The sequence below is a fragment of the Vreelandella titanicae genome (assembly GCF_014697095.1).
In the GTDB taxonomy this organism is placed as follows: Bacteria; Pseudomonadota; Gammaproteobacteria; order Pseudomonadales; family Halomonadaceae; genus Vreelandella; species Vreelandella titanicae.
Genome location: NZ_CP059082.1, coordinates 57,672 through 115,342, shown reverse-complemented (window position 1 = coordinate 115,342; position 57,671 = coordinate 57,672). Strand labels below are relative to the sequence as shown.

45 protein-coding genes and 3 tRNA genes (2 of these 48 cut by a window edge) are annotated in these 57,671 nt (G+C 56.3%); 35 read left to right on the top strand and 13 right to left on the bottom strand.

The genetic code is table 11. The annotated features are described in order from the left end of the window. Together HZS52_RS00510 and HZS52_RS00505 are read right to left on the bottom strand one after the other, a co-directional pair. A protein-coding gene (locus HZS52_RS00510; protein WP_022520027.1) for a PDDEXK-like family protein crosses the window boundary here: on the bottom strand, positions 1-315 show its start. The gene continues 927 nt to the left of window position 1, outside the view; 315 of the gene's 1,242 nt are visible here — the first part of the coding sequence; it begins with the start codon at positions 313-315; its stop codon lies off the left edge, out of view. A gap of 9 nt (positions 316-324) precedes the next feature. After that, entirely contained in the window at positions 325-1,497 is a 1,173-nt protein-coding gene (locus HZS52_RS00505) for a UbiH/UbiF/VisC/COQ6 family ubiquinone biosynthesis hydroxylase (RefSeq protein WP_190373972.1), read from the bottom strand. A 106-nt stretch (positions 1,498-1,603) separates the two neighbouring features. Between HZS52_RS00505 and HZS52_RS00500 the strand changes: the two genes are divergently transcribed. The 8 genes from HZS52_RS00500 to HZS52_RS00465 all read left to right on the top strand — a co-directional run bounded on the left by HZS52_RS00500 (position 1,604) and on the right by HZS52_RS00465 (position 9,280). Then, a complete protein-coding gene (locus HZS52_RS00500; protein WP_190373971.1) occupies positions 1,604-2,470 on the top strand; it encodes an NAD-dependent protein deacetylase in 867 nt (288 codons plus the stop codon). A 47-nt stretch (positions 2,471-2,517) separates the two neighbouring features. Continuing rightward, the gene (locus HZS52_RS00495; protein WP_190373970.1) at positions 2,518-3,981 is read left to right on the top strand and encodes a protein adenylyltransferase SelO; all 1,464 of its coding nucleotides are present in this window, start codon (positions 2,518-2,520) and stop codon (positions 3,979-3,981) included. A gap of 44 nt (positions 3,982-4,025) precedes the next feature. After that, positions 4,026-5,072, top strand: a complete 1,047-nt coding sequence (gene dinB / locus HZS52_RS00490; RefSeq protein WP_190373969.1) for a DNA polymerase IV — start codon at positions 4,026-4,028, stop codon at positions 5,070-5,072. Between the two features lie 130 nt (positions 5,073-5,202). Beyond that, the gene (locus HZS52_RS00485; protein WP_022520022.1) at positions 5,203-6,030 is read left to right on the top strand and encodes an alpha/beta fold hydrolase; all 828 of its coding nucleotides are present in this window, start codon (positions 5,203-5,205) and stop codon (positions 6,028-6,030) included. A gap of 9 nt (positions 6,031-6,039) precedes the next feature. Continuing rightward, entirely contained in the window at positions 6,040-6,288 is a 249-nt protein-coding gene (locus HZS52_RS00480) for a YkoF family thiamine/hydroxymethylpyrimidine-binding protein (RefSeq protein ID WP_113268657.1), read from the top strand. Positions 6,289-6,421: 133 nt separating this feature from the next. Next, a complete protein-coding gene (locus HZS52_RS00475) occupies positions 6,422-7,441 on the top strand; it encodes a TRAP transporter substrate-binding protein (RefSeq protein ID WP_190373968.1) in 1,020 nt (339 codons plus the stop codon). Continuing rightward, positions 7,438-7,950 carry a TRAP transporter small permease gene (locus tag HZS52_RS00470; protein WP_190373967.1) on the top strand — a complete coding sequence of 171 codons (513 nt, stop codon included), beginning with the start codon at positions 7,438-7,440 and terminating at the stop codon, positions 7,948-7,950. The genes HZS52_RS00475 and HZS52_RS00470 overlap by 4 nt, the downstream gene beginning before the upstream one ends. A gap of 25 nt (positions 7,951-7,975) precedes the next feature. After that, a complete protein-coding gene (locus HZS52_RS00465; RefSeq protein WP_022520018.1) occupies positions 7,976-9,280 on the top strand; it encodes a TRAP transporter large permease in 1,305 nt (434 codons plus the stop codon). Between the two features lie 78 nt (positions 9,281-9,358). Here HZS52_RS00465 and gabT read toward each other — a convergent pair whose 3' ends face one another. From gabT to csiR, 6 genes are all read right to left on the bottom strand, one after another. Beyond that, on the bottom strand, positions 9,359-10,636 hold the full coding sequence (gene gabT / locus HZS52_RS00460) for a 4-aminobutyrate--2-oxoglutarate transaminase (protein WP_190373966.1): 1,278 nt from the start codon (positions 10,634-10,636) through the stop codon (positions 9,359-9,361). Between the two features lie 94 nt (positions 10,637-10,730). After that, the gene (locus tag HZS52_RS00455; protein ID WP_190373965.1) at positions 10,731-11,669 is read right to left on the bottom strand and encodes a GGDEF domain-containing protein; all 939 of its coding nucleotides are present in this window, start codon (positions 11,667-11,669) and stop codon (positions 10,731-10,733) included. Next, complete coding sequence (locus HZS52_RS00450; RefSeq protein WP_051051935.1) at positions 11,656-12,465, bottom strand: EAL domain-containing protein; 810 nt, start codon at positions 12,463-12,465, stop codon at positions 11,656-11,658. Before HZS52_RS00450 ends, HZS52_RS00455 begins: the two co-directional genes overlap by 14 nt. A gap of 275 nt (positions 12,466-12,740) precedes the next feature. Next, complete coding sequence (locus HZS52_RS00445; RefSeq protein ID WP_041157608.1) at positions 12,741-13,955, bottom strand: CaiB/BaiF CoA transferase family protein; 1,215 nt, start codon at positions 13,953-13,955, stop codon at positions 12,741-12,743. Between the two features lie 42 nt (positions 13,956-13,997). After that, positions 13,998-15,176, bottom strand: coding sequence for an acyl-CoA dehydrogenase (locus HZS52_RS00440; protein ID WP_022520013.1), 1,179 nt, complete (start codon positions 15,174-15,176; stop codon positions 13,998-14,000). A gap of 136 nt (positions 15,177-15,312) precedes the next feature. Next, positions 15,313-16,032 (bottom strand): DNA-binding transcriptional regulator CsiR, encoded by a 720-nt coding sequence (gene csiR, locus HZS52_RS00435; RefSeq protein WP_190373964.1) that lies wholly within the window; start codon positions 16,030-16,032, stop codon positions 15,313-15,315. Between the two features lie 361 nt (positions 16,033-16,393). Between csiR and HZS52_RS00430 the strand changes: the two genes are divergently transcribed. From HZS52_RS00430 to HZS52_RS00420, 3 genes are read left to right on the top strand one after another with little or no spacing between them, the layout of a single operon-like run. Further along, complete coding sequence (locus HZS52_RS00430; RefSeq protein ID WP_190373963.1) at positions 16,394-17,365, top strand: TAXI family TRAP transporter solute-binding subunit; 972 nt, start codon at positions 16,394-16,396, stop codon at positions 17,363-17,365. Between the two features lie 46 nt (positions 17,366-17,411). Beyond that, entirely contained in the window at positions 17,412-17,924 is a 513-nt protein-coding gene (locus HZS52_RS00425; RefSeq protein WP_009286764.1) for a DUF1850 domain-containing protein, read from the top strand. Between the two features lie 32 nt (positions 17,925-17,956). Beyond that, the gene (locus HZS52_RS00420) at positions 17,957-19,975 is read left to right on the top strand and encodes a TRAP transporter permease (protein ID WP_027957370.1); all 2,019 of its coding nucleotides are present in this window, start codon (positions 17,957-17,959) and stop codon (positions 19,973-19,975) included. A 134-nt stretch (positions 19,976-20,109) separates the two neighbouring features. Here the strand turns inward: HZS52_RS00420 and HZS52_RS00415 are convergent, their stop codons facing one another. Beyond that, positions 20,110-22,635, bottom strand: a complete 2,526-nt coding sequence (locus HZS52_RS00415) for a penicillin-binding protein 1A (RefSeq protein ID WP_190373962.1) — start codon at positions 22,633-22,635, stop codon at positions 20,110-20,112. A gap of 202 nt (positions 22,636-22,837) precedes the next feature. On the opposite strand from HZS52_RS00415, the gene pilM reads away from it, so the two are divergent. The 12 genes from pilM to eno all read left to right on the top strand — a co-directional run bounded on the left by pilM (position 22,838) and on the right by eno (position 40,792). Beyond that, the gene (gene pilM, locus HZS52_RS00410) at positions 22,838-23,899 is read left to right on the top strand and encodes a type IV pilus assembly protein PilM (protein ID WP_190373961.1); all 1,062 of its coding nucleotides are present in this window, start codon (positions 22,838-22,840) and stop codon (positions 23,897-23,899) included. 52 nt (positions 23,900-23,951) lie between these two features. Further along, complete coding sequence (locus tag HZS52_RS00405; protein ID WP_022520007.1) at positions 23,952-24,524, top strand: PilN domain-containing protein; 573 nt, start codon at positions 23,952-23,954, stop codon at positions 24,522-24,524. Continuing rightward, entirely contained in the window at positions 24,521-25,180 is a 660-nt protein-coding gene (locus tag HZS52_RS00400) for a type IV pilus inner membrane component PilO (RefSeq protein ID WP_190373960.1), read from the top strand. Before HZS52_RS00405 ends, HZS52_RS00400 begins: the two co-directional genes overlap by 4 nt. Then, positions 25,177-25,743: a pilus assembly protein PilP gene (locus tag HZS52_RS00395; protein ID WP_009286770.1), complete on the top strand. Its 567-nt coding sequence runs from the start codon at positions 25,177-25,179 to the stop codon at positions 25,741-25,743. The genes HZS52_RS00400 and HZS52_RS00395 overlap by 4 nt, the downstream gene beginning before the upstream one ends. A 13-nt stretch (positions 25,744-25,756) precedes the next feature. Further along, on the top strand, positions 25,757-27,817 hold the full coding sequence (locus HZS52_RS00390) for a type IV pilus secretin PilQ (RefSeq protein WP_190373959.1): 2,061 nt from the start codon (positions 25,757-25,759) through the stop codon (positions 27,815-27,817). Beyond that, the gene (aroK, locus tag HZS52_RS00385) at positions 27,817-28,395 is read left to right on the top strand and encodes a shikimate kinase AroK (protein ID WP_009286772.1); all 579 of its coding nucleotides are present in this window, start codon (positions 27,817-27,819) and stop codon (positions 28,393-28,395) included. The genes HZS52_RS00390 and aroK overlap by 1 nt, the downstream gene beginning before the upstream one ends. After that, positions 28,392-29,510, top strand: a complete 1,119-nt coding sequence (gene aroB / locus HZS52_RS00380) for a 3-dehydroquinate synthase (RefSeq protein WP_190373958.1) — start codon at positions 28,392-28,394, stop codon at positions 29,508-29,510. The genes aroK and aroB overlap by 4 nt, the downstream gene beginning before the upstream one ends. A 529-nt stretch (positions 29,511-30,039) precedes the next feature. Beyond that, entirely contained in the window at positions 30,040-34,482 is a 4,443-nt protein-coding gene (gltB, locus tag HZS52_RS00375; protein WP_190373957.1) for a glutamate synthase large subunit, read from the top strand. Between the two features lie 36 nt (positions 34,483-34,518). After that, complete coding sequence (locus HZS52_RS00370) at positions 34,519-35,937, top strand: FAD-dependent oxidoreductase (protein ID WP_009286775.1); 1,419 nt, start codon at positions 34,519-34,521, stop codon at positions 35,935-35,937. Positions 35,938-36,904: 967 nt separating this feature from the next. After that, on the top strand, positions 36,905-38,560 hold the full coding sequence (locus HZS52_RS00365; protein ID WP_022519971.1) for a CTP synthase: 1,656 nt from the start codon (positions 36,905-36,907) through the stop codon (positions 38,558-38,560). Between the two features lie 12 nt (positions 38,561-38,572). Then, positions 38,573-39,436 (top strand): 3-deoxy-8-phosphooctulonate synthase, encoded by an 864-nt coding sequence (gene kdsA / locus HZS52_RS00360; RefSeq protein WP_022519970.1) that lies wholly within the window; start codon positions 38,573-38,575, stop codon positions 39,434-39,436. 66 nt (positions 39,437-39,502) lie between these two features. Continuing rightward, positions 39,503-40,792: a phosphopyruvate hydratase gene (gene eno / locus HZS52_RS00355; RefSeq protein WP_009286778.1), complete on the top strand. Its 1,290-nt coding sequence runs from the start codon at positions 39,503-39,505 to the stop codon at positions 40,790-40,792. A gap of 565 nt (positions 40,793-41,357) precedes the next feature. On the opposite strand, the gene fdxA is transcribed toward eno, so the two are convergent. Both fdxA and mutS read right to left on the bottom strand, forming a co-directional pair. Further along, a complete protein-coding gene (gene fdxA, locus HZS52_RS00350) occupies positions 41,358-41,681 on the bottom strand; it encodes a ferredoxin FdxA (protein WP_007111508.1) in 324 nt (107 codons plus the stop codon). A gap of 320 nt (positions 41,682-42,001) precedes the next feature. After that, positions 42,002-44,563 carry a DNA mismatch repair protein MutS gene (gene mutS, locus HZS52_RS00345; protein WP_027957360.1) on the bottom strand — a complete coding sequence of 854 codons (2,562 nt, stop codon included), beginning with the start codon at positions 44,561-44,563 and terminating at the stop codon, positions 42,002-42,004. Between the two features lie 83 nt (positions 44,564-44,646). Between mutS and HZS52_RS00340 the strand changes: the two genes are divergently transcribed. The 9 genes from HZS52_RS00340 (at position 44,647) to HZS52_RS00300 (ending at position 52,028) form a co-directional block, all read left to right on the top strand. After that, positions 44,647-45,186 carry a CinA family protein gene (locus HZS52_RS00340; protein ID WP_035538996.1) on the top strand — a complete coding sequence of 180 codons (540 nt, stop codon included), beginning with the start codon at positions 44,647-44,649 and terminating at the stop codon, positions 45,184-45,186. A gap of 129 nt (positions 45,187-45,315) precedes the next feature. After that, positions 45,316-46,389 carry a recombinase RecA gene (gene recA, locus HZS52_RS00335; protein WP_009286780.1) on the top strand — a complete coding sequence of 358 codons (1,074 nt, stop codon included), beginning with the start codon at positions 45,316-45,318 and terminating at the stop codon, positions 46,387-46,389. A gap of 39 nt (positions 46,390-46,428) precedes the next feature. Further along, the gene (locus tag HZS52_RS00330) at positions 46,429-46,893 is read left to right on the top strand and encodes a regulatory protein RecX (protein ID WP_022519966.1); all 465 of its coding nucleotides are present in this window, start codon (positions 46,429-46,431) and stop codon (positions 46,891-46,893) included. Between the two features lie 214 nt (positions 46,894-47,107). Next, positions 47,108-49,717: an alanine--tRNA ligase gene (gene alaS / locus HZS52_RS00325; RefSeq protein WP_190373956.1), complete on the top strand. Its 2,610-nt coding sequence runs from the start codon at positions 47,108-47,110 to the stop codon at positions 49,715-49,717. Between the two features lie 99 nt (positions 49,718-49,816). Further along, the gene (locus HZS52_RS00320) at positions 49,817-51,067 is read left to right on the top strand and encodes an aspartate kinase (RefSeq protein ID WP_009286781.1); all 1,251 of its coding nucleotides are present in this window, start codon (positions 49,817-49,819) and stop codon (positions 51,065-51,067) included. 194 nt (positions 51,068-51,261) lie between these two features. After that, entirely contained in the window at positions 51,262-51,450 is a 189-nt protein-coding gene (gene csrA / locus HZS52_RS00315) for a carbon storage regulator CsrA (RefSeq protein WP_007111501.1), read from the top strand. A 133-nt stretch (positions 51,451-51,583) separates the two neighbouring features. Next, a tRNA-Ser gene (locus HZS52_RS00310) sits at positions 51,584-51,676 on the top strand. Between the two features lie 56 nt (positions 51,677-51,732). Continuing rightward, positions 51,733-51,809, top strand: a tRNA-Arg gene (locus HZS52_RS00305). A gap of 142 nt (positions 51,810-51,951) precedes the next feature. Then, a tRNA-Arg gene (locus HZS52_RS00300) sits at positions 51,952-52,028 on the top strand. 173 nt (positions 52,029-52,201) lie between these two features. Here the strand turns inward: HZS52_RS00300 and HZS52_RS00295 are convergent. Next, positions 52,202-53,197: a tRNA dihydrouridine synthase gene (locus HZS52_RS00295; RefSeq protein WP_223828023.1), complete on the bottom strand. Its 996-nt coding sequence runs from the start codon at positions 53,195-53,197 to the stop codon at positions 52,202-52,204. A gap of 159 nt (positions 53,198-53,356) precedes the next feature. Between HZS52_RS00295 and HZS52_RS00290 the strand changes: the two genes are divergently transcribed. From HZS52_RS00290 to HZS52_RS00280, 3 genes are all read left to right on the top strand, one after another. Then, positions 53,357-53,614, top strand: a complete 258-nt coding sequence (locus HZS52_RS00290) for an OadG family protein (RefSeq protein ID WP_022519963.1) — start codon at positions 53,357-53,359, stop codon at positions 53,612-53,614. A gap of 91 nt (positions 53,615-53,705) precedes the next feature. Then, a complete protein-coding gene (gene oadA, locus HZS52_RS00285; protein ID WP_022519962.1) occupies positions 53,706-55,520 on the top strand; it encodes a sodium-extruding oxaloacetate decarboxylase subunit alpha in 1,815 nt (604 codons plus the stop codon). Positions 55,521-55,530: 10 nt separating this feature from the next. Continuing rightward, positions 55,531-56,853, top strand: a complete 1,323-nt coding sequence (locus HZS52_RS00280; RefSeq protein WP_022519961.1) for a sodium ion-translocating decarboxylase subunit beta — start codon at positions 55,531-55,533, stop codon at positions 56,851-56,853. Positions 56,854-57,083: 230 nt separating this feature from the next. Here HZS52_RS00280 and HZS52_RS00275 read toward each other — a convergent pair whose 3' ends face one another. Next, positions 57,084-57,671, bottom strand: partial view of an IMPACT family protein gene (locus HZS52_RS00275; protein WP_190373955.1) — the 3' portion only. The gene runs 39 nt beyond the window's last position; the window shows 588 of its 627 coding nt (coding positions 40-627); the start codon falls outside the window, past its right edge — the gene reads right to left on this strand; its stop codon occupies positions 57,084-57,086.

The window sequence follows — 57,671 nt, the reverse complement described above, 5'->3', positions numbered from 1 at the left end:
GATCGATTCGCTTTCGACATTCCAGCTCCCTGCTTCCCGTTCGGTAGTGACTGCTTCCCAGTCGACTTGCTGTAGATGGTCATGATCGAATCGCTCTTTACGAACTAGTGCATGCAGAACGGCCTTGGCTAACCAGTGAGGCGCACCGGGATAACCGCCCATAAAGAAGGCCATTAAGTCGGATAGTCGGTTCTCATTCTGACCAGGTCCTGCAACCGAAAACAAATTGGGTGTCAGGGGTTCTGGCTTGGGCAGCAGTGCCAGCTTCTCGAAAAACCGCTCCAAAGCTGCCAAATCATTCGATTCTGAATACATTGATGAATCCTAATGGAATTTAAACGGATTCAACCCGTTGGCTTGCTGCATCATCATGCGTTTGGCGAACGGGAAGCGCTCGGCAATTTGCAGGCTTAGGTCGCCTAGTTGGCGCAGCGGCTTGGCGCCGGTAAACAGGTGGTGAAAGCTGTCGGTGGCAGCGATCATCGCCTGGTTGGCCGCGCGGCGCTGGCACTCAAAGCGGAGTAGGTTGACATAGTCGCCGGGGTCGCGGCCCTGGATAATGATCTCGGCAAGGGTGTCGGCGTCGTGCAGGCCGATATTTAACCCCTGGCCTGCCAGCGGGTGCACCACATGGGCCGCGTCGCCAATAAGTGCCAGGCGCTTGCCGATATAGCGGTGGGCATGTTGGCGCTTGATGGGGAAGCTGGCCCGGGCGACGATGCGGATGAGGTTACCCAGGCGTTTAGGGAAGGCCATTTCGATGGCTGCTTTAAGTGCCTCATCGTCAAGCTGTTCGCGGGCTTGGGTGGTTTTATCTGTGTCGTACCACACCAAGGAAGCACGATGGCCTGGTAGCGGCAGCATGGCGATGGGGCCTGTAGGGGTGAAGACCTGCCAGCTGACATCCTGCTGGGGCAGTTCGGTTTCCACGTTAATGATCATCGCCCGCTGATGGTAGTCATAGCTGCTAACGCTGATCCCTGCTAGCTCGCGCAGGGTCGATTGCGCGCCGTCGGCGCCGACGATCAAGCGGGCGCTTAGGGTTTTGCCATTATCCAGCTCCAGCAGGCGGCCAGTGCTTGAGGTGATCGTACTTAACGGCGCGCTTTGGGTGTAGCAGGTGACGCTGGGCAGCTGTTCTAACCGTTGCCATAACGCGTACTGCAACGTGCGGTTTTCGATAAAGATGCCGAAGTCATCCATGCCGCTATCCTGAGCGGAAAACAGCGAGTGGCCGGTACCGTCCTGGTTGGAAACATCAATATGCCGAAAAGGGCAGCAACGCTCCTCGGGTAACGTCGTGCCGCTGGCCTTAACAAAGGCTAGCGAGCGCGCATTCAGCGATGAAATACGCAGGTCATAGTCACCGCTAGGGGGAGTAGGGGCATCGCCTTGCTCCACCAGCCCAACGGAGAAACCCGCATGACCCACGCGAGCCGCCAGGGCGGCGCCCACCATGCCGCCACCGACAATAATAATGTCATGATCGTGCTGCATAAGAGTATCTCCTGGGTGCACAATAACCGTTAAAGGGCGCGTTGCATGGCCCGCTGTTGCTATACAGTATCGTTGAGTTTGAGCCACATTGCCTAGAGGTGAACGATTGACGCAGGCCGTGGAAATTGCAGAAAGCGTTGCCCAGGCGGGCGAGGAACTGGCTGATTTTATTCAGCGGCACCCCAAACTGTGGGTGATTACCGGTGCCGGTGTGAGTACCGACAGTGGCATTCCGGACTATCGCGATGCGGATGGTCAGTGGAAGCGGCCACCCCCGGTGCAGCATGGCGACTTCATGAGTTCTCATCACGTTCGCCAGCGCTACTGGGCCCGCGCGCTGATCGGTTTTAGCGCCATGCGCGAAGCCCAAGCCAGCGGCGCACACCGTGCGTTGGCTGCGCTGGAGTCACAGGGTTATATCCAGCAGTTGGTGACCCAAAACGTTGACCGTTTACATCAGCGCGCTGGTTCCCGCCGGGTGATCGACCTGCATGGTCGAGCGGACATGGTGAAGTGCATGGTGTGCGACTATCAAATGATGCGCCACGCCATGCATGCCGAAATGGCGCGCATGAATCCGAGCTTTACTGGTTTGCAGGCGGGGCACGCTCCGGATGGCGATGCCGACCTGGAAACCGACTTCAGCACCTTTCGCATTTTCGACTGCCCGCGCTGCAGCGGCATCCTGAAGCCTGACGTGGTGTTCTACGGCGATGTGGTGCCCGCCGAACGGCGGCTTGCAGCGCAGGTAGCGCTGGCAGAGTCGGAGGCGGTACTGGCAGTGGGCACCTCGTTGATGGTGTTTTCCGGCTACCGTTTCTGCCGTGCCGCCCATGAACGGGGCATGCCGCTAGCATCGCTATCGCTCGGCGTCACCCGGGCAGATGCGCTATTGACCCACCAGTGGCGGGCGCCGTTGACGCCGGTGCTCGAGCAGGCTGTGAGCTGTTTGCAGCGGCGTTTACTTGACTGAAGTGCTAGGGTATTAGGTAGATATCGCCATCAATAGCGGAGCCTATCGTGCTGCCATTCGAACATCTCTATTCCACCTTGCCTGAACCTCTCTGGGTCGCCACCCAAGCAACGCCTGTGGCTCAACCCGAACTGATTGCGTTCAATGCGCCGCTTGCCCATGAACTGGGGGCCAAAGAGATACCTGACTCAACAACGCTTGCCGATTGGTTTAGCGGCAACCAGCCCATGCCGGATGCCAAGCCGGGCGCCTTAGGTTACGCCGGGCATCAGTTCGGTAACTTTGTGCCGCAACTGGGCGATGGCCGTGCGCTGCTGCTGGGCGAAGTGATCGATCAGAATGGCGTTCGCCGCGATGTGCAGCTAAAAGGCAGCGGCCGCACACCGTTTTCCCGTGGTGGCGATGGTCGTTCGCCGTTAGGGCCGGTGCTGCGTGAGTACCTGGTCAGCGAGTTCATGGCCGCCATGGGGATTCCCACCACCCGTGCCCTTGCGGCCGTGGCGAGCGGCGAGCGAGTGGTCCGGCAAATGGCTGAGCCCGGCGCCGTCTTTACCCGCGTGGCCAGCAGCCATATCCGCGTAGGAACGTTCCAATTCGCCGCCTCACGGCGAGATGAAGCATCGTTAAAAGCGTTGGCGGATCATGTCATTGAACGCCACTATCCAGGTGCTGCCAACGCCGAAGATCCTTATTTGGCGTTGCTGGAGGAGGTAGTTGCCCGCCAGGCAGTGCTGATTGCCCGCTGGATGAGCGTGGGCTTTATTCACGGCGTGATGAACACCGATAACTGCAGCATCGCCGGTGAAACCATCGATTACGGCCCCTGTGCCTTTATGGAGCAGTTCGATCCGCAGAAGGTGTACAGTTCCATCGATCAAGGCCGACGCTACGCCTTTGCCAACCAGCCAGCGATTGCTCAGTGGAATCTGGCCCGCTTTGCCGAAACGCTGCTGCCGTTGATGCGGGAAGAGGGCGACGCGGTCGTGGAGCAGGCCACTGACGCCATCCGGCGCTTTGAATCACTGTTCAGCGCCGAGCAAGTCCGCCTGCATGCCGATAAGCTCGGTTTAGCGGCGGAAAGCCCTCAAGCCGAAGCGCTAATGGAAGGTCTCGAAAGCCAGATGCATCAGGGGCGGATGGACATGACCGCCACCTTTGACGCGCTCACGCAATACGCAGCCTCTCCGAGCGATGAGTACCGCCTGGCACTGCTGGCACTGACGACTCAGCCTGGCGAGTTGACCGCGTGGCTGGATACCTGGCAGCAAGCGCAGATAGCCAGCCAAGATAGTGAGCGTTTTGCGGCCATGCGAAGCGCCAACCCGGTCATTATTCCCCGTAACCACCGGGTTCAAGAGGTCATTGATGCCGCTTACGAAGGTGATTTTGCGCCTTTCCACACCTTATTGGCAGTGGTGACTAAGCCGTTCGATGAATCTGTTGAAGCGCGCCGTTTAGCGGCGCCCGCCACGGAAAATGAGCAGGTGCTAAGAACCTTCTGTGGCACATAACGCCTATGCTAGACTGTGTTTTTTTACAGTTGGAAGGCTAGCCGGTGCGCAAAATCATTCACTGCGACTGTGACTGCTTTTATGCAGCAGTGGAAATGCGCGATAATCCCGCGCTGCGGGATATACCGATTGCGATTGGCGGCAGCGTCAAGCAGCGCGGGGTGGTCGCCACCTGCAACTATCCCGCCCGCGAATTTGGCATTCACTCGGCCATGCCGATGGCTCAGGCACTCAAGCGCTGCCCGCATCTCACCGTGATCCGCGGTGAGATGGCCAAATACAAAGAAGTTGCCCGCCAGGTCTTCGCCATTTATCGCGATGTGACTGAACTGATCGAACCGCTCTCCCTGGATGAGGCCTTTCTGGATGTCTCGGAGGTCACCCAGCATCACGGCAGCGCGACGCTAATGGCTGAAGCGATCCGTGAACGGGTCAGCCGCGAAGTGGGGATCACCGTTTCGGCGGGCGTAGCGCCCAACAAGTTTCTGGCCAAAATTGCCAGCGACTGGAACAAACCCGACGGCCTGTGCGTGATTACGCCGGATAAGGTCGATAGCTTCGTACAACAGTTACCGGTCAAGAAAATCCACGGGGTAGGGCCCCGCACGGCCGAGAAACTGGCGGGGCTGGATATCCACACCTGCGCCGACCTGCGTACCCGCACGCTGACCGACCTGGTCGAGCACTTTGGCCGTTTTGGACGGCGACTGCATGAGCTGAGCTGGGGGCGGGACGAGCGCCCGGTGAAAACCCACCGGGAGCGCAAGTCGGTCAGCACCGAACAGACCTACGCCCAGGATTTACCCAACCTCGATGCCTGCCACCGTGAGCTACCCGCGCTGATCGAAGATTTAGAGCGCCGCTACGCACGGCTTGACCCGCCACTGGCGGTGCGCGGGTTAATCGTAAAAGTGAAGTTCAACGACTTTACCCAAACCACCGTCGAACACGCCGACCCCGCGCCTAACCTGGAGCAGTTTGAAACTCTGCTTAACGTTGGTTGGGCCAGGGGCGAGCGGCCCGTCCGCCTGCTTGGAGTAGGGTATCGACTGGCGGACAACAGCCAGGAGCATCAATTGTCGCTGTTTTAATTAGCCTGCTAATCCTTTTGTCGATTGACGCTCATGCAGGAGCGCGTTAAAACAGATGTATGATAGGCGGCGTAAATAATCATGTTTCACATTAGCCGTCTTCCTGCCTTTTTAACGCGCGAGCCTTGCCATGTCTGCTAATGCTGCCCAACGTCCTCGTTTAGTGTTTGCCCATGCCAATGGTTTTCCGGGCTTAAGCTATCGCAGCCTGCTGAACCCACTGGCAGAGACCTTTGATCTGCACCCTCTGGATCGCTTGGGTCACCACCCTGACTACCCCGTTAATCATAACTGGGGCAACTTGGTGGATGAGCTGCTGAGCTACCTACCCGAGACGGATACGCCGCTTCTGGGCGTGGGGCACTCTTTGGGTGGCACGCTAATGGCCATGGCCGCGGATAAGCAGCCCGAGCGCTTCTGCGGGGTGATTATGCTTGATCCCCCTTTGATGCTGGGGAAGGACGCCTGGGCAATGAAAGCCGCCAAGCGGTTTGGCTTTGTGGATCGAGTTACCCCTGCTGGAAAAACCTTGGGTCGGCGCACCGTGTGGCCGAGTCGCGAAGCGATGGCAAGTTCGCTGGGTCGCCGGGGGCTGTTTCGTCGCTTTACCCCAGAGGCGCTCAACGACTACATTGAAGCAGGGACGCGCTTGCTAAACGATGGCAGTGCAGAACTGACCTTTGATCCTGGTATTGAGGTGGAAATTTTCCGCCACCTGCCGGATCACCTCTCGCGCCTGCCGCAGCGTTTGGGCGTGCCGTTAGAACTGGTGGCGGGCAAAGAGTCCCACCTATTGACCGCTTCACGTATAAAACGCTTGAAGCGTAGAGGGCTATCGGTGAGTGAAGTCCCCGGTACGCATATGTTCCCGATGGAGCATCCGGACGAGACCCGTGCCGCTATTTTGGCTGCCTGGCAGCGTTTATCCAGCGTCCGTCAGCCCCAAAACACAGCGTAAGGAGGCGTTATGTATCTTTCCGTACAGCTTAGCTATTACCCGTTGGCCGATGACTTCAAGCCGGTGGTCAAAGAGGTGGTGAAACGCCTTGAGGCGACAGGATTGGAAGTACACCCGAATCGCATGAGCACCCAGGTATTTGGCGAGTTCGATGCCGTGATGGCAGCGCTAAGCGAGGTGATGAAGTGGTCGTTTGAGACCCATGGCAAAGCGGTCTTCACGGCTAACTTCCTCGAAGGCGATCGTCGGCCACGTTAATCACGCAGCATAGGCAACGCCGCCCACCGGGCGGCGTGTCGTTGTCTGGTCCGTTCGCGTCGCTATGGGACATAAATGGTTCCCAAATGACTGTAGTTTAATCCCTATACCAATCAAAATAGGGGTTAAAAGAATGTTCCATCCTGCTGATTTAAATAATAAATTCCCTCATTCAGGTAAAAAACTTTCGATAGCGCTAGGGGCACTACTCGTCAGTGGCTATGCGCATTCCCAGTCGGTCAGTATGGACTTCTCCAATGAGTATAATGCGTCCTCCATTCATGCTCAGGGCGATGCCTATTTTATTGATAAGCTTGCCGAATTAACCGATGGCGATATTGATATCACGCTGCATACGGGTGGCTCGCTCGGCTTTAATTCCGGTGATCATTTTTATGGCGTGGCCGATGGCGCCGTCGAGATAGCTGATACCCTCTCGGGCACCATGAGCGGCATCGATTCGCTATTTCTACTCTCTTCGCTCCCCTTTATTGTCGACGATGTTGCCGATGCGCGGCGACTTTATGACATAGCGAAACCCTATTACGAAGAGGTGTTCGCCGATAATAACCAGGTGCTGCTGTATGCCTCGCCCTGGCCGCCGAGCGGTATCTGGTCGGAAGACGAGGTCGCGAGCCAGGACGATCTTGAGAGCCTGAAGATTCGCACCTTTGACCGTAACGGTACCGAGACATTTAGAAATGTAGGTGCCTCGCCGGTCAGCCTGTCCTGGGCCGATGTGGTACCCCAACTGGCCACCGGCGGTATCGAGGCGGTGTTAACGTCCGCCGAAGCGGGGGCCAATGCCAGCTTTTGGGAGCACCAGAATTACTTTGCCGGGGTTCAGTACGCCATTCCTCTTAACATGGTGCACATGAATCGCGATGCGTTTGAATCGCTTACCGACGCTCAACAGGATGCGGTCATGGAAGCGGCCAGCCTGACTGACCAACACAACTGGGAAGCGGTTGAAACGCGTACCGAAGAAAACTACCAGACGCTTAGTGAGCACGACGTCGTGATCAGTGATCCCGTCTCGGACGAGTTGCTAACGCCTCTCAAGGAAGCCTCCAGTGGCGTGGTCGAGAGCTGGCTGGAGAATACTGGTGATGACGGCGAGTCGATTCTGAGCGAGTTCCGAGGCGCCGAATGAGGGCGCTCAATGTCATTGAGCGTATCTCTAAACTGCTCAATAGGGTCGGTGCTGTCATTGCCGTGCTGCTCATTATTTATATGCTCGGCCATATCCTGTTAGAGATAGCGCTGAGGCTGTTTGGCCACTCGACGTTTATCCTCGATGAGTATATCGGCTATGCCGTGGCTACGACGTCCTTTTTAGGCCTGCCTTATGTGCTGGAGAAGGGCGGGCTGATCCGTGTCTCTCTGCTTCTGGAACGCTTTCCTGAAACCATGCGCTGGCCGCTGGAGCTATTCAGCAGCTTGGTAACGGCAGGTTGCTTTGTGTGGCTCTCGACCTTCTGGTTTCAGAATGTTCTGCGTAGCTACAGCCGCGGCACCGTCAGTGAAACCATGGCAGAGACGCCTATTTGGCTGCCGGAGAGCGCCATCCTCGTGGGCATGTGGTTAATTTCCATCACGCTGTTAGTCAGAGCCCTAAAAATAATGGCTCTGCGTTCAGGCTACTCGTCTAGCGTCAATTGAAGCAGCGACTAATAGGAAAGGCGTTATGGATATTTTTTGGTCGGCCGTCGGGGTCGGCGTACTGCTGTTGTTCTTTTTGTCGATGGGCACCTGGATTTTTGCATCCATGCTGGCCGTGTCCATTGGCTCGCTTTGGCTGTTTGGCGACTTCGGTGCTGATCGTATCGGTCTGATTTTTTCGCGAATTCTCTATCGTGCCAGTAATAGCTGGGAGTTATCGGCTATCCCGCTGTTTATATTGATGGGCGAGCTGATTTTTCGCTCCAATATTTCCGAGCGGCTTTTCAAAGGGCTGGTGCCGATCACCCGCCATTTGCCGGGCGGTATTCTCCACACCAATGTGCTTGGCTGTACGCTGTTTGCGGCGGTGAGCGGCTCCAGCGCGGCGACGACCGCGACGATTGGCAAAATCACCACCCAGGAGCTGAAAACGAGGGGGTACGATCGTAACCTATCGATCGGTTCGCTGGCGGGCGCCGGTAGCCTGGGGCTGTTGATTCCGCCTTCGATCGTGATGATCGTCTATGGCGTTCAGGCGGAAGTCTCTATTAGCCAGCTGTTCATGGCGGGGGTAGTGCCGGGCCTGTTAATTGCGCTGCTGTATAGCGTGTATATCGGCGCGAGGACCTATTTGTCGCCGTCGTTGGCACCCAAACAGGCGGCGACTGACCAGAGCGTAGGGCAATCCATTCTGCTTCTGCTGCCCGTGCTGGTGTTGATCAGCATCGTGATTGGCTCTATCTATAGCGGTATTGCCACGCCCTCGGAGGCGGCGGCGGTGGGCGTGGCCGCAACGCTGGTGCTGCTTGGCGTCGAGCGCCAGCTTTCGGCGCGGCTGTTTATTGAGGCGTTCAGAGGCACGTTAATCACCAGTATCATGGTGTGCAGCCTGTTGATTACCGCCACGTTGCTCTCCACGGCGATGGGCTACCTGCACCTGCCCCGGGAGCTTGCGGAGTGGATCGCCGCGCAAAACTTTACCCCGATGTCGTTGTTGCTGGCGCTGGCGGTTTTCTATGTGGTGCTGGGGCTTTTCCTGGACGGTATTTCGATCACCGTGATGAGCCTGCCGATTACGCTGCCGATCGTACTGCTGGCGGGGTTCGATCCCATCTGGTTTGGCATCTTCCTGATCATCATGATCGAGCTTGGCCAGATAACGCCGCCGGTCGGATTCAACCTGTTTGTGCTGCAAAGCCTGACAGGGGAAAGCATCAGCCGGGTGGCCCTGGCAGCGCTACCTTTCTTCCTGCTGATGTGCGTGGCGGCCTTGATCATCAGCTTATGGCCGGATATTGCCTTGTGGCTGCCTCGCTTTATGGCGGAATAAGCAGGTTAGGTATCCACACAAGTAAAACCGCCGCCCCAAATTTGGGCGGCGGTTTGGTTCTTGCTGACTAACGCTTAATTACACCAGCGAATCCAGGCAGGACTCAATAATATCCAGGCCTTCATTGAGCACGTCATCTTGAATGGTGACGGGCATCAGGAAGCGGATGGTGTTGCCGTACATGCCGCAGGAAAGCAGGATCAAACCCTCTTCGCGGGCTTTCTTGCATAGCGCGGCCGCTAGTTCTGGGTTAGGCGTATGGTCGGCTTTGTTCGACACCAGTTCAAAGGCAGCCATCGCGCCTATGTTGCGCACGTGGTCGATGCAATCAAACTTATCTGCCCACACGTTGAAGCGCTTGGCCAGCTTGTCGCCCAGGGCCTGGCTCTTCTCCAGAATGTTCTCTTCTTCAAACACTTCCATGACCGCTAGCGCCGCCGCACAGGCAGTGGGGCTGCCGGTGTAGGTGCCGCCCAGCGAGTTAGGGCCTGAAGCGTCCATCACTTTGTCGGTGCCTACGATGGCGGAAATCGGCATACCGTCGGCCATACTCTTGGCCATGGTCATAATGTCCGGCTCAACGCCGCTATGCTCAATGGCAAACATTTTGCCGGTACGGCCAAAGCCTGACTGCACTTCATCGACTATCATCAGCATGCCGTGCTCATCGCAGATTTCGCGAACCTTGGTCAGGAAGCTGGTAGAGGCCGGGTAGAAACCGCCTTCGCCAAGCACCGGTTCGAGCACGATGGCCGCGGTATCTTTGGGGTTGGCATCGGTTTTCAGCGTCATTTTCAGGCCGCGAATGGCTTCGTCTTCGCTAACGCCGTGGTAAGGCACCGGGTAAGGCGCACGGAAAACGGTGCCCGGCATGGGGCCGAAGTCGCTCTGGTAAGGCGCCACCTTGCCGTTCATGGCCATGGTGAAGAAGGTACGGCCGTGGTAGCCGCCATCGAAGCAGATAACGTTAGAACGACCAGTGGCGGCGCGGGCGATCTTGACCGCATTTTCCAGCGCTTCCGCACCCGAGTTGGCCAGCATGACTTTGGCATGGCCACGAACGGGCACGATGTGACTGAGTTTTTCCGCGACTTTCACGTAGCCTTCATAAGGCATGACCGTTTGGCAGGTATGCATCAGCTTATCGAGCTGGGCTTTTACCGCTGCGACCACTTTGGGGTGACGGTGACCTACGTTGAGTACGCCAATGCCGCCTGCGAAGTCGATAAAGCGGTTGCCGTCCGCGTCCCAGATTTCAGCGTTTTCAGCGTGGTCGGCGAACGCCGTTGCGGGGCTTGCAGCGCCAGCAGCGACGTATTTATGTTTTAGCTCGTTTAGTTCGGCATTGCTGCTCATGGCTTACTTCCTAATTGATGAGGATTGATCTTTTAGCATAGTGCTTAATAGGGGTGCCTGATAGGGGCCTGATTGTGAAGTTTAAAAGCGTTGCCTACATGGATGACGAGGCAATGACAACACGGTTGCGCCCCGTCTGTTTAGCTTGGTACATAGCTTTATCAGCACGATCAAGTAGCCGTTTGCCCGAGGCTTCAACGTAGCTGGCAATCCCCGATGAGAGCGTCATCGTTAATTGGTGCTTAGTAAACGTTTGTTGCGCGACGCTTTCACGAATGCGTTCCATGCCTTGGTAGGCTTCTTCAGAATTTACGCCTGGCATAATGATTAAAAACTCTTCACCGCCCAATCGTATGTGCAAATCGGTATCGCGCAGTACAGCACTCACTAATGAGGTGATCTGTTGTAAAACGCTATCGCCCGCGCTGTGCCCATAGGTATCGTTGATCGCTTTGAAGTCATCCAGGTCATAGATCGCGATGCTGAAAGGTGTTCCATACCGCTCGCAGCGCTTGATCTCTTCATCCAGGCGCTGCAAACCGGCACGACGGTTGAGCAGCTCCGTTAGCTCATCGTGGTGAGCCAAATGATCCAAGCGCTCATTAGCCTGCTTGAGCCGCTCTTCTAGCTGTTTGCGCTGGGTAATGTCGATTATGAAAGTGACTTTACGCGGTTCGCCGTCGTCAGCCTCAATACGCGCAGCTTCGGCGATGATGGTGCGTCTTCCGCCGTTTTTGAGAACCACATCCCACTCTTGGCGCAGCTCTTGATCCTCGTTGCCCTGCATAAACTCAGTATGCAGCGCTGATAAAAGCGCATGGTTCTCTTCGGGCACTACGTGGGTAAGGTGCTGGCCTAAAAGCTCTTCATGCCGGTAGCCATAAAATTCACAGTAAGCTGGATTGACCTTTTCAAAGTGACCCGAAGGGGTTGTAATACAGATTCCAATCGGTGCCGCTTTGATGACGTTTTCGGTGTTGCGCTTGGAGCGGTTAAAAAGCTGGTAAAGCTGATCAGGACTAATATCTTGCATCCATCGCTCCTAACTTGTCATGCGCTTCACTTTTTAACCCAGCGAGCAGGGGAGTAATGTCCTGGCCCAGCGAGTTGATGGAAGGCTTCGCAAAGTAGAAACCCTGCTGCTGGACAATGCCAGCCCGTGCTAGCCATAAGGCTTCGGCACGAGTCTCGACACCTTCGGCGATAAGAGTCATATCGAGCTCTTGGGCGAGCAGGATGATCGCGTTTAACAGTGCTTGGCGGCGAAGATCCTTATCGCAGTTCATCACCAGCTCACGATCGATTTTAAGTTTATCGGGGGTTAAGTCAGTGAGCAGATCAAGGTTGGCGTAACCATTGCCAAAGTCGTCAAGCGCCGTTTTAAAGCCCATGGAGCGGTAGGCATTAATAATATTGCACAGGTGTTGCCGGTCGCGGACGCGCTCGGTTTCGGTGATTTCAAAAATAAGCCGATGGGTAGGCCAACCCACCCGTTTTGATACCGCTAACGTTGCCTGGATGCAGGCTTCGGGCTCATAAACGGCGTTAGGCAGAAAGTTGATCGAAAGGTCGGTTTGCATATCCAGTGCGCTGGCCATTTCGATTGCTTTTACCCGGCAGGCCTGATCAAAACGGTAGAGGAGCTCATCAGTCACTTGCGAAATGACGCTCCAAGCGGATTCACCGCACGGCCCACGAACCAGTGCTTCATAGGTGACGATTTGGGCCAGCGATAGATCCACGATTGGCTGAAAGGCCATGGTGAACTCAAAGGGCAAGTCGCCTTCACAGCGTTTGCAACTGCCATTGACGCGTGCGCACTGGCTCATAGCTGCTCCTGAGGGATGGGTGTTGGATGGCGCTGTTAATGCCATAACATTAGATAGATTAATGCCTATAGCCTATGTTGAAGCATTCAACGCTCTTAACTTTAGGTCTTAATATACGTTTTGTATAGCTTTTGTACAACCATGGGTTGCGAAGCATTAGCCAGGTGCCTGCTTCTTGGCTTGCAATATTGGTCTGTTCTTTTGGCTTAAAAAAAGGCGCCAAGTAGGCGCCTAGAGGGAAGTGCATAAATTGAGTGCATAAACCATTAGTGCTATTAAATGATGCCTGCTGCGCGAAGCGCAGTGCGCTGCTCCAAGCTAATGCCTAGCTCTTCCAGCACGCTTTCCGTATGTTGGCCTAAGTGAGGCGGCGCCGTAGTGGCGCTCATTTGGGCACCGTTAAAACGGATAGGGTTAGCGACCAGATCCACCTGACCTGCTTGGTCGTGGGGCAGGGTCTGCTTAAGTCCGCGGGCTTTCACATGGGGGTCGTCGAACACCCGATCCAGCGTATTGATCGGCCCGCAGGGAACGCCTACGGCTTCAAAAGCGGCTAGCCATTCATCAGTGCTGCGCTGGGCCAACGCCGCTTCCAGCTGCGGAACGAGCAGAGCACGATTGTTTACCCTGGCTCCATTGGTGGCAAAGCGTGGATCTTCCGCCAAAGCCGGTAGTGACAGCACCGCGCAAAAACGCTTGAACTGCTCGTCGTTGCCGACAGCCATAATCATATGGCCATCCTGGGTGGCAAACGCCTGATAAGGCACGATGTTGGGGTGAGCGTTACCCAATCGCTGGGGCACATTGCCGGAGGTGAGGTAATTGAGTGCCTGATTGGCGAGTACGCCTACCTGCACATCCATTAATGCCATATCGATATGGCAACCCTCGCCGCTATCACGGCGCTGATAAAGCGCCGCTAAAATTGCATTAGCGGCATATAATCCGGTGAATATATCGGTAAAGGCGACGCCACTTTTTACCGGGCCACCGCCGGGTTCACTGTCGGGCTTGCCAGTTAGGCTCATGATCCCGCCCATGGCTTGGATCATAAAGTCATAACCGGCGCGGTGAGCGTAAGGGCTCTCCTGGCCGAAACCGGTAATCGAACAGTAGATCAACCTAGGGTTGAGCGCCTTTAAGCTGGCGTAATCCAGCCCGTAGCGTTTCAGGCCGCCAACTTTAAAGTTCTCTATCAGCACGTCAGAGTTAGCGACTAGCTGCTTGATCACTGCCTGGCCTTCGGGCTTGGCCATATCGACCGTCAGCGAGCGTTTACCTCGGTTAGCGCACAGGTAGTACGCCGACTCTTCGCTGCCCGCCAGCCAAGGAGGGCCCCAGTGGCGGGTGTCATCGCCGCTACCGGGGCGCTCTACCTTAATCACATCTGCCCCCATATCCGCGAGCATTTGTCCGCACCAAGGCCCGGCCAGTACGCGGGAAATATCGAGTACTTTTATACCGGCCAGTGGTTTGGTTGGCTCGTTCATAGAGGCTCCGTTAATAAATGACAAGTGATCAAGGTGCGGTGATTAAAAGAACGACTGAATGCCTGTCTGGGCGCGACCCAGAATCAGAGCGTGTACATCGTGGGTGCCTTCGTAGGTGTTTACCGACTCCAGATTGACCATATGGCGAATAACACCGTATTCGTCGGAGACGCCGTTACCGCCGTGCATATCGCGAGACTGGCGGGCGATATCCAGCGCTTTGCCGCAGTTGTTGCGCTTGATCAGCGAGACCATTTCCGGTGCCCAGTTGCCGCTATCCATTAGCCGGCCCACCTGCAGGGCTGCCTGCAAGCCAAGGGTGATCTCGGTCTGCATATCGGCGAGCTTTTTCTGGATCAGTTGGTTGGCGGCCAGCGGGCGGCCAAACTGCTTGCGGTCGAGGGTATATTGGCGCGCTGCGTGCCAGCAGAACTCTGCCGTGCCCATCACACCCCAGGCGATGCCGTAGCGGGCTTTGTTGAGGCAGCCGAAGGGGCCTTTCAGGCCACTGACGTTTGGCAGCAGGTTCTCTTCGGGAACAAAGGCGTTATCCAGCACGATCTCACCGGTAATCGATGCGCGCAAAGAGACTTTGCCTTCGATTTTGGGCGTGGTGAAACCTTCGGTGCCGCGCTCGACAATAAAGCCTTTAATCTGATTGTCGTGAGCCGCTGATTTCGCCCATACCACCGCGATATCGGCAATTGGGCTATTGGTGATCCACATTTTTGCGCCAGTCAGGCGGTAGCCGCCGTCGACTTTTTCCGCGCGGGTAATCATGCCACCCGGATCAGAGCCGTGGTCGGGTTCGGTCAAGCCAAAACAGCCAACCATTTCACCGCTGGCAAGCTTAGGCAGGTACTTGTGCTTCTGCTCTTCAGAGCCATAGGTCTCGATGGGGTACATTACCAACGATGACTGCACACTCATGGCCGAACGGTAGCCGGAGTCTACGCGCTCCACTTCGCGGGCAATCAAACCGTAGGCTACGTGGTTAACGCCTGCGCCGCCGTACTCGGGGGAAACGGTGGCGCCCAGCAGGCCAAGCTCACCCATTTCGGTCATGATCTCGCGGTCAAAGCGCTCTTCACGGAAGGCGGTTAGCACGCGGGGCTGAAGGTTTTCCTGGCAGTAGTCGTAGGCCGCATCGCGGATCTGGCGCTCTTCATCGGTGAGCTGTTGTTCCAGAAGTAGCGGGTCGTCCCAGTTGAAATGCGTCATGGCGTAGATTCCTCGGATAGTGGGAAGGAATAGATGCAAAATAGCTTGCAGCCAATGTATCGCCGTTTTTTTAAAATATCTACATTTATTTAAAACGTAGAACTTTGGTCTGGGACGCAGAGCCGAAGCGAAAAGCTCAGCCGATGCCGCGCTCTTGAAGGACGCGGGTAATGATCGGTACGGGGGTCATCAGGTGATCGCGCATCAGGGTGTCGGCTTCAGCGGTATCGCGAGCCAGAATGACATCGACCAGCGCAGTGTGCTCCTGGCGCTTAAGCTCTAGCGCCTGGGGCGACATCACGGTTTCCTGCAACCACAGGTGGCGATAGCGCTCTACTTGGTCAAACAGGGTGTTGCGCATTTGCAGTAGGTGAGGGGAGTTGCAGCCGCTGGCTATGGCGGTATGGAAGGCTTTGTGGCGCTGATCCCAGATGTCGAGCAGGTCGTTGGGGGTGTTGATATCGGTGACTTTGGCCAGCCGATGTGCGGTAGCCAGCACCGTGGCTTCCCAGTCGTCGTCGCCGCGCTCTATAGCCAAGCGCAGGATCAGCCCTTCAAGCTGAGCCCGGGCGTCGTAAATATCGTTGAGTTCGGCCAGCGACATGGGTGCTACCCGGTAGCCGCGCTGGCTGATCGCGACCACAAAGCGGTCAGAGACTAACTGCGATAGCGCTTCCCGTAGCGGCCCGGTGCTGGCGCCGTACTGCTCTTTGAGCCTGCTCATCAGCAGCTTCTGCTCAGGCGCATAGCGGCCACGAATAATGTCGTGCTTGAGTTGGCGGTAAGCACTAATGGCGAGGTTCTGCCGCGGCGCGCCTTTATCCCGACTATTGTCCTCTTTAAAACCGGGCTCCATAGCAGTGTGGCTCCTATCCTGAATCAATAATAACGGTGGGGTGGGCGAAATTGACGGCCATTAACAATAAATAATAACAATTCGGCATAAAATAAGACATTTATGCGGGATTTCAGGATTTTAATAGCTGGCTATTCGATCCAACTGCTGGGCGGTTACACCTTCTGAGGCACTCATGGCTGTATGAGGTAAAGGCACTGCTGCGCTGATAACGCCCTATTAGCATCCAACGCATAAGCCGTGCTAACTTCACCTCCACCGCTTCCGGTTCGTCGTGACGGCAGCCAGAAGCTGGGGCTTCAACACCTCCTTTTTATCGTCAACCATACCTATAAGTCCAAGCAGGACGGAGGAAATGCTCATGAAAACTCTACGCTCTCTATATACCACAGCCGCTGCCGCTTCTATGCTCGCGGTTGCACTTCCAGCAAGCGCTCAACAACTCTCAATCGCGACTGGCGGTACCGGTGGCGTTTACTACCCTATCGGCGGTGGTTTTGCCGAAATGATCAACAACCATATCGAAGGCGCTCAGGCGACTGCTGAAGTGACCGGTGCCTCGGTTGAAAATATGGGCCTGATCATGCGCGGTGACGCGGATCTCGCCCTGGCTCTGGCCGATACGGTCTATCAAGCCTATACCGGCACGGATGATTTTGAAGGCCGCCAGATTGAAAATACTCGCGCACTGGCGTCGGTTTATCCCAACGCGGTACAGCTGGTGACCCTGGCCGAGTCGGATATCGAATCGATTGCTGATCTAGCGGGTAAGCGCGTTTCCGTCGGTGCACCGGGTAGCGGCACCGAGCTGAACGCCCGTGCATTGCTTGAAGCCAATGGCATTAGCTATGAAGACTTCACTCCCCAGCGCCTTAACTTCAACGAAACCGCTGATGCCATTCGCGACGGTGATATCGACGCCGGCTTCTGGAGCGTTGGGCCACCCACCAGCTCGATTCTCAACCTGGCAGCCACCCGCGATATTCGCCTGATTGGCTTGTCTGATGAAGAGGTAGCCAATGCCCAGGAAGAAGAAGCGGTATTTGCTCCCTACCAGCTTGCTGCGGGTATGTACGACGGTATGGACGAAGCCGTTCAGACCATCGGTATCCCCAACGTGCTGGTCGTTAATGCCGATATGGACGAAGAGCTGGCTTATCAACTCACCCAACTGCTGTTTGAAAACACCGATGAGCTGATTGCGGTTCACCCGGCGGCTAACGACACCACCGTTGAGTTCACTATGGAGTCGACCCCCGTGCCGCTGCACCCGGGCGCACTGCGCTATTTCGAAGAAGTCGGTGCTGAAATCCCGGATCGTCTGCGTCCTTAATCGTGTAATGATATTTTCATAATCAGATTGCCATGAGGACATTGCCATGCAGTGGCAGCGACGACTGATGGCGCTACTGATTGCATGTTGTCCGTTCGCCGAAGTGGGGGCTTCCCCCGCTTCGGCGTCGGCGTTTATGCGCCTAGCCGTGGTGACCGAACAAGGCGACACGCTAGTGGATGAAGCGGTGCCGGCTGACGGTCGCTGGTGTATTAAGTGGCAGCACTCCGTTGAACATTTCACGGTGCTGGACTGCTATCGTAATGTAGCGGGCGTCATGCAATTAGAGCGTAGCCATCAACCCGATTTCGCCGCAGGGCTTGGGCATATTTTTGGCCGCGGCGAGCAGGTATCAGACGGTGAGGGCGGTTACTGGATTAATGCCATTAACGAGCCTGTAGCCAATAACCGTTATGTGTTGAGGGTAGGTTCACCGGCTGTTAATCATCGTGTGGTGTGGCCTGGCGGTGAGCATGCGCCAGTGAGCCTCAGTGAGCACGCCGCTGGACAACGCGTGACCATTCAGTTGATAGACCCTCACGCATCCCCGCGTGAATAAAAACGACATTAGTTAACGCTTCCGAGGACTTCATGAGCGAATCCAATCAGCCGTCGAGCGTGGTGCCTGGCGGTAATGTGATTCAACCCCGCATGGTGCTGTGGTCGATCACCATTGTGGCGGTGGGTCTTTCCCTGTTTCAGCTCTACTCTGCCGGTATTCAGCCCTTAGGGCTTTTTTATCAGCGCAGTATTCACCTGGCACTGATTATGGTGCTGGCATTTCTAATGTTTCCAGCCTTTGGGCCCACTCGCAAACGTGGTGTATTGGGCTGGGGGCTTGATCTAGTGTTTTTTGCCGGGGCGATTCTCACCGGTGGTTACTTGGTACTCAACCTGGATGAGATTTTTAGCCGTGCGGGTTTTTGGAACAGTACCGATATTCTGGTTGCCTGTATTGCTACGGTGACGGTACTGGAAGCCAGCCGTCGCGCGGTAGGTTTTGGTATGACCGTGATTGGCCTCTTGGCGATTGTGTATGCCTTTGCGGGGCCGCGGGGCGAGCTGCCGTGGCTTGGCGAGTGGATGCCGGGCATTCTTGAGCACCGCGGATACACCATTGATCGAGTTGCCGGTCAACTCTACTTGGGGCAAGAGGGTATTTTCGGCCTGCCGCTAGGCGTTGCGGCGACCTATATCTTTATTTTTGTCCTCTTTGGTGCTTTTTTGGAGTGCACCGGGGCGGGTAAATTCTTTATCGATATGGCCTATGCGGCGACCGGCCGCCAGCGTGGCGGGCCAGCCAAGGCGGCGGTATTGGCGTCGGCGGGCATGGGCTCGATTTCTGGCAGCGCGATTGCCAACGTGGTCACCACCGGTGCTTTTACCATTCCATTGATGAAGCGGCTGGGCTACAAAGCCAAGCAGGCAGGTGGTATCGAAGCGGCGGCCTCGACCGGCGGGCAAATCATGCCGCCGTTAATGGGGGCCGGGGCGTTCCTGATTGCTGAGTACACCAATACGCCGTACCTGGACATCGTCAAGGTCAGTATCCTGCCAGCGATCATGTATTTCGCGACGGTGTACCTGTTTGTGCATATCATCGCTCTCAAGCAGGGCATGCAGGGGCTACCCAAGGATGAACTGCCGCAGATGCGCCAGGTCATGAAGGATGGCTGGCACTTCCTGCTGCCGTTGGCGGTGCTGGTCTGGCTGCTGGCGATGAGTATGTCGCCCATGCGGGTAGGCTACTACGCAGTGATCACCATTTTGGCGGTAGCGGTATTGCGCTATGTGCTGTGGTTCTTCTTTGTGGCGCCCAGGCAGGGCCAGCCAGTGACCGCAACGGCCGTTAAAGACGTGGTACGTACAGGCTTTGCCAAGCTGATCGAGGGCTTGGAACTAGGTGCTCGCAATGCGGTAGCGGTTTCCATGGCCTGTGCAGTCGCCGGGATTATCGTTGGGGTAGTGGGTTTAACCGGCTTGGGACTGAAATTCTCTTCCATGATGCTGGCTTTCTCTGGCGGCAACCTGGTATTGGCGCTGGTGATGGTACTGTTGGCAAGCTTAGTACTGGGGATGGGGCTGCCCGTTACCGCCAGCTATATCGTGCTCATCGTCCTCGTCGGCCCTGCACTGACAGCCGAGTTTGGTGTGCCGCTGCTGGTCGCCCACCTGGTCGTGTTCTGGTACTCCCAGGATTCCAATGTGACGCCTCCCATCGCCTTGGCAGGCTTTGCCGGGGCGGCGATTGCGGGCAGTAAGCCGATGGAAACCAGCTTTCAGGCGTGGAAGTTTGCCAAAGGGCTCTACCTGATCCCACTGTTTATGGTCTTCAACCCTGAGATTATCATTGGTGGCCCGGTGCCGGTGGTCATCTGGAATGGAGTGATTGCCATTCTGGCATTAGGTGCCTTTGCCGCGGCGCTGGAAGGCTATCTGTTTACCAAAATGTCGTGGCTACCGCGCATCGCGATTACCGCCGCGATCTTTGGGGTGTTCTATCCCAATCTGATGACCGAAATTGCTGGTGTCGCGGTCATGATCGTCGCCATTGGCGCTAACTGGTTGGCCAGTAAGCGCGAAGTACCTGCGACCCCCGTTAGTGGTTAAACGTTAGGCGACCCTATATACAGACCCAAAGGTAGCCAGTAACAGAAAAGGCCCGGAGAGATAATCTCCGGGCCTTTTGCTTGGTGGGCCTTTTGTTTGGTGTGCTACAGGATTGGCTGGTTTAGAAGATCGAGTTAGAAGATCGACTCAGCGGTGCCTGAACCCTCAGAACCACTGGCTTCTTCCAGCTCGCGGCTAATGCGGCGCTGCTGGTAATCCGGCAAGTGATCCTGGTGGAACAGCTCGGTAATCCCGCCAGACTGGCCATCTGCTAAGCGTTGGCCGGAGTCAGGGTCAACGCGAGCGGTGACCACCGTTGCTGGACGTTCAGGCACGGCGTTCGGCGTACCTTCCAGGGCATCCCCCATGAATTCTACCCAGATAGGAAGCGCGGCCTGAGCCCCATATTCAGAAATGGTCTCGTTGCTGTCCTTACCGACCCAAACCGTAGTCACCAAGTTGCTGTTGAAGCCCGCAAACCAGGCGTCACGCTGGCTGTTGGTGGTGCCAGTTTTACCGACGATATCCTCACGGTTAAGGCTCAGCGCACCGCGGCCAGTGCCCGAGGTGATAACGTCACGCAGCATATCGCGTAGAATGTAGACAGCGGCCGGGTCGGCTACCCGTTTGGCGACCGGGTATTCGCGGCCATCAATTTCCACCGTCTCCTGGTCTTCGGCACAGCTGGGGCAGGCAACCTGCGGCGTGGCTTCATCAATCAGCTCATTGTCGTCGTCACGGGTAACCCGCTCAATAAACCAGGGCGACACCTGGAAACCACCGTTGGCGAGCACCGCGTAAGCGTTGGTCATTTCCATCGGCGTTAAGCTCGCGCTGCCTAGCGCTAATGATAAGCCACGAGGGAGCTGGGCGGGAGAGAAGCCGAAGCCCTCCAAAAAGTTAATCGTGTAATCCAGCCCCATGGTTTGTAGAACGCGAATAGTGACCAGGTTGCGCGAACGGGCAAGGGCTGGACGTAAGCGCATAGGGCCTTGGAAGTCACGGCTGGAGTTGACCGGCCGCCACAATGAGTTACTGCCATCGTCGAGCACCACGGGCGAATCATTAACGACGCTGGCGGCGTTCATCTCTCCATCCTCAAGGGCCGCTAAGTAAATAAACGGCTTGAAGATAGAGCCTGATTGGCGTCGTGCCTGTACAGCACGATTGAACTTGCTGGCGTTAAAGTCGAAACCGCCCTGGAGTGCCAGGATAGCACCCGTTTGAGGGTCTTGAGCGACCAGCGAGCCTTCGGTATCCGGCTGTTGAGAGAGGCGTAGCGAACCGTCTTCATTCTCAATGACGCGCACCATATCACCCCGTACAGCAATCTCCTCAGCCGAGCTGGGTGCAGCTCCGCGGCTCCGCGGACTCAGGTAAGGGCGTGCCCAGTTCAAACCTTCCCAGCCGATCGTCTGTAGACCATCGTTGCGAGTTAGCACCTGCATTTCGCGGCCGCTACTTTCTACCACGATGGCGGGTTGAAGCAGGCCATAATTGGGCGTGCGCTCAAGCACCTGAACCCAGTTGCTGACGTCACCCTCGATCCCTTCGACTTCCGTTTGGCTGCGCTGGGCGGCTTGGCGTGCGGTTTGGCGAATTTCGGGAGACTCAGAAAGCTCCTCCTCCAGGCCTTGGGTCGCGGTTTGCTCCTGGGCCTCGACAAGGCTTGCCGCGATCTCACGCTGCTCCGGCCCGCGCCAGCCATGGCGAAGGTCATAGGCCGTCAGGCCGTTGGCCAGCGCTTGGCGGGCAAAGGGCTGCAGCTCGCTATCAATCGTAGTGTAAATACGATAGCCACCGGTGTAAGCGTCATCGCCAAAGCGTTCCACGGCATACTGACGTGCCATTTCGGAGACATAGGCGGCATCGACTTCAGCTTGGGTATAGTGGCGGCGGGCCGTTACAGGATCCTGAACCGCTGTCTGATAGGTGGCATCATCGATGTAGCCGAGTTCGCGCATACGGAACAGAATCCAGTTGCGACGAATCAGCGAACGCTCGGAGTTAGCCAGCGGGTTAAAGGCAGAAGGTGCCTTGGGCAGCCCCGCAATCATGGCCGTTTGCGCTAGGCTAAGCTCGGCGAGGGGCTTGTCGTAATAGGTTTCGGCGGCGGCAGCGATACCGTAGGCGCGATTGCCCAGGAAAATCTTGTTCACGTAAAGTTCGAAGATTTCCTCTTTATCGAGTATCTGCTCCATTTGTAGTGCCAGCAGGATTTCACGAATTTTACGCGTAAACGTCTGATCGAGTGTCAGCATATAGTTACGCGCGACCTGCATGGTGATCGTCGAGCCGCCCGATTGGATATCGCCACTCATCGCAAGTTGAACCACCGCCCGCGCCAGGCCCCGCGGGTCGACACCGGCGTGGTCAAAATAGCTGGCATCTTCGGCGGCGATCAAGGCATTGATCATATCCTGCGGAATTTCATCAAAATTGATCGCCATGCGGCGCTCTTCGCCGAACTCGCCAATCAATTTACCGTCTTGGGTGAAAATACGTAGCGGTGTGTGCAGTTCGAAGTCCTGCAGTTGGCGAACGTCGGGCAGCCCTGGGGCAAAGTAAATGGCGGCCCCCACCACGGCTAAGGCGGTGGCGCCCACCAACGAGACGATGAGAAAAAACAGCGACACAATAAGGGTTCGAAGAAACGTCATGTACGAAGAGCACCCTGGGAAGAATGAAAAGATCGGCATCTAAACGGCCGTATCATGCAATTGGCAGCCATTATAGGAACCTGAAGCGGCGGCCACCAGTGTTGATATGCGCTAAGTGGGTTCGCGTGTGACGGAACTAAAAATCATGTAACCTCAAATCACATGTGAAAACGGGCGACAAGCAGGTGGAGCCAGACCCAATATGCGCTTTCTAAAACCTGGTAAAGGGTTGATTGGCGTCGATATTACCTCGGCGACCGTCAAGCTGCTTGAGCTAAAACAATGCCACGATAATTACCAGGTAGAAAGCTATGCCGTGCGACCACTTCGCGAAGGGGCGGTTGTGGAGCGTCGAATTCGCGATATCGATGGCGTTGCCAGTGTGCTTAGTCGTGCAGTAGAACACGCTAAACCCTCTACCCGTAAAGCTGCAGTGGCTGTTCCCGCTAGCGCCGCGATTACCAAAACGCTGAGCTTCCCTATCGGGTTAAGCGATGAGGAGATCGAAGAGCGCATCGTGGCCGAATCCGACCGCCATATTCCATTTCCGTTCAATGAAGTGGCATTTGATTTTGAGTGCCTTGGCCCTGCGCCCTTTGACGATGAGCACCAGCAGGTAGTGTTGGTCGCCTGTCGGCAGCAGGATGTGACGCAGCTCATCGACACGCTAGAACGGGCAGGTTTAAAGCCTGCGGCAGTGGACGTGGAGACCTTCGCCATGGAGCGTTCACTTGCCGAGCTGCGGCGCCAGCTTAAGGTGGAGAATGACCCTACCGCCTGTGTTGGTCTGGTGGACATTGGTGCCAATATGAATGCTTTCCACGTCGTCCGCGGCGGGCATATCGTTTATACCCGCGATACGCTGTTTGGCGGCCGTCAGCTCACCGATGCGATTCGCGACCGCTACGATTTAAGCATGGAGGAAGCGGGTTTCGCCAAAGAGCGCGGCGTGCTACCCGATGATTACCATGAGCGTGTTCTCAACCCTTTTTTGGAAACCGTGGTGCAGCAGGTGGGGCGCTCCCTGCAGCTCTATTACACCGCCGGGCGTCAGCAAGAAGTGCAACACATCGTATTAGCGGGCGGTTCGAGTGTGATTCCAGGGCTTGCCGAGCGCATTGCTGAAGATAGCGGTATGTCGGTGACCATTGCCAACCCCTTCCAGAGCATGCGGATGAACAAGCGCTTGAACCTTCAGGCGTTGACTAGCGATGCCCCAGCGATGCTTACCGCGGGTGGCTTGGCCATGAGGGTAAGTCAATGAGACATGGTCAATGAGACATGGTCAATGAGACATGGTCAATAAGAGTTAACCAATGAGCATGACGATTAATCTTCTGCCCTGGCGGGAAGCGCAGCGTGAACGGCGAACCCGCAAATTCTACGTCGTGGTGGCGGGCATGTTGGTGGTGGGTGTAGTACTGGGCCTGCTGGTCGCGCATTTTTACCAGCTCAAGCTGGCAGCCCAGCAGCAACGTAATGCTTACATTAGTAACCACATTGAGCGTCTTAATGCCGATATCGAGAGCGTCTCACGCTACTCCAGCGAAGCCGAGCGTTTAGGCGAGCAGATCGCGGTGTTTCAGGCGCTGCAGACCGAGCGAACGGATGCTGTGCAGCTGTTTAATGATGTGGCAGAGAGCGTGGCCAATGGCGTCATTTATCAACGCTTATCGAAGAGCGGGAATAACGTCAGTGTTACTGCGGTGGCAGGCAGTGATCGCCAGGTTTCCGAGCAACTGCGCCGCATTGCCGCTCTACCGGGGTTGGCTGTGCCCTCGCTATTGGCGGTAGAGAGTGAGCAAAACGGCTCAGGCCGAGTATTTCGTTTTGATGTGGAACAGACCACCGCAGCGCTGCCGCAAGGCGTTGAGGAGGCGCTTCCATGACGCTTAACCGCGAGCAGTGGGCTATTGAGTGGCAGCACCTGTGGGATGTCGACTGGCGGGATCTAGACGTTAAAGAGGCCGGCGGCTGGCCGTGGCTATTAAAAGTGCTGTGCTGCTGCTTGGCGCTGCTGGCAGCATTGAGCGTCATGCTGTGGCTAGTGGTGAGTGAACAGCGCGAGGCCTTGATGGTCGCCCAGCGCCAAGAAGCCAGGCTGCTGAGCGAATACCGCAGCAAAGCCTCGCAAGCGGCCTTCCTGCCGGAAATGCGCGATCAGTTGGCGACTCTGGAAGGGCAGGTGGGGCGCTTGCGTACCATGCTCCCTACCGATGCAGAAATCCCCTCGCTGCTGGATAGCATTAGCGATGCCGCCGCCGATAACCGCCTGACCATTGAAACGATTCGGCTGCGCCCAGCGCAAGCCCAGGCCCATTATGTCGAGCAGCCGCTGGATATACAGGTGCGTGGCGGCTATCACCAGTTAGCGCGCTTTAGTGCCGATATCGCCTCGCTACCCCGCATGGTGACCCAGCACGATTTTAACCTGGAACCCGCCGATGGCCGCGGCGAAGCGCTGCGTCTTTCGCTTTTGGCCCGCACCTACCGCTATGTGGAGGAGAGCGACCAAACCTCCACAGAGGGGGCGCAGGCGCCATGAGAGCTGAACAACTGCTTTTTGTAGCAACAAGAAGGGCAACCTCGGCCGTCACCTTGACGGTCTCCGCGGTGGTGCTCACCGGCTGTGCAGACGCCGACTTGGCTCAGCTTGAAGGCACGCTGGCCGATATTCGTCAGTCCCCTGGCGGGCAACCGCCGGTTATGGCTGTCGCGCTGCCCGAAAACCAAGATTTATCCTACTTGTATAGCGACGGGCGTAGCCCTTTTTTGCCTCCCGACGAGATTGCTCAGGATAGCGCTGATCGAGGCGAAGTTGCGCTCGCTCCCGACCGGCAGCGCGCGCCAGAGCCGCTGGAGCGCTTCTCACTGCAAGAGCTGCGATTGGTCGGTACCATGCGTATGGGAGAGCGACAAGTGGCGTTGATTGCATCGCCGGATGGCAACGTGACCAGCGTCAAAGAGGGTAACTATATGGGCACCGACTATGGGCGTATCGCCCAGATCAACGCCCAAGAAATACGCGTTAACGAACGGGTGTTCACTCAGCCTGAAGGGTGGCAGGAGCGGCAAGTGTCACTAGTCATCAACGAAAACAGCGAGTAAGCGGATACATCTCATGGCAGTTACAGCTTGGCGAATCACTCTCTACATGGCCATGGCCGCACTATGCTTACTGTTGCCCTCATTGGCAGCTGCCTCGGTGCTGACCGGTATTGAGGTTCAACCCGCTAAGAACGGTGGAACCCATCTTGACCTGCGTTTTACCGGTGATATGCCTGAACTACGCAGCTACCGTTTAGATTCTCCTCCCCGAGTGACGCTGGATTTGGCAGCAACCCAAAGTGGTCTCACTGATCGGCGCATCAACGTTAATCGTAATGGTATCGAACAGATTACCGCGCTGGAGGGCAATGGCCGCATGCGTTTGGTGGTCAATCTGAGCGAGTCGCAGGCGTTCACATCACGGGTAATGGATGATCGCCTACGCATTACCTTTGCTTCAGGTGCCAGCCGCTTGCCTAGCCCTTCGCCCAGCATCGCTTCAGCGGGGCTTGAAACCGATGAAGGGCCGCAGGTTGAGAATATTGACTTTCGTCGCGGTGCAGATGGTGCCGGACGGTTGATAGTCACCTTTGATCGCGAAGGCGTCGAGGCGAACGTGCGGGAAGGTGGTCCCGATCAAGTGATGGTGGATCTGCGCGATGTGGCGATTCCAGACTCGCTTAACCAAATCTACGATGTCACCGATTTCGCCACTCCCATAACACGGATTACGCCCCGCACCAGCCAGGACGCCACCCAGTTAGCGATCGCCACGCAGGGTGCTTATGCGATGATCTCCACGCAAAGTGGCCGCACGCTTACTGTGGAAGTCCAGCCCGCCAGTCAGGAGGTGCAACCCGCCCAGGCGGCAGTTGAACGCTTCACTGGCGAACGGTTGAGTCTTAATTTTCAGGATATAGAAGTACGCTCGGTGCTAGTGAAGCTGGCCGAATTCACCGGGCTAAATTTAGTCGCCAGCGATAGCGTATCGGGGCGTGTAACGCTCAATTTAAATGATGTGCCCTGGGATCAGGCGCTCGAACTGATTTTGCAAAGTAAGGGGCTATCGAGTCGTGAACAGGGCAATGTGATCTTGGTCGCGCCCGCGAGTGAACTGGCCGATTTGGAACGCCAGGAACTAGAGGCACGCAATCAGCGCGAAACGCTCTCGCCGTTGGTCACCGAGTTTATCGAGATCAAGTATGCGCGGGCCAAAGATTTAGCTCAGTTGCTACGCGGAGGTGGCGATGACGGCTTTGGTTTGCTCACCGATCGGGGGCGCGTCAGCATTGATAACCGCACCAATACGCTGCTGGTGCAAGATACCGCTGATCAAGTGCGTGATATTGCCCGCACCATTGACCGCCTGGATGTGGCTGTTCGGCAGGTACAGATTGAGGCACGCATTGTCATTGCAAGGGACACTGCTTCCCGTGAATTGGGAGTTAACTGGGGTATGTCGAGTACCCGCGGCTTTCAGGAGGGGGAAGACGGCACCTTCAGCCGACGCGATATCAACCCCGATGGCATCAACCGGTCACAGGGCGGCCTGGCTGTGGATTTAGGTGCTGCCACTGGGCCGGGCACCGGTTTTAGCTTTGGCTACTTATCTGGTGATATCCTGTTGGATTTGGAGCTGCGCGCACTGGAAAGCGAAGGGAAAAGCCAGACTATTTCTCAGCCCAGAATTATTACCGCCAATCAACGTACCGCCAAAATTAGCCAGGGTGAAGAGCGTGCCTTTCAGAGTGTGGATGGCAACGACAACCTGGATACCGAATTCAAAGAAGCCGAGCTTTCATTGGAAGTCACCCCGCAGATTACCCCGGATAACCGCATTATTATGGATCTGGTGATTAAAAATGACAGTTTTCGTGAATCGGAGTTTGGCGGTGAACCGCCGATTGATACCAACCAGATTGAGACCCAAGTGCTGGTAGATAACGGCCAAACGGTGGTGTTAGGCGGAATTTTGACCACCGAAGAGCTGCGCCAAATCGCCAAAACACCGCTTTTGGGTGACATTCCTTTGCTCGGTAGACTGTTTCGCTATACCGAAGAGAGCAATGAAAAGGTAGAGTTGTTAGTCTTTATTACTCCACGACTCCTAGACGATGGCTTAACGGTTCGCTGATGCAGGATTTACCCAATTTATTTCTCATAGGCCCCATGGGGGCTGGCAAAAGCACCATTGGTCGCCTATTGGCGGCCGAGCTTGCGCGCCCGTTTTACGACAGTGACCACGCCATCCAAGACCGCTGCGGGGCAGATATCCCGTGGATTTTTGATGTCGAGGGCGAGCAGGGCTTTCGCCTGCGGGAAATTCATATGATTGATGAGCTAACCCGGCTCTCTCCGGTCGTCGTCGCCACTGGCGGCGGTGCGGTGCTGCGCGAAGAGAATCGCCGCGCACTTCGCGAGCGTGGCACGGTGGTTTATCTGCTGACCACCGTCGACCAGCAGCTCAAACGGACAGCGAAAGATCGCAACCGGCCACTGCTGCAGTGCGCCAACCGCGAGCAGGTGCTCAACGATATGTTTGCCCAGCGCGACCCGCTCTATCGCGCCACCTCGGATATTGCCGTGCGCACCGACCGGCGCAGCCCGCGAGCGGTGGTCAATGAAATTCTGCGCCGGGTGCATCGGCTGGTGGATCCACTCGAGCCCTCATCATCGTCGGCTAAAACGCTTAACCATAAGGTATCGCCATGAACTCGACAGCCAGCTCGCAACGCACCCTTCATGTTGCTTTAGACGAGCGCAGCTATCCGATTCATATTGGCACCGAGCTGATAGGGCGTGCCGATATGCTAACGCCCTATCTGGCCGGCCAGCAGGTGATGGTCGTCACTAACGAGACTATCGCGCCGCTCTACCTGGACAAGCTTTGCGCTAGCCTGCCGGATCATCTGGAAGTGCGCACGGTCATACTCCCCGATGGCGAGCAATACAAAACCATCGAACAGGTAAGCCGTATTTGGGACGCGCTGCTAGAGGCCGGTTTTAACCGCCGCTGCACGCTAATTGCTTTAGGCGGTGGAGTGATCGGCGATATGGTCGGCTACGCCGCCGCTTCCTATCAGCGAGGTGTAGCGTTTATCCAAGTGCCCACCACGCTGCTTTCCCAGGTGGATTCGTCGGTGGGGGGTAAAACCGGCGTTAACCATCCGCTGGGGAAAAACATGATTGGCGCCTTCTGGCAGCCCAAAGCGGTGCTGGTGGATATTGATACGCTCAAGAGTCTGCCCCGTCGCGAACTCTCCGCCGGGCTGGCCGAGGTTATCAAGTACGGCCTGATCCGCGACGAAGCGTTTTTAAGCTGGCTGGAAGCCAACATGCCCGCACTACTTGATGTGGAGCCTGAGGTCGTCGCAGACGCCATTGCGCGCAGTTGCCAAATCAAAGCAGACATTGTTGCCGAAGATGAGACGGAACAGGGCGTCCGCGCGCTGCTCAACCTGGGCCACACCTTTGGTCATGCCATTGAGGCGCATCAGGGCTACGGCAACTGGCTACACGGCGAAGCCGTGGGCGCTGGCATGGCCATGGCGGCAACGCTTTCCCGACGCTTGGGCTGGCTCACCGATGCGGCGCTAGCACGCAGCCTGGCGGTGATCGAGAGCGCCGAGCTACCGTTGGCGGCACCGGCGAATATGACCAGCGATGACTTTTTAACCCGCATGCGGCTGGATAAGAAAAATATCGATACGCGGCTGCGCTTGGTGCTGCTTAACGCCCTGGGCGATGCTTGTGTTAGCGATGCCACGCCCGTTGATGTCCTTCGCACGCTGCTCGATGATTACCCGCGCTGTCCAGTGGAAAAGTAATCCTTTCACAAGCTAGTCATTTCAAAACTTATTCATTTCAAAACCTGGCCAGCTATATCCTACCCGCCCAATGGATCGCTCCTTACGTAGAGTGGTTTTCATTGGGCGGTTTTTTTATTCGCTTGGCTGCATCATGAGCCCATTTGTCGAACGCTGTTTTATATAATCCGTATGCCTTATGCGCTATCGGCATGGGTTTGTGAGCGCTATTTAGACTAAAGTTTAATGGAAAATAAAAAGCGTTAAAATAGCGTTTTACCTTGTTACAAGTGGTTGAAGTATATGTATTTTTTCCTTGAATGAGGATGCAAATACAGGATTTGAAAAGAGTTTCTCTAACAATGTGGGCGCCAAGAGATTGCGCAAAGTGGCTAGCAATCGCTATGCTGACCGGCCATTTTGTTGCGGCAGCGAACTTGGGAAGTACCCCATTCTGGGCAGGTTATAAGCACTATAAAAAAAAGCGAAACCGTCCTTTATACCATAAGCACGCTGCTAAAAAAATACGCTGACTAGTAGAGGCACGCCCATGAATAGAGGTCTTCACCAGCCTGGCGAGTTTCGCGATAACTGTGGTTTTGGCCTGATTGCCCATATGGAAGGCCAGGCTAGCCACGATTTGCTGAAAACTGCCATTGAATCCCTGACCTGCATGACCCACCGGGGTGGTATCGCTGCCGACGGCAAAACCGGCGATGGCTGTGGTTTGCTGTTGAAAATGCCCACCCCGTTTATGCAGGCGCTGGCCAAAGAGGCGTTTGATGCTGAGCTGGGCGAACGCTTTGCCGTGGGTGTGGTGTTTCTACCCAACGATGATGCCCGTGAAGCGCGTGCTCGCGACACTCTGGCGGGTGAGCTGGAAGCGCGTGGTCTTAACGTGTTGGGCTGGCGCGATGTGCCCACTGACTCTAGCGTTTGCGGCCCCATGGCGCTGGACTGCCTGCCACGTATTCGCCAGCTGTTTGTGCAGCCAGGCCAGGGTGAACACTTCGATGTTGACCTGTTTATGGCCCGCCGCCGCGCCGAGCAGGCGCTACGCGACGAAGAGGACTTCTACGTCGCCTCGCTCTCTTCAGAAGTGGTCTCCTATAAAGGCCTGGTGATGCCGGAAGACCTACCGGCGTTTTATCAGGACTTGAATGACCCGCGCCTGGAAACCGCCATCTGCGTTTTCCACCAGCGCTTCTCGACCAATACCGCTCCGCGCTGGCCGTTGGCACAACCGTTCCGTCTATTGGCCCATAACGGCGAGATCAACACCATTGAGGCCAACCGCGGCTGGGCGAACTCGCGTAAAGCCAACTTCGTTAACGAGCGTCTGCCGGATATCACCGAGCTGGACGAGATCGTTAACACCACCGGCTCCGACTCCTCCAGTATGGACAACATGCTGGAAGTGTTGCTGACCGGCGGTATGGAGCTGCACCGCGCGGTACGCATGATGGTGCCGCCGGCGTGGCAGAACGTCGAAACCATGGACGCCGAGCTGCGCGCCTTCTACGAATATAACTCCATGCACATGGAGCCGTGGGACGGCCCGGCGGGCGTAGTGATGACCGACGGCCGGCAAGCGGTATGTATGCTTGACCGTAACGGCCTGCGTCCGGCGCGCTGGGTAATGACCAAGAATGGCTACATTACCCTGGCCTCTGAAATTGGCACCTACGGCTATAAGCCGGAAGACGTGGTCGCTAAAGGCCGCGTTGGCCCTGGTCAAATGCTCGCCGTGGATACCGAAACCGGCGAAGTGCTGCACACCACTGATATCGATGAGCGGCTGAAATCTGCCTACCCCTATAAGCGTTGGCTTAAGCAGGAGGCGAACTATTTAGAGTCGGCACTGACCGAGCTTGCGCGTTTCCAAACCATGGATGCCGATTCGCTCAACGTTCAGCAGAAGTTGTTCCAGGTTAGCTTCGAAGAGCGTGACCAGGTGCTGCGCCCGCTGGCAGAGAGTGGCCAGGAAGCCGTTGGCTCCATGGGCGACGATACGCCCATGGCGGTGCTGTCGAGCCGTCCGCGCCTGCTAACTGACTTCTTCCGTCAGAAGTTTGCCCAGGTCACCAACCCGCCCATCGACCCGCTGCGCGAAGCGATCGTGATGTCGCTGGAAACCTGCTGTGGCGCTGAGCTTAACGTCTTTAAAGCGACGCCTGAGCACGCGCACCGCTTGATCTTGACCACGCCGGTACTGTCCCCACGCAAGTTTACCGCTTTGGTTAGCCAGGACGATCCAGCGTTTGCCAGCTATACACTGTCGTTGGGTTACGACCCCGAACAGCAGAGCTTGCATCAAGCGCTTAAAGCTTTATGTGAGGAGGCAGAAGCTCAAGTCCGCGCCGGGAAAGTCATTCTGGTACTCACCGATGCGGAGCTGACGAAAGGGCTGATTCCCATTCAGGCCGCCCTGGCCGTGGGTGCCGTGCACTCTCACTTAGGCCGGTTGGCGCTGCGCCCCAACGCCAACATCGTGGTAGAAACCGGCTACGCTCGCGACGCCCACCAAATGGCGGTGCTGTTTGGCGTGGGCGCTACGGCGGTTTATCCGTGGCTCGCTTATCAGGTCATGGCGGATATGCACCGCACGGGCGAGCTGACCGGCAACCCGGCTGACGGTCGTGAGAACTACCGTAAAGGGCTGCAGAAAGGCCTGTTCAAGATCCTGTCTAAAATGGGTATCTCGACGCTGGCTTCCTACCGCGGCTCGATGCTGTTTGAAGCCGTGGGCTTGGCAGATGAAGTAATGGATCTCTGCTTTGTCGGTATGGCGTCGCGCATTCAGGGCGCCGGTTTTGCCGAGCTGCAGATGCAGCAAGCGCTGCTGGCGAAAGATGCCTGGATTCCCCGTAAAGGCATCTCCCAAGGCGGCATGTTCAAGTATGTCCACGGCCACGAGTACCACGCCTACAACCCCGATGTGGTGATGTCGCTACAGGCGGCGGTTCAGGAAGGCAGCTATACCAAGTGGAAAAAGTTTGCTCAATTGGTGAACGAGCGGCCTGTGGCCACTATTCGTGACTTGCTCAAGCTCAAGCCTGCGGAAACACCGATTGCGCTGGAAGACGTAGAGCCGGTTGAAGATTTACTGCCGCGCTTTGATAGCGCCGGTATGTCACTGGGGGCGCTATCGCCGGAAGCCCACGAAGCGCTGGCCCAGGCCATGAACGAAGCCGGCGGGCGTTCCAACTCCGGTGAGGGCGGTGAAGATCCAGCCCGCTACGGCACCATTCGCAGCTCCAAGATCAAGCAGATTGCCTCTGGCCGCTTTGGTGTAACCCCGGCGTATCTGGTCAATGCAGAAGTACTGCAGATCAAGGTCGCCCAAGGCGCCAAGCCCGGTGAGGGCGGTCAGTTACCCGGCGGCAAGGTAAACCAGCTGATTGCTCGGCTGCGCTACGCAGTCCCCGGCGTCACGCTGATTTCGCCGCCGCCGCACCACGATATTTACTCTATCGAGGATTTGGCCCAGCTGATTTTTGACCTTAAGCAGGTCAATCCGGATGCCCAGGTGTCGGTGAAACTGGTTTCCGAGCCAGGGATCGGCACGATCGCCACCGGTGTGGCCAAGGCCTACGCGGATTTGATTACCGTATCAGGCTACGATGGCGGTACAGCGGCGAGCCCGCTGACCTCGATCAAGCACGCCGGTTCACCCTGGGAATTGGGGCTGCCGGAAGTGCACCAGGCGCTGCGTATCAATGGCCTGCGTGACAAGATTCGCCTGCAGACCGATGGCGGACTGAAAACCGGCCTGGATGTGGTCAAAGCGGCGATTCTCGGCGCCGAGAGTTTCGGTTTCGGTACCGCGCCCATGGTGGCGTTAGGCTGTAAATACCTGCGTATCTGTCACCTCAACAACTGTGCCACTGGGGTCGCGACTCAGGATGACTTCCTGCGCGGCGAGCACTTCCGCGGCACCGTGGATATGGTCAAGAACTACTTCCGCTTTATCGCCGAAGAAGTGCGTGAGCTGATGGCTATGCTCGGTGTGTGCAAGCTCACTGATTTGATCGGGCGTACCGACCTTCTGGAAGTACTTGAAGGCGATACGGCTTCCCAGCGTAAGCTCGATCTAACGCCGCTGCTGGCCAATGATTTTGTACCCAAAGATGCGCCGCAGTTCTGCAGGGTTAGCCGTAACGTGCCCCACGATCCGGGCGCTAAAAACCAGGAAGTGCTGGCGGCGCTGAAAGATGCTATCGAAAGCCAGTCGGGCGGTGAATTCCACTTCACCATCACCAACTGTGACCGCAGCGTGGGTGCACTCACCTCTGGTGCCATTGCCAAACGCTACGGTGAAGAGGGATTGGAAGCGGCGCCGGTCACGGCCAATTTCGTCGGCGTGGCGGGGCAGAGCTTCGGGGTATGGAATGCTCGGGGTCTGAATCTTTTCCTGGAAGGCGACGCCAACGACTACGTCGGCAAGGGCATGAACGGCGGCAGTATCGTGATTGTACCGCCCAAAGTCAGCCAGTTTGAGAGTCATAAAACGGCCATTATCGGCAACACCTGCCTGTATGGTGCCACTGGCGGGACACTATTCGCCGCCGGTACCGCGGGCGAGCGCTTTGCGGTGCGTAACTCTGGCGCTTCAGCGGTGATCGAGGGCGCAGGTGACCACTGTTGCGAATATATGACCGGCGGTTTGGTCTGCGTGCTCGGTGAGACCGGGGTCAACTTCGGTGCGGGCATGACCGGTGGGTTTGCCTATGTGTTGGATGAAGAGCGCACCTTCGTGGATAAGTACAACCACGAACTGGTCGAAATTCACCGCGTTAACACAGAGGCCATGGAGGCGTATCGTCGTCACCTGCGTGAAATGATCGAAGCCTATGTGGCCGCGACGGGTTCCGCGCGTGGGGCGGCTATTCTGGAAGACTTCAGCGACTATGCGCGCCACTTCTGGCTGGTTAAGCCAAAAGCAGCCAGCTTGGGTAGTTTGCTGGATCAGTCTCGGCGTCAGCCGCAATAACCCGCTTATGCCCCTCACGCTGACAGGAGAGAGATCATGGCTAACCGTTTGAATAACGATTTTCAGTTTGTCGATGTGGGTCGTCAGGATCCACAGAAGAAAGATGCCCGCGCCCGTGCCAAAGAGTTTGCGGAAATTTACGAGCCGTATAAACCTACCGATGCGGCCAGCCAGGCGCATCGCTGCCTGCACTGCGGTAACCCGTACTGTGAGTGGAAGTGCCCGGTGCACAACTATATTCCCAACTGGCTACAGCTGGTGGTGGAAGGCAACATTATTGAAGCCGCTGAGCTGTCGCACAAAACCAACTCGCTGCCCGAAGTATGTGGTCGCGTGTGCCCCCAGGATCGTCTGTGCGAAGGCGACTGCACGCTGAATGACGGCTTTGGTGCGGTCACCATCGGCTCGGTGGAGAAGTACATCACCGATACGGCGTTTGCCATGGGCTGGCGCCCGGATATGTCCCACGTTACCTGGACGGATAAAAAAGTCGCCATCATTGGCGCAGGCCCTGCGGGCCTGGGCTGTGCGGATATTTTGGCCCGTAACGGCGTCAAGCCGGTGGTGTTCGACAAGTACCCGGAAATCGGTGGCCTGCTGACCTTTGGTATTCCCGAGTTCAAGCTGGAAAAGAGCGTGATGGAGCGCCGCCGGGCAGTCTTTGAAGAGATGGGCGTCGAGTTCCGCCTGAATACCGAAATCGGTACCGATATTGAGTTTGAGACCTTGATGCAGGAGTACGACGCGGTCTTCCTGGGTATGGGGACTTATAAATACATGGAAGGCGGCTTCCCTGGCGAAGATCTGCCGGGCGTGTACAAGGCCCTCGATTTCCTGATTGCCAACGTTAATCGCTGCCTGGGCTTTGAAAAAGATCCTAACGACTATATCTCCATGGAAGGCAAGCGTGTGGTAGTGCTGGGCGGCGGTGATACGGCGATGGACTGTAACCGTACCTCGATTCGTCAAAACGCTACCAGCGTGACCTGTGCGTACCGTCGTGACGAAGGCAACATGCCGGGGTCGCGCCGTGAAGTCTCCAATGCTCGTGAAGAGGGCGTTGAGTTTCTGTTCAACCGTCAGCCGGTGGCGGTCGTCGGTGAAGAGAAGGTCGAAGGCGTGAAAGTTGTGCGCACACGCTTGGGTGAGCCGGATGAAAACGGCCGTCAGCGCCCTGAAGTGGTGCCCGGTTCTGAAGAGATCATTGCGGCGGATGCTGTGGTTATCGCTTTTGGCTTCCAGGCAAGCCCTGCACCGTGGTTCGATAGCGCCAATATTCAGGTCGACGAGCGCGATCGCGTCACCGCGCCGGAGCACGGCCAGTACGCCTTCCAAACCAGCAACGAAAAAATCTTTGCCGGTGGCGATATGGTGCGCGGTTCTGATTTGGTGGTCACGGCGATTTACGAAGGTCGCCAGGCTGCAGAAGGTATTCTGGATTACCTGGGCGTGTGAAAGAAGTGCCTTTATAGGCTTAATGTCATCGCGAGCGAAGCGTGGCGATCTGGGTTAGATTGCCGCGTCGCTGCGCTCCTCGCAATGACAGGGCGCGATGCTTTAGCTAAATGTCATCGCGAGCGAAGCGTGGCGATCTGGGTTAGATTGCCGCGTCGCTGTGCTCCTCGCAATGACAGGGCGCGATGCTTCACAATTTACAGCGCGTATTTAGCTTCATGTCATCGCGAGCGAAGCGTGGCGATCTGGGTTAGATTGCCGCGTCGCTGTGCTCCTCGCAATGACAGGGCGCGATGCTTCACAATTTACAGCGCGTATGTAGCTTCATGTCATCGCGAGCGAAGCGTGGCGATCTGGGTTAGATTGCCGCGTCGCTGTGCTCCTCGCAATGACAGGGCGCGATGCTTCACAATTTACAGCGCGTATTTAGCTTCATGTCATCGCGAGCGAAGCGTGGCGGTCTGGGTTAGATTGCCGTGTCGCTGCGCTCCTCGCAATGACAGGGCGCGATGCTTCACAATTTACAGTGCGTATTTAGCTTCATGTCATCGCGAGCGAAGCGTGGCGATCTGGGTTAGATTGCCGCGTCGCTGTGCTCCTCGCAATGACAGGGCGCGATGCTTCACAATTTACAGCGCGTATTTAGCTTCATGTCATCGCGAGCGAAGCGTGGCGATCTGGGTTAGATTGCCGCGTCGCTGTGCTCCTCGCAATGACAGGGCGCGATGCTTCACAATTTACAGCGCGTATTTAGCTTCATGTCATCGCGAGCGAAGCGTGGCGATCTGGGTTAGATTGCCGCGTCGCTGCGCTCCTCTCAATGACAAGATGCGATGCTTCAGAATGACAGCGCGTACTTTAAGCAGTGCAGTTCAAATTGAGCCTTAGGTCGTAATCTGCTAGTCTGTCGACCCATCCTGGCGTGGCTTTCTGCCGTGCCTTCTGATCACGTTTCGACAGGTTATCCATGACACGATATATCTTCGTGACCGGCGGCGTTGTGTCCTCTCTTGGCAAGGGCATCGCCTCCGCCTCGCTTGCGGCGATTTTAGAGGCCCGCGGCCTTAAGGTCACCATGCTCAAGCTCGACCCGTACATCAACGTGGATCCGGGCACCATGAGCCCCTTCCAGCACGGTGAGGTGTTCGTCACAGAAGATGGCGCCGAAACCGATCTTGATCTCGGGCATTACGAGCGCTTTATTCGCACCAAAATGACCCAGCGCAACAACTTTACGACCGGTCGTGTCTACGAGCACGTGCTGCGTAAAGAGCGTCGGGGCGACTATCTCGGTGGCACCGTCCAGGTCATTCCGCATATCACCGACGAGATTAAAGAGCGCGTTTACGCGGGCGGTGAAGGTTTTGATGTGGCGCTGGTAGAGATCGGCGGCACGGTTGGTGATATCGAATCACTGCCTTTCCTGGAGTCGATCCGCCAAATTCGTAGTGAGCAGGGCGCCAACCGCGCGCTGTTTATGCACCTGACCCTGGTGCCCTACATCAAAACGGCCGGTGAGACCAAAACCAAACCGACCCAGCACAGTGTTAAAGAACTGCGTTCCATCGGTATCCAGCCGGATATTCTGATTTGCCGCAGCGAAGTTGAACTGGAAGAGAGCGAGCGCCGCAAAATCGCCCTGTTCACCAACGTCGAAGAGCGTGCCGTGGTACCGCTGCAGGATGCCGATACGATCTATCGCATTCCGCTGATGCTCCATGAACACGGTCTGGACGAGATCGTTTGCGATAAGCTGCGCCTGGAAGCCCCGGAAGCAGATTTATCCGAGTGGGTGAAGGTACTTGATGCCAAGCTCAACCCGCTCAAATCCGTCAGTATTGCCATGGTCGGTAAATACATGGAGCTGCTGGATGCCTACAAGTCGCTCAACGAAGCGCTGATTCACGCTGGCATCCAGGGTCGCATTAAGGTCAACGTCGACTATATTGACTCCGAAGACATCGAGCGTCATGGCACCGAGCGCTTGGCGGGTAAAGACGCTATTCTGGTGCCCGGCGGCTTCGGCGAGCGCGGCGTAGAAGGCAAGATTATGACCGCTCAATTCGCCCGCGAAAACAACGTGCCATATCTGGGTATTTGCCTGGGTATGCAGGTGGCGGTGATTGAGTTTGCCCGTAATGTGGCAGGCTGGAACGATGCCAACTCTACCGAGTTCACCCACGACACCCAGCACCCGGTAGTAGGTTTGATCACCGAGTGGCTAAGCCCAGAAGGCAAAGTCGAGCTGCGCGATGCAGCGTCTGATTTAGGCGGCACCATGCGCTTAGGTGGCCAGGTATGCCATTTGGCATCGGGAACCAAAGCACGCGAAGCCTACGGCTCGGATGAGATTGTCGAGCGCCACCGTCACCGCTTCGAGGTCAATAACCAGTTTATCGATGAGCTTGAAAAGGCGGGCTTGGTTATCTCAGGCAAGAGCGTCGACCAATCGCTGGTTGAAGTCATCGAGCTGGCTGACCACCCTTGGTACGTAGCCTGCCAGTTCCACCCGGAGTTCACTTCTACTCCCCGTGATGGTCACCCGCTGTTCTCTGGCTTTGTGAACGCCGCCTTGGATTACAAAACAGCGCGCAGTCGCGCCCACGCGAACTCGCAGGAATAAGAGGGCAGAAGCATGGCTTCTCAAGACCGATCTCAAGAGCGTCATATTAACGTTGCCGGCTTAACCGCCGGTAACTCCTTGCCGCTTATGCTGCTGGGTGGCATGAACGTACTGGAGTCGGCCGATCTTGCCGACGAAGTCGCTCAAGCCTACGTCACGGTGACCCAGAAGCTGGGTATGCCCTACGTTTTTAAGGCCAGCTTTGACAAAGCCAATCGCAGTTCGATTCACTCCTACCGCGGCCCAGGTATCGAGAAAGGGCTGCAGATACTGGCCGATATCAAAGCTCGCCACAACGTGCCGATCATCACTGACGTTCACGAGCCTTGGCAGGCGCAAGCAGCCGCTGAAGTCGCTGACATTATCCAACTGCCGGCCTTTTTGGCTCGCCAAACTGATTTGGTGGTCGCCATGGCCAAAACCGGCGCGGTCATCAATATCAAAAAGCCGCAGTTTTTGGCGCCCCATGAAATGCGTCATATCCTCAGCAAGTTCCAGGAAGCGGGTAACGACCAGTTGATGCTCTGCGAGCGCGGCTCAAGCTTTGGTTACAACAATCTGATTGTTGATATGCTGGGCTTTGGTGATATGAAGCAAACCGGCTACCCGGTATTTTTCGATGTGACCCACGCGCTGCAGCGCCCCGGTGGGCGTGCCGATAGTGCTGATGGGCGCCGTGCCCAGGTGGCTGAGTTAGCGCGTGCAGGCGTGGCTGTCGGCCTTGCCGGGCTGTTTTTGGAAGCCCACCCTGACCCAGACAACGCCAAATGCGATGGTCCCTGTGCATTGCCGCTGGATCAATTAGAGCCGTTCTTGACTCAGCTTGCCCAGTTGGATGCGCTGGTTAAAGGGTTTGAGCCGCTAACGATTCGCTAAGCTGTATTTAGCTAATCAGGTCGTTATATTAATAATTTTATCTGACTAACAGGAAAGGATACTGCCATGACCAAAATTGTTGCTATCAGTGCGTTGGAAGTGCTGGATTCCCGTGGTAACCCGACCGTGCAGGCGCACGTACGCCTTGCCAGTGGTGCTGTCGGTGAAGCCTGTGCCCCCAGTGGTGCTTCAACCGGCTCCCGGGAAGCGTTAGAGCTGCGCGACGGCGATAAGTCGCGCTACCTGGGCAAAGGTGTGCTGAAAGCAGTCGATGCGGTCAATGGCAAAATTCGTGATGCGCTGATGGGTATGGATGCGCGTGATCAGCGCGGCTTAGACGATGCCATGCTGGCGCTGGACGGCACTGAGAACAAAGCGAATCTGGGGGCGAATGCCATCCTAGCCGTTTCTCTGGCGGCGGCTAAAGCAGCTGCTAACGCCAAAGGCGTGCCGCTCTACGCCCACATTGCCGAGCTCTACGGCCAACCTGGCCAGTACAGCATGCCGGTACCGATGATGAACATCATCAACGGCGGCGAGCACGCGGATAACAACGTCGATATTCAGGAATTTATGGTGCAGCCAGTGGGCGCGCCTAACTTCCGCGAAGGGCTGCGCATGGGCGCGGAAATTTTCCACGCGCTGAAGAAAGTGCTCTCCGCGAAGGGGCTCTCTACATCCGTCGGTGACGAGGGCGGCTTTGCGCCTAACCTGGCGTCTAACGCTGATGCGCTAGCGGTGATTAAACAAGCCGTTGCCGATGCTGGCTATGAGCTGGGTAAAGACGTCACTCTGGCGCTGGATTGTGCTTCGTCTGAGTTTTACAAAGACGGTCAGTACAACCTTTCCGGTGAAGGCAAAAGCTACGACGCCCAAGGCTTTACCGATTACCTGGCAGGCCTGTGTGCCGACTACCCAATTGTGTCTATCGAAGACGGCATGGATGAATCAGATTGGGCGGGTTGGAAAGCGCTGACCGACAAGCTGGGCGATAAAGTGCAACTGGTGGGCGATGATCTATTCGTGACCAATACCAAGATTCTCAAGCGCGGTATCGATGAGCAGATCGGTAACTCCATCCTGATCAAGTTCAACCAGATCGGTTCGCTCTCTGAGACGCTGGACGCGATTAAGATGGCGCAGGATGCTGGCTTTACGGCGGTTATTTCTCACCGCTCCGGTGAAACCGAAGATACCACCATTGCCGATTTGGCGGTGGGTACCTGTGCCGGTCAGATTAAAACGGGCTCACTTTGCCGCTCTGATCGGGTTGCCAAGTACAACCGTTTGCTGGTGATTGAAGCAGAGCTGGGTGATGTGACCTACCCAGGTTTGAAAGCCATTAAAGGGCAGTAAAATGCCAATATCGAGCGAATTTTTAGAGGTGCTTGTAAGAGATGTCTCAAAATTTTGTAAGAGATATCTTACAAATACCGACGAGAATCGCTCAGTTTAGGGTAAGAAATAGCTTACTTTGCCACTAATTAAAATATAAGTAATTGTTTAATAAGTGGTTTTTTAAAAAGGGCGAGTCGCAGCGGCTCGCCCTTTTGTATTTTGGCTTTGTTGAGAAGCGGCCATGATCTGACACAATATACACAGGACAAGGGGAGGCAAGGACGCTTCAGTCAGGATGCAGCGGGATGTAGGTCAGATGCGCCGGGTGATACAGTGAGGTGAGCCCTGGCAAGGACGTCATCTGAGGAGGTTGATCCAGGGAGTGGTCAGAGGAAGTGCTTGGAGCGGGCGGCCTACGGGTCGCCTTTTTTTGCCCGCAATTTGGCAGCACATTTTTGACGATACACTTTTGAAAACACAAAAAAACCAGCGCTGTTTTTAACAACCAGCGCTGGTTTAAAGAGAATTTTTAAAGAGAGCTTTTAAAAAGAGCTATGTGCTGATTTTTAAACCGTCACAGCGTTTAGCGCTCTAGTTTCTCAAGCTTGCCGGGCTTGCCATCCCACTCTTCGGCGTCCGGCAGCGGGTCTTTTCTTTCGGCGATGTTGGGCCATACTTCGGCCATCTCAGCGTTAATCTCGATAAAGGCCTCCTGTCCATCCGGCAGCTCATCCTCGGAGAATATCGCCTCGGCGGGGCACTCGGGCTCACACAGCGCGCAGTCGATACACTCGTCAGGATGAATGACCAGGAAGTTCGGGCCCTCGTAAAAACAGTCGACCGGGCAGACTTCCACACAGTCGGTGTATTTGCACTGGATGCAGTTCTCGGTAACGACAAACGTCATCTTGCTATCCCTCTTGCAGGGCCGGGTAACTCCCAGCCATGGTCAATCGTGAATGGTTATAAATCAGCCGTTTTTTATAAGCTAAAAGTTTGAACGACATTCTAGAGGTGCGCATACCTGGCGGCAAGCGCCATATGATCCCAGTTGGTAGCAATGCCAGTACAGGTTTCCGCGAAGACGCTACTTTCGACATCTGACCGCCATGGATGGCGGAAATGCCGGAATAGTCGGGAACATTTTCCGGCCCTGTCGAAAGACCCTCGCTTCAACCTGCCCTGGCACCTGAATCTAACTTATCGCCTTTCATGCTATAAGCACCATTAGATCAGGTCTCGCCACTGATACAATAGTGATAGCGCTTCCCGCGGTGTTAAACCATCCATATCGACGTTTTCCAACGCCTCGACCACCGGATGCGGTGCAGCGGCGAACAGATCGTTTTGCTGCGGTGCGGTTCGCGGCGCCTGCGCTGTGTTATCCACATCGCGCTGCTCCAAACTTATCAGCTTCTCGCGGGCACGTTTAATCACATGGTTGGGCACGCCCGCTAATTGCGCCACCTGCAAACCATAGCTCTGGCTGGCCGGGCCCGCTTCGATGCGGTGCATAAACACAATGCTGTCGCCATGCTCGGTCGCCGTTAGGTGGATATTGGCCACCCCTTCCATATGCTCAGGCAGCGCCGTCATTTCAAAGTAGTGGGTCGCAAACAGCGTTAGCGCGCGTCCTTTTGCCAGATGTTCAGCGCTTGCCCAGGCGAGCGACAGACCGTCAAAGGTACTGGTGCCGCGGCCAATTTCATCCATCAGGATCAAGCTTTGCTGGGTGGCATTGTGGAGAATGTTGGCGGTTTCAGTCATCTCGACCATAAAGGTAGAGCGCCCGCCGGCCAAGTCATCCGATGAGCCAATGCGGGTGAATATTCGATCCAGCGGGCCGATCTCGGCGGCATCGGCGGGCACAAAACTGCCGCAGTGAGCGAGAAGGGCGATGAGCGCCGTCTGACGCATATAGGTCGATTTACCGCCCATGTTGGGGCCGGTAATAATCAGCATGTGCTGGTCAGGATTGAGCGTCACGTCGTTGGGCACAAAGGGTGTCTCGCTCACCTGCTCGACCACCGGATGTCGTCCCGCGTCAATTTGAATCCCGGTGGTTTCGCTGAGTGTTGGACGCACCCAGTTCAGCGCCTCGGCGCGCTCGGCAAAGGCGCACAGTACGTCCAGTTCCGCCAAGGCTTGCGAGGTGCTCTGCAGCGCGTGAAGGCTTGCGTTGAGATCGCCAAGCAGGCGATCGTAGAGCCATTTTTCACGCGTCAACGCGCGAGATTTAGCGGAGAGTGCCTTATCCTCAAACTCTTTGAGCTCGGGGATAATGAACCGCTCGGCATTTTTAAGTGTCTGGCGGCGAATATAGTCGGCGGGCGCCTGCTGGGCTTGTGAACGCGGTAGTTCGATAAAGTAGCCGTGCACCCGGTTGTAGCCCACTTTGAGATTGGCTAGCCCCGTGCGCTCGCGCTCGCGAAGCTCGAGCTGAATAAGATAGTCGCCCGCGTTTTCGGCCATGCCACGGTGCTCATCCAGCTCTGAATCAAAGCCATCGGCAATCACCCCGCCATCGCGGATCACCACCGGCGGATTTTCTACCAGCGCCCGGCTGAGCATATCGGCCATTTCTGGGTAGGGGCGAATATGCGGGCGCAGGTTATCCAGCGCACTGCCGCTCTCAACCTCGCTAAGCTGTTGCTCCAGTTCCGGAAGCGTTACCAGTGCATCCCGCAGCCGTGCCAAATCGCGCGGGCGGGCGCTATACAGCGCCACCCGGGCCAGAATGCGCTCCACGTCGCCCACCGCGCTCAACGTCTCGCGCAGCGGCATATAGGCGGCATCCAGGCTTAGCAGCGCCACACCCGCATGACGGGCCTGGACAATCTCGCGTTGACGCAGTGGCCGATTAAGCCAGCGTTTGAGTAGCCGTGAACCCATGGCGGTGGTACAGGTATCCAGCACGCTGGCCAGGGTGTTGTCGCTGCTGCCGCCCAGGTTGATATCAATTTCCAGATTACGGCGGCTGGCAGCGTCGATCACCACCGCGTCGTCGCGGTTCTCAACGCTGATGGCGGTCACGTGGGGCAGGCGCGAGCGCTGAGTGTCCCGGGCATAATCGATCAATACCCCGGCAGCAATTAGCGCAGAGGTTAAGTGCGCACAGCCAAAGCCACGTAAATCCTGCACTTCGAACTGGTCGCAGAGGCTACGGGTAGCGCTTTCCAAATCAAACAGCCACTCGCCCTGGCGGCGCAGGCTGCGTTTCTGCGACCAGGCCTCGGGTAGCGTTAAGCTTTCGGGTACCAGCAGCTCGGCCGGGGAGAGACGCGTCAGCTCGGCGAGCATTTCGGCTTCGCTGTCTACTTCCAGTACGTTGAAGCGACCACTGGAGAGCTCCAGCCAGGCAAGGCCCCAGCTCTCTTTTCCGGGAGAAACGGACACCAGGACGTTGTCGCGGCGGGCATCGAGCAGCGCTTCATCGTGGAGTGTGCCAGGGGTGACGATACGCACCACTTGGCGCTCAACGGGCCCTTTGCTGGTCGCGGGGTCGCCAATTTGCTCACAAATAGCGACCGACTCGCCGCCAGCGACGAGGCGGGCCAGATAGCCCTCAGCGCTGTGATAGGGGACGCCCGCCATCGGGATAGGCTTGCCGCCTGACTGCCCACGCTGGGTAAGGGTAATATCCAGCAGTGCGGCGGCGCGCTTGGCGTCGTCGAAAAACAGTTCATAAAAATCCCCCATGCGGTAGAACAGCAGTACCTCGGGGTGCTCGCGCTTGATCTTTAAATATTGCGTGATCATGGGCGTGTTAGGGGGAATGGCCTGTGACATGGGCGTCCTGATTGAGCAATTTCTTTGAGAAAGCTAAACGCAGTATTCTACGCTGAATAGACGACTCACTTGAAGGAGCGACCATAGTGCCCAGCGAAACTAGCCTGAAAAATCTTGATTTAACCCTGTTAGCTCAGCGGCTGGGGCGGCTGTGTAAGCAGTTGAATGTGGAAGTGACCGCCGCTGAGTCATGTACGGGGGGAGGCATTGCCAGCGCCATTACCGAGGTGGCGGGTAGCTCTGCTTACTTTACGACGGGCTATGTGACCTATGCGAATGCTGCTAAAACGCGCTTATTGGGGGTGCCTGAGACCACGCTGGCCGAGCACGGTGCTGTCAGCAAGGAGGTCGTCAAAGCCATGGTGCTGGGCGCCTGTAATGAAAGTGGCGCGGGCTTAGCTGTTGCCGTTAGCGGTGTTGCAGGCCCAGAGGGGGGGAGCGCTGAAAAGCCGGTGGGTACGGTTTGGTTGGCCTGGGGAGATGCTGCTGCCCAGGAAGCTGAATGCTTTCACTTTCCAGGTGACCGTCAGTCGGTGCGAGAGCAGGCCGTGCGTCAGGCCTTGGTTGGGCTGGTGGCGCGCCTGAATGAGCGCGAGAAGGCGAGCAAGACGAACCAGCCGTAAGAAAAAGGCGCATATGCAAAAAGGCTGTTGATAAAATAGATGAGAGAAAGCGCGATCAAGGATTTGTTTACGGCGCAATCTTTGGCATACTACTGGCTAATTATACAGCTTGTTATGAGGAATCTCTGAATGGCTCAGGATGACAACCGCACTAAAGCGCTAAACGCTGCACTCACCCAAATCGACCGTCAGTTCGGCAAGGGCACCGTCATGCGTCTAGGCGACGCACCGCGTGTCGTCATGCCGTCGGTTTCCACCGGTTCATTGGGTCTGGATATCGCCCTCGGCATCGGCGGGCTGCCGTTTGGCCGTGTGTGCGAAATCTTTGGCCCGGAATCGTCGGGTAAAACGACCCTGACCCTTTCGGTGATTGCTCAGGCGCAAAAACAGGGCAAAGTGTGTGCCTTCGTCGATGCCGAGCATGCGCTTGACCCCAGCTACGCAGAAAAGCTAGGTGTCAACCTGGATGATCTACTGATTTCCCAGCCGGACACCGGTGAGCAGGCGCTGGAAATTACCGACATGCTGGTACGCTCTGGCGGTGTTGACGTGATTGTTATCGACTCGGTCGCTGCGTTGACCCCGCGCGCTGAAATCGAAGGCGAAATGGGTGATTCCCACGTTGGCCTACAGGCGCGTTTGATGTCTCAGGCACTGCGTAAAATCACCGGTAATATCAAAAACGCCAATTGCTTGGTGATCTTCATCAACCAGATCCGCATGAAGATCGGCGTCATGTTTGGTAGCCCCGAAACCACCACTGGTGGTAACGCGCTGAAGTTCTATGCCAGCGTGCGTCTGGATATTCGTCGTACCGGCTCGGTGAAAGTGGGTGATGAAGTCACCGGTAACGAAACCCGCGTGAAAGTAGTCAAAAACAAGGTGGCACCGCCATTTCGTCAGGCTGAATTCCAGATTCTTTACGGCAAGGGTATCTACCACGCCGGTGAGGTCATCGACCTGGGCGTGCAGTGCAACCTAGTCGACAAAGCCGGTGCCTGGTACAGCTATAAAGGTAAGAAAATCGGTCAAGGTAAAGCCAATTCAGCGCTGTATCTGGAAGAGCACCCGGAAATTATGCTCGAAATCGAAACGCAGATTCGTGAGCAGCTCTTGGCCAAGCCCGATCCTAAAAAGGAGAAGGAAGATGCGCCTGCCGAAGCAGCGGCAGAATTGGATGCGGGTGATGACGATCTGCTGTAAGACGATACTCACTAAGCTAATGCTAGCTAAGATAAGCTGATGGCATTCACCTCCCAGCGTGATGCTACGCCCCGTGATATCGCCATTGGTTTACTGGCTCGGCGCGAATACTCCCGCGCCGAGCTTGCTCAGCGTCTGAAGAAAAAGTCTTTCGACGATGCCGCTATTGATGAGTGCCTGGACGCCTTGGTTGAACAAGGGCTGCAGTCTGACGCGCGCTTTGCGGCCAGTTTCGTGCGCTCGCGCATACTGCGTGGCCAAGGCGTGATTCGTATTAAAGGCGAGTTGCGCCAGCGCGGCATAGACCAGGAAACCCTTGCCACCGCTTTTGAAGAAGTGGAGGGGGGCGAGCAGGTCGACTGGTTTGAGCTGGCCCGGGAAACCCTGGCGCGGCGTTTTGATAGCCCCGGTGAGACCCCCAAAGAGCGCGCTAGGCGTGAACGTTTTCTCGCTAGTCGCGGCTTCGATTTTGAACAAATTCGCTACGCGCTCTCCTGTCTGTAATACGTTTTCCCCAGCCTATACAATACCCCCTCTTACATTTCTAGTAGCGCTCTAATACGCTTGTTCATCCAGTTGTTTACGTGGCTGTTTGCCTTTCTGCCACTAAGTGCGGCTTTAGTCGTTTGACAACTGCGCTATAATGGCTGCTTTGCGACCCCTGAGGGTAGCGGCAACAGCGCCCTGGGACATCACGCTTTCTTGTTACGGATACCCTATGAAAAGCGCAGAGATTAGACAGGCCTTTCTCACCTTCTTCGAAGAGCAGGGGCATACGATTGTACCCACCAGCTCATTAGTGCCGGGCAACGACCCGACGCTGCTGTTTACCAATGCCGGTATGGTGCCGTTTAAAGATGTGTTTCTAGGCCGCGATCCGCGCCCTTACGTGCGCGCCACCTCTGCGCAGCGCTGCGTTCGCGCGGGCGGTAAGCATAATGATTTAGACAACGTCGGCTATACCGCACGCCACCACACCTTCTTTGAGATGCTGGGTAACTTCAGCTTTGGCGACTACTTCAAGCGCGACGCCATTCGCTTTGCCTGGGTGTTTTTAACCGAAACGCTGGGACTCCCCAAAGACAAGCTGTGGGTAACGGTACACATCAGCGATGACGAAGCTGAGCGCATCTGGAAAGATGAGATTGGCATCGACCCTGAGCGCTTCTCCAAGCTGGATGAAGATAACTTCTGGCAGATGGGCGACACCGGCCCCTGCGGCCCCAGTTCGGAAATCTTCTTTGATCACGGCCCAGAGGTTTGGGGGGGGCCGCCGGGCAGCCCGGAAGAGGATGGCGATCGCTATATCGAAATCTGGAACCTGGTGTTCATGCAGTTTGATCGCGATGCCCAGGGCACGCTCAACCCGCTGCCCAAGCCCTCCATCGATACCGGTATGGGGCTGGAGCGTGTCGCCGCTGTCATGCAGGGCGTCCACTCCAACTATGAGATCGACCTGTTCCAGAACCTGCTGCAAGCCGCTGCGAAAGCGACCGGGCACCCTGATACCACTACGCCTTCGTTGCGCGTAATTGCCGACCATATCCGTTCCTGTGCCTTCCTGATTGCTGATGGCGTGCTGCCTTCCAACGAAGGGCGCGGCTATGTCCTGCGTCGGATCATTCGCCGTGCAATTCGTCACGGCCACAAGCTGGGCGCGGTTGAGCCGTTCTTCCACAAGCTGGTGGAGGCGCTGGATGCGGAGATGGGCGATGCCTATCCGGAACTGCGTGAAGCGAGCGATCAAATTGCCCGTGTACTGCTGAAAGAAGAAGAGCAGTTCGCACGCACCCTGGATCACGGTATGGGGCTCTTGAATGCGGCACTGGCCGAGTTGGATGGCAAGGTGCTGCCGGGTGAGACGGTGTTTAAGCTTTATGACACCTACGGCTTTCCCTTCGACCTTACCGCCGACGTCTGTCGTGAGCGTGGCGTTAGCCTGGACGAAGATGGCTTTCAGCAGGCGTTAGAGGCCCAGCGTGAACGCGCACGGGCGGCCAGCCAATTTGGCGCCGACTACAGTGCCTCCATCGAGTTGGAGGGCGAAACTGCCTTCACCGGCTACGACCGTTTGGAAGATCAGGCCAAGGTAACCGCGCTGGTCGACAGCGAGGGCAATCCACTGGCAGCGCTGGAAGCGGGGCAGAAGGGGGTCGTGGTACTAGACCGCACGCCGTTTTACGGCGAGTCAGGCGGCCAGGTGGGCGATACCGGCTACCTGTATGTCGACGGTGGCCGTTTCCAGGTCACTGATACCCAAAAGCAGAGCGGTCATCATCTTCACCAGGGCATGATGGTAGAAGGCTCGCTAAGCGTTGGCGCAAGCGTGCGTGGTGAAGTGGATGCCAGCCTGCGCACAGCCACCATTCGCAATCACTCAGCCACCCACCTGCTGCATAAAGCGCTGCGCATGGTGCTGGGTGATCACGTACAGCAGAAAGGCTCGCTGGTGAACGCCGAGCGCCTGCGCTTCGACTTTAGCCACTTCGAGCCGATGACCGCCGAGCAACTGGCGGAAGTCGAACGGCTGGTCAACGAACAGATTCTGGCTAATGTGCCGACCAAGATCGAGCAGATGAGCCTGGATCAAGCCAAGGCCAAGGGCGCAGCAGCGCTGTTTGAGGCCAAATACGCCGAGAACGTGCGCGTGCTGACCATTGGGGCCGATGACTTCTCGATCGAGTTATGCGGTGGTACCCACGTGGCACGCAGCGGTGATATTGGCTGCTGCCATGTGATGAGCGAAGTGGGCATTGCTTCTGGCGTGCGCCGCATCGAAGCGATCACCGGCGAAAATGCGCTGGCCCACTTTCGCGAGCAGGAAGCCCGCCTCGAGCGCTTGGGTGAGCGCTTGAAGACCAAGCCTGAACAGGTCGAAGCGCGGGTAGAATCACTGGTTGAGCGCAACCGTAGCCTGGAAAAAGAGCTTGAGCAGCTCAAGGCCAAACTAGCCAGTGCAGCGGGTAGCGATATGCTCAGCCAGGTGCAGGAGGTCAATGGCGTGAAGCTGCTGGCGACGCAGCTGGATGGCGTATCAGGCAAAGATTTACGCGGCATCCTTGACCAGCTTAAGAACAAGCTAAGCTCTGGAGTGATTATCCTCGGCGTTGCCGACCAGGCGGCGGGCAAAGTGAGTTTGATCGCTGGGGTCACCCAGGATCTGACCGGCCGAGTGAAAGCCGGCGAGCTGGTGAACCATGTTGCCTCCCAGGTAGGAGGGAAGGGCGGTGGCCGCCCCGACATGGCCCAAGCGGGAGGTAGTCAACCCGACGCCCTGCCGGATGCGTTGAAGAGCGTACCAGCATGGTTGGAAAACGTTCTTAGCTAAACCTCTGGGCCGGTGGCATTATTGTCACCGGCCTTATTATTTATTTAAAACTTGTGACACTTTCACCCTCCATTCCCGAACGCATAGGAAAAACGGCATATGGCACTATACGTACAGAAGTTCGGCGGCACTTCGGTGGGCTCTGTCGAGCGTATCAAGGCCGTAGCGGAAAAGGTTAAGGGCTTCCGCGATCAAGGCCATCAGGTAGTGGTCGTGGTCTCCGCCATGAGTGGCGAAACCAACCGCCTGACGGACATGGCACAGGCGCTTAACGACGATCCCGCACCGCGCGAGATGGATATGCTGCTGTCGACCGGCGAGCAGGTAACTATTTCACTGCTCGCTATGGCGCTGCAGCAAATCGGTGTGCCAGCCACTTCGCACACAGGCGCCCAGGTAGGTATTCATACCGATAGTGCCTATACCAAGGCGCGTATCCAGCGCATTGAAACCGAAGACCTCAAGGCCGATCTGGACGCTGGTCAGGTAGTGGTTGTGGCCGGGTTCCAAGGGGTCGATGAAGACGGCAATATCACCACCCTGGGCCGTGGTGGTTCTGACACCACAGGGGTGGCGCTAGCCGCCGCGCTAGGCGCCGATGAGTGCCAGATTTACACCGATGTTGACGGGGTATACACCACCGATCCCCGCGTCTGCTCCAAAGCCCAGCGCTTAACGAGCATTACCGTGGAAGAGATGCTGGAACTGGCCAGTCTCGGCTCTAAAGTGCTGCAGATCCGCGCGGTAGAGTTTGCCGGAAAGTACAACGTACCCCTGCGGGTGCTGTCGAGCTTTGAAGACGGCCCCGGTACCCTAATTGTTGCAGAAGCCGACCAAGACGAGGACGCTATGGAAGAACCACTGATCTCCGGTATCGCTTTCACCAAAAATGAAGCAAAATTAACCCTGCTGAATACACCGGACGTGCCGGGTGTGGCGTCACGCATTCTAGGCCCCATTGCCGATGCCAATATCGAAGTGGACATGATCGTGCAGAACGTGGCGCCGGCCGGAGACTATACCGACTTTACCTTTACGGTTGCTAAGGGCGATTACAAAGCCACTAAGAAGCTGCTTGAAGAGACGGTGATTCCTGATTTGGGCGGCGGTGAGCTGCGTGGCGACGACAATATTGCTAAGGTCTCTTTAGTGGGTGTCGGTATGCGTTCTCACGCCGGTGTGGCGTCGAAAATGTTCCGTGTGCTAGCCGACGAAAACGTCAATATCCGTATGGTCTCCACCTCTGAGATTAAAATCTCGGTCGTGATTGATGAGAAGCATATGGAGCTTGCTGTTAATGCATTACACAAAGCTTTTGGTTTAGATAAGGCAGATATCGAATCTGAATAACATTAATACCTTAAACCTTCTACGCTGAAGGGGTACTTACTGCCGTGTGGTGGTGAGCTTTCTTTCAACGGGAGGTATAAGGTGTCATGGAGCCGGAGTCATTGGTGACAGGGAACACTATGTCGCATAATGGCATGGTGTTGCCTCCGGCTGACATATCCCGTTGCATAAAACGTCTGAAAAGGAGATCAGCCATGCTCATCCTAACTCGCCGTGTTGGCGAAACGCTGATGATCGGTGATGAAATCACCGTCACCGTGCTAGGTGTGAAAGGCAATCAAGTACGTATCGGCGTAAATGCGCCTAAAGATGTGGCAGTTCACCGTGAAGAGATTTACCAGCGTATTCAGCGTGAACGAAACAGTGAAAATGAAGTGGAATAAGCCTTGCGAGCTCGCATGATGAAACGATGCTTAAAGCGTAAGCTTATATGTAAGATATGGCCGGTGCGAAAAAAATCCGTAGAAGACTAGACACAAGAAGACTAAATCGGTAATATTCGCGCCGTGCCGTTGAGGAGAGGTGGCCGAGTGGCTGAAGGCGCTCCCCTGCTAAGGGAGTATAGGGTTTATAGCCCTATCGAGGGTTCGAATCCCTCTCTCTCCGCCAATCGCATGGCCAGTAAGTGCTTTTACTTTGTTAAAAAGTGCATGGTCACAAGGTATGCGCCCGTAGCTCAGCTGGATAGAGTACCTGACTACGAATCAGGGGGTCGGAGGTTCGAATCCTCCCGGGCGCGCCACCTTTTTATGCTGACTGCATTTATGGTTAATCGTATTTGAGATTAGCTGTATTTAAAGTTAGTTGTACCAGAGGCTAATTGCATTAATCAGTATTTGTAATAGTCTTGGTCGCAGTAAAAGTAAACGTTAGTAAAACGTTACGCGCCCGTAGCTCAGCTGGATAGAGTACCTGACTACGAATCAGGGGGTCGGAGGTTCGAATCCTCCCGGGCGCGCCAGATTCCAAAACCCGCTCTCTTATTGAGAGCGGGTTTTCTGTTTCCAGTCTGACCGCCAGTTTCTAGCCTGACCGGAAGTCGCTCGCGCCCCGGTCTTGCGATCGTTTGTAGCGCCCCCGCTTTGCGGTAGGGCGCTTTTTTTTGCCTGTTAAAGGGGTGGTGCGAAAGAAGGGCTAAGCCATTGCAGCTTGCTGTTCGTCGACAACAAGGCTGTCGAGCAGTTGGTCTAACTCGGTGATGCGCTTTACGCGCTGAAAATTCTGTTCAGCTTCACTGCTGCCTTGGCGCATTTGGGCAAGCCACTGCTTTACCAGAGAGACCACGACGCGGTCGGGTAGCTTTTGACGCTGTAGAGCGGCGTATTCTTTGAGCACGTTGGCGCGCATCGCCCAGCTACTCTCAGGTAGCCGCTCGCCGGTTTGCAGCCAGTGGCGAATGCGTGGCGCCAGCCAAGGATCGGCCAGGGCGCTCCGTCCCAGCATCACGTCGCGACACCCTGACAGGGTGCGGGCTTTCCAGTAATCTTCCAGTGTCCAGATATCGCCGTTGGCGACCACGGGGATGCTCACTTGGCGGCGAATTTTGCCGATCCACTCCCAGTGTGCCGGTGGGCGGTAGCCCTCGTCTCGGGTGCGTGCATGAACGACCAGCTGTGCTGCTCCGCCCGCTTCGGTGGCTTGGGCGCAGGCCACCGCTAAACGGCGATTAGCGAAGCCCAGGCGAATCTTGGCGGTTACCGGGATTTCCCCCTCTAAAGCGTCGTGAACGGCTTTAACCGCCTTATAGACGCGATCAGGCTGGCGTAACAGCGAGGCGCCGCCATCGTGCCGGTTAACCAGTTTGGCAGGGCAGCCGAAATTAAGATCGACGCTCACCGCGCCCAGGCTAAGCGCCTGGCGCGCGTTAGCCGCCAGGGCGACTGGGTCAGAGCCCAGTAACTGTAAATGCACGGGAATGCCGCTTGGTGTGGCCACAGGCGGTTGCGCAAGCTCGGGGCAGTGTTTATAAAACACTCTTGGCGGCAGGCGCGCATCGACCACACGTACAAACTCGGTGACCGTCCAGTCGAACCCGGCATGCCGGGTCAGCAGATCACGAGTCAGGGCGTCGATTACCCCTTCCATCGGGGCTAGGCCGATTCTGCCGTTTTGTAGTAAATTAACAACCATGACTTCCACTATCGCGCCATTGCATTCTATTCTGAGTGTGGCAGGTTAGTGCATTCCCCTTACTGCGCCAAGCGCCTTTCACCGTATTGGCGTCATGATGTGCGTAAAAATGGTACTTGAGCTGTGCTTCAAGACACCGGGCTTCAAGGAGATCGCTTTATGCAGGATCTAGAACTATTGCAAGAAGGGCTGGCGTTGATGGCGCTCGGTATGGGCGTAGTGTTTGTTTTTCTTACTGTTTTGGTCATTAGCGTTACGCTGATGTCGAAGCTTGTTGGGCGTTTTCAGCCCGCCCCTGTGGCTGTTAATACGGGCAATAAATCGTCGCCATCTTCGGGTTCCTCTGCGCAAAATGACGAGGTCATGGCGGTGATCAGTGCTGCAGTGCATCGTTATCGCTCAAGCCGGCGTCGTTAACTTTCTCGATTTTTTTCATTTTGGCCCTCTTGTGGCTATTTTTTTGTTATTTTTACTACAAACTTACAACTCTCTACTGTGAGCCATGACAATGAACGAAATAAAACGCCCTCTAGGCATTACTGATGTCGTGCTGCGCGATGCCCATCAATCGCTATTCGCTACACGTATGCGGCTGGACGATATGCTGCCGATCGCCGAAAAACTGGATCGCGTTGGCTATTGGTCGCTGGAAACCTGGGGTGGGGCCACTTATGACGCCTGTATCCGCTATTTGGGCGAAGATCCGTGGGAGCGCATTCGTGCATTAAAAGAGGCTATGCCCAATACACCTCAGGCCATGTTGCTACGTGGTCAGAACCTGCTGGGCTACCGCCACTACGCCGATGACGTTGTCGATAAGTTTGTCGAGCGGGCGAAAACCAACGGCGTTGATGTCTTCCGTGTTTTCGATGCCATGAATGACCCGCGCAATTTAGAGCGCGCCATTCAGGCGGTGCGTAACGTCGAAGGTCACGCCCAGGGCACCATCTCTTACACCGTGAGCCCGGTACATACCCTGGATAGCTGGGTTGATCTCGCCAAAACCATTGCTGGCTTAGGCGCAGATTCATTGGCTATCAAGGATATGGCGGGGCTACTGACGCCCTATACGGCATTCGATCTGGTCACCCGGCTCAAGAAAGAGCTATCGATTCCGGTGCACCTGCACTGCCACGCCACCACCGGCCTCTCTACCTCAACCATTTTGAAGGCAGTGGAAGCAGGCATTGATAACGTCGATACCTCGATTTCGTCCATGTCGATGACCTACGGTCACAGCCCCACCGAGTCAGTGGTGGCAATGCTGAAAGACACCGGCCGCGATACCGGTCTGGATCTTGAGCTGCTGGAAGATATTGCCGGTTACTTCCGCGAAGTACGTAAGAAGTACGCCGCCTTTGAAGGTTCGCTGCGTGGTATTGATTCGCGCATCCTGATTGCTCAGGTGCCCGGCGGCATGCTGACCAACATGGAAGGCCAACTGAAAGAGCAGGGCGCGGGCGATAAGCTGGACGACGTGCTCAGCGAGATTCCCCGCGTGCGCGAAGATCTTGGCTTTATTCCGCTGGTGACACCCACCTCGCAAATCGTCGGCACCCAGGCGGTCATGAACGTGATGATGGGCGAGCGCTACAAGTCGATCTCCAAGGAAGTTCAGGCGCTGCTCAAAGGTGAATATGGTGCTGCCCCAGCACCCTTCAACGCCGAATTGCAAAAGCGCGTCTTGGAAGGCGGCGAGCCGATTACCTGTCGCCCGGCGGATAACCTCTCACCGGAAATGGATAGGCTGGCTGCCGAACTGAAAGAGAAGGCTAGCGCTGAAGGCATTCGCTTGGCCGAAGGCAAGCGCGAAGTAGATGATGTTCTGACCTACGCGCTGTTCCCGCAGATCGGCTTGAAGTTCCTTAAAAACCGCGACAATCCCGACGCCTTTGAACCTGCCCCCCAGGCAACTGACGCAAGTGCTGAAAAGACACCCGCCAAGGTGGAAAGCAAAGCGCCGGTGGCTAGCAGTGGCCCGGAAACCTATACCGTTAAGCTCAACGGTAAAGCCTTCGTGGTGGAAGTGTCTGAAGGTGGTGAACTGGGCGAAGTGCAGGAGCAAACGGCGGCCAGCACTGGCGCCCCCAAAGAGGAAGTGTCTGCACCCACTGGTGAGAGCATTGATGCGCCGCTGGCCGGCAATATCTTCAAGGTTAATGTCCGCCCTGGCGATAAAGTCGCTGAAGGGGATGTGGTGATCATTCTTGAAGCGATGAAAATGGAAACCGAAGTGCGTGCCAGTATCGCAGGCACTGTGTCTAAGGTTAACGTCAGCGAGGGCGACAGCGTAGCCGTAGGCGATGCGCTGATCGAGCTCTAAGGGCCCAGTAATGGATAAATTAGTAACGTTATGGGAAGGCTCTGGGCTATATAACCTTGAGCTTGGCCAAGCCGTCATGATCATGGTGGGGCTACTGCTGCTTTACCTGGCCATTTATAAGAAGTTTGAGCCGCTGCTGCTGGTGCCGATTGGCTTTGGCGGCATTCTGGCCAATATTCCCGAAGCAGGGTTGGCGATTTCAGCGCTAGACCAAGCGATCGAGGTGGCGAAACCCGCAGTGCTACAGCAGATAGCGGCAGCGCTGGGCGCGACGCTGGATCCGTTAGCGAATGCGGAAGCCTGGCGTGAATCGTTAAAAGTGATAGCCCACGATGGCGTCGCACCGGATCAGGTGCGTGCCGCACGTGATATCGCCGTGGGCGTCGGCTATAGCGATGGCATGCTTTACAACTTCTATAAAGTAGCAATTGGTTCAGGTATCGCCCCGCTGATTATCTTTATGGGTGTGGGCGCCATGACCGACTTCGGTCCGCTGCTGGCCAATCCGCGCACGCTGTTTTTAGGTGCGGCCGCTCAGTTTGGCATTTTTGCCACTTTGTTTGGTGCCGTGGCGCTCACCTCGATGGGCATCATGGATTTCTCGCTCAATCAGGCCGCCGCCATTGGTATTATTGGCGGGGCGGATGGCCCGACCTCCATCTACGTCTCCAGCGTGCTGGCGCCGGAGCTGCTGGGTGCTATCGCGGTGGCTGCCTACGCCTATATGGCGTTGGTACCGCTGATACAGCCGCCCATCATGCGTCTGCTGACCACCGATAAAGAGCGTCAAATCAAGATGACCCAGTTGCGGCCGGTCTCCAAGCTGGAAAAAATCATCTTCCCGCTGATGCTGCTGATTCTGGTAGCGCTGTTTCTGCCCGATGCGGCACCGCTACTCGGTATGTTCTGCTTCGGTAATCTGATGCGTGAGTGTGGCGTAGTCGAGCGCTTGTCGGATACCGCGCAAAACGCCTTGATCAATATCGTCACGATTATCCTGGGACTGTCGGTAGGCTCCAAACTGATGGCCGAGAGTTTCCTGGCATTTGAGACGCTGGGGATATTAGGTCTGGGTATTGTCGCCTTTGGTATCGGCACGGCCGCTGGGGTATTGATGGCCAAGCTGATGAACCTGGTGAGCAAAATGCCCATCAACCCATTGATCGGTGCCGCGGGCGTTTCCGCCGTGCCTATGGCAGCGCGGGTGGCGAATAAGGTGGGGCTGGAGTCCAACCCACATAACTTCCTGCTGATGCATGCCATGGGCCCCAACGTGGCGGGTGTTATTGGGTCGGCAGTCGCGGCCGGGGTAATGATTAAATACCTGGGTTAACTAGTCCTCTGCCATCAACGACATAGGGGTGTCATTGCGAACGCAGTGAAGCAATCTGGGGTTGGTTCTCAGGGTAGGCTTGAGATTGCTTCGTCGCAGGCTCCTCGCAATGGCCGGTGAGTGTCATCGCGAGCGAAGCGCGGCGATCTCGGTTTGTTTGCCACCGCAGAACGAGATTGCCGCGTCGCAAGCTCCTCGCAATGACATATGGGGCCCTTTCATCTGCTGCGTTATGCCTTTGGTGCAGAGAGAATCTCAATAGCACTCTTCAAGCGGTTTTCTAGCGGGGCAAGGTCAAGCGGGCAGTCCCGTGGCCAGCCAATGGTCAGGCGAACGCCATCACCATCGTAGTCGGCTTGCTCAATAGGGATGTCGTGCTCTTCGCACCAGGCGCGGGCAATCGCTTCATTGGCAAAAGTAAGGCGCAGGGTGTAGGTGTCGCGCTCAACCACTTCCCGGGTAGCGAGTGTCTCAAGGGCATGGCTAACCGCCTGAGCGTAGGCGCGGGCTAAGCCACCGGTGCCGAGCTTTGTACCGCCAAAATAACGAATGACCACACAGCCAATCTGACCCAGTTGGCTCCCCTGGAGAACCTGATGCATGGGGCGGCCAGCGGTGCCGCCAGGCTCGCCATCATCGGAAAAGCCAATCAGATTTTGCTCGCCGGGTGGCCCGGCAATGTAGGCAGTGCAGTGGTGGCTGGCATTAGGATGCGCGGTTTTCGCCGCATTCAGCAGAGTAGTGAATGCGTTGATATCGGGAGCGTGGCAGATCCAGGTGATAAATTGGCTCTTTTCTACTTCAATGTCAGCCGTGTG

What these genes read in the sequence shown, in the direction of transcription:
- HZS52_RS00505 (WP_190373972.1), bottom strand. Translation starts at nt 1,497, where the DNA reads ATGCAGCACGATCATGACATTATTATTGTCGGTGGCGGCATGGTGGGC.
- HZS52_RS00485 (WP_022520022.1), top strand. Translation starts at nt 5,203, where the DNA reads ATGTCTGCTAATGCTGCCCAACGTCCTCGTTTAGTGTTTGCCCATGCC.
- HZS52_RS00480 (WP_113268657.1), top strand. Translation starts at nt 6,040, where the DNA reads ATGTATCTTTCCGTACAGCTTAGCTATTACCCGTTGGCCGATGACTTC.
- HZS52_RS00475 (WP_190373968.1), top strand. Translation starts at nt 6,422, where the DNA reads ATGTTCCATCCTGCTGATTTAAATAATAAATTCCCTCATTCAGGTAAA.
- HZS52_RS00470 (WP_190373967.1), top strand. Translation starts at nt 7,438, where the DNA reads ATGAGGGCGCTCAATGTCATTGAGCGTATCTCTAAACTGCTCAATAGG.
- HZS52_RS00465 (WP_022520018.1), top strand. Translation starts at nt 7,976, where the DNA reads ATGGATATTTTTTGGTCGGCCGTCGGGGTCGGCGTACTGCTGTTGTTC.
- gabT (WP_190373966.1), bottom strand. Translation starts at nt 10,636, where the DNA reads ATGAGCAGCAATGCCGAACTAAACGAGCTAAAACATAAATACGTCGCT.
- HZS52_RS00455 (WP_190373965.1), bottom strand. Translation starts at nt 11,669, where the DNA reads ATGCAAGATATTAGTCCTGATCAGCTTTACCAGCTTTTTAACCGCTCC.
- HZS52_RS00450 (WP_051051935.1), bottom strand. Translation starts at nt 12,465, where the DNA reads ATGAGCCAGTGCGCACGCGTCAATGGCAGTTGCAAACGCTGTGAAGGC.
- HZS52_RS00445 (WP_041157608.1), bottom strand. Translation starts at nt 13,955, where the DNA reads ATGAACGAGCCAACCAAACCACTGGCCGGTATAAAAGTACTCGATATT.
- HZS52_RS00440 (WP_022520013.1), bottom strand. Translation starts at nt 15,176, where the DNA reads ATGACGCATTTCAACTGGGACGACCCGCTACTTCTGGAACAACAGCTC.
- csiR (WP_190373964.1), bottom strand. Translation starts at nt 16,032, where the DNA reads ATGGAGCCCGGTTTTAAAGAGGACAATAGTCGGGATAAAGGCGCGCCG.
- HZS52_RS00430 (WP_190373963.1), top strand. Translation starts at nt 16,394, where the DNA reads ATGAAAACTCTACGCTCTCTATATACCACAGCCGCTGCCGCTTCTATG.
- HZS52_RS00425 (WP_009286764.1), top strand. Translation starts at nt 17,412, where the DNA reads ATGCAGTGGCAGCGACGACTGATGGCGCTACTGATTGCATGTTGTCCG.
- HZS52_RS00420 (WP_027957370.1), top strand. Translation starts at nt 17,957, where the DNA reads ATGAGCGAATCCAATCAGCCGTCGAGCGTGGTGCCTGGCGGTAATGTG.
- HZS52_RS00415 (WP_190373962.1), bottom strand. Translation starts at nt 22,635, where the DNA reads ATGACGTTTCTTCGAACCCTTATTGTGTCGCTGTTTTTTCTCATCGTC.
- pilM (WP_190373961.1), top strand. Translation starts at nt 22,838, where the DNA reads ATGCGCTTTCTAAAACCTGGTAAAGGGTTGATTGGCGTCGATATTACC.
- HZS52_RS00405 (WP_022520007.1), top strand. Translation starts at nt 23,952, where the DNA reads ATGAGCATGACGATTAATCTTCTGCCCTGGCGGGAAGCGCAGCGTGAA.
- HZS52_RS00400 (WP_190373960.1), top strand. Translation starts at nt 24,521, where the DNA reads ATGACGCTTAACCGCGAGCAGTGGGCTATTGAGTGGCAGCACCTGTGG.
- HZS52_RS00395 (WP_009286770.1), top strand. Translation starts at nt 25,177, where the DNA reads ATGAGAGCTGAACAACTGCTTTTTGTAGCAACAAGAAGGGCAACCTCG.
- HZS52_RS00390 (WP_190373959.1), top strand. Translation starts at nt 25,757, where the DNA reads ATGGCAGTTACAGCTTGGCGAATCACTCTCTACATGGCCATGGCCGCA.
- aroK (WP_009286772.1), top strand. Translation starts at nt 27,817, where the DNA reads ATGCAGGATTTACCCAATTTATTTCTCATAGGCCCCATGGGGGCTGGC.
- aroB (WP_190373958.1), top strand. Translation starts at nt 28,392, where the DNA reads ATGAACTCGACAGCCAGCTCGCAACGCACCCTTCATGTTGCTTTAGAC.
- gltB (WP_190373957.1), top strand. Translation starts at nt 30,040, where the DNA reads ATGAATAGAGGTCTTCACCAGCCTGGCGAGTTTCGCGATAACTGTGGT.
- HZS52_RS00370 (WP_009286775.1), top strand. Translation starts at nt 34,519, where the DNA reads ATGGCTAACCGTTTGAATAACGATTTTCAGTTTGTCGATGTGGGTCGT.
- HZS52_RS00365 (WP_022519971.1), top strand. Translation starts at nt 36,905, where the DNA reads ATGACACGATATATCTTCGTGACCGGCGGCGTTGTGTCCTCTCTTGGC.
- kdsA (WP_022519970.1), top strand. Translation starts at nt 38,573, where the DNA reads ATGGCTTCTCAAGACCGATCTCAAGAGCGTCATATTAACGTTGCCGGC.
- eno (WP_009286778.1), top strand. Translation starts at nt 39,503, where the DNA reads ATGACCAAAATTGTTGCTATCAGTGCGTTGGAAGTGCTGGATTCCCGT.
- fdxA (WP_007111508.1), bottom strand. Translation starts at nt 41,681, where the DNA reads ATGACGTTTGTCGTTACCGAGAACTGCATCCAGTGCAAATACACCGAC.
- mutS (WP_027957360.1), bottom strand. Translation starts at nt 44,563, where the DNA reads ATGTCACAGGCCATTCCCCCTAACACGCCCATGATCACGCAATATTTA.
- recA (WP_009286780.1), top strand. Translation starts at nt 45,316, where the DNA reads ATGGCTCAGGATGACAACCGCACTAAAGCGCTAAACGCTGCACTCACC.
- HZS52_RS00330 (WP_022519966.1), top strand. Translation starts at nt 46,429, where the DNA reads ATGGCATTCACCTCCCAGCGTGATGCTACGCCCCGTGATATCGCCATT.
- alaS (WP_190373956.1), top strand. Translation starts at nt 47,108, where the DNA reads ATGAAAAGCGCAGAGATTAGACAGGCCTTTCTCACCTTCTTCGAAGAG.
- HZS52_RS00320 (WP_009286781.1), top strand. Translation starts at nt 49,817, where the DNA reads ATGGCACTATACGTACAGAAGTTCGGCGGCACTTCGGTGGGCTCTGTC.
- csrA (WP_007111501.1), top strand. Translation starts at nt 51,262, where the DNA reads ATGCTCATCCTAACTCGCCGTGTTGGCGAAACGCTGATGATCGGTGAT.
- HZS52_RS00295 (WP_223828023.1), bottom strand. Translation starts at nt 53,197, where the DNA reads ATGGTTGTTAATTTACTACAAAACGGCAGAATCGGCCTAGCCCCGATG.
- HZS52_RS00290 (WP_022519963.1), top strand. Translation starts at nt 53,357, where the DNA reads ATGCAGGATCTAGAACTATTGCAAGAAGGGCTGGCGTTGATGGCGCTC.
- oadA (WP_022519962.1), top strand. Translation starts at nt 53,706, where the DNA reads ATGAACGAAATAAAACGCCCTCTAGGCATTACTGATGTCGTGCTGCGC.
- HZS52_RS00280 (WP_022519961.1), top strand. Translation starts at nt 55,531, where the DNA reads ATGGATAAATTAGTAACGTTATGGGAAGGCTCTGGGCTATATAACCTT.